General features: G+C 59.5%; 48 protein-coding genes and 1 pseudogene (2 of these 49 only partly in view). 34 read left to right on the forward strand and 15 right to left on the reverse strand.

The genetic code is table 11. From position 1 onward, the window contains the following. The 10 genes in view from C5748_RS12865 to C5748_RS12910 are tightly spaced (at most 13 nt apart) and all read left to right on the forward strand, a layout consistent with a single transcriptional unit that may run on beyond the window. Window positions 1-37, forward strand: partial view of a TrbC/VirB2 family type IV secretion system protein gene (locus C5748_RS12865; RefSeq protein ID WP_105742334.1) — the 3' end only. Its footprint begins 299 nt before the window's first position; 37 of the gene's 336 nt are visible here — the last part of the coding sequence; its start codon lies beyond the left edge, outside the window; its stop codon occupies window positions 35-37. Between the two features lie 2 nt (window positions 38-39). Continuing rightward, window positions 40-303 (forward strand): VirB3 family type IV secretion system protein, encoded by a 264-nt coding sequence (locus C5748_RS12870; protein ID WP_105742459.1) that lies wholly within the window; start codon window positions 40-42, stop codon window positions 301-303. A 7-nt stretch (window positions 304-310) separates the two neighbouring features. Beyond that, on the forward strand, window positions 311-2,848 hold the full coding sequence (gene trbE / locus C5748_RS12875; RefSeq protein ID WP_105742335.1) for a conjugal transfer protein TrbE: 2,538 nt from the start codon (window positions 311-313) through the stop codon (window positions 2,846-2,848). A gap of 2 nt (window positions 2,849-2,850) precedes the next feature. After that, window positions 2,851-3,591 carry a P-type conjugative transfer protein TrbJ gene (gene trbJ, locus C5748_RS12880; RefSeq protein ID WP_105742336.1) on the forward strand — a complete coding sequence of 247 codons (741 nt, stop codon included), beginning with the start codon at window positions 2,851-2,853 and terminating at the stop codon, window positions 3,589-3,591. A 13-nt stretch (window positions 3,592-3,604) separates the two neighbouring features. After that, window positions 3,605-3,874 carry a putative entry exclusion protein TrbK-alt gene (trbK-alt, locus tag C5748_RS12885; protein ID WP_105742337.1) on the forward strand — a complete coding sequence of 90 codons (270 nt, stop codon included), beginning with the start codon at window positions 3,605-3,607 and terminating at the stop codon, window positions 3,872-3,874. Continuing rightward, entirely contained in the window at window positions 3,871-5,238 is a 1,368-nt protein-coding gene (trbL, locus tag C5748_RS12890) for a P-type conjugative transfer protein TrbL (RefSeq protein ID WP_105742338.1), read from the forward strand. The genes trbK-alt and trbL overlap by 4 nt, the downstream gene beginning before the upstream one ends. Then, window positions 5,235-5,924: a conjugal transfer protein TrbF gene (gene trbF, locus C5748_RS12895; RefSeq protein WP_105742339.1), complete on the forward strand. Its 690-nt coding sequence runs from the start codon at window positions 5,235-5,237 to the stop codon at window positions 5,922-5,924. Before trbL ends, trbF begins: the two co-directional genes overlap by 4 nt. Next, on the forward strand, window positions 5,921-6,946 hold the full coding sequence (trbG, locus tag C5748_RS12900) for a P-type conjugative transfer protein TrbG (protein WP_105742340.1): 1,026 nt from the start codon (window positions 5,921-5,923) through the stop codon (window positions 6,944-6,946). The genes trbF and trbG overlap by 4 nt, the downstream gene beginning before the upstream one ends. Continuing rightward, window positions 6,943-8,169: a TraB/TrbI/VirB10 family type IV secretion system protein gene (locus tag C5748_RS12905; RefSeq protein ID WP_105742341.1), complete on the forward strand. Its 1,227-nt coding sequence runs from the start codon at window positions 6,943-6,945 to the stop codon at window positions 8,167-8,169. Before trbG ends, C5748_RS12905 begins: the two co-directional genes overlap by 4 nt. Further along, window positions 8,166-8,411: a DUF2274 domain-containing protein gene (locus tag C5748_RS12910; RefSeq protein WP_105742342.1), complete on the forward strand. Its 246-nt coding sequence runs from the start codon at window positions 8,166-8,168 to the stop codon at window positions 8,409-8,411. The genes C5748_RS12905 and C5748_RS12910 overlap by 4 nt, the downstream gene beginning before the upstream one ends. Window positions 8,412-8,693: 282 nt before the next feature. Here the strand turns inward: C5748_RS12910 and C5748_RS12915 are convergent, their stop codons facing one another. Next, window positions 8,694-10,568, reverse strand: a complete 1,875-nt coding sequence (locus C5748_RS12915) for an ATP-binding protein (protein WP_105742343.1) — start codon at window positions 10,566-10,568, stop codon at window positions 8,694-8,696. Continuing rightward, complete coding sequence (locus tag C5748_RS12920) at window positions 10,532-11,533, reverse strand: ATP-binding protein (RefSeq protein ID WP_105742344.1); 1,002 nt, start codon at window positions 11,531-11,533, stop codon at window positions 10,532-10,534. The genes C5748_RS12915 and C5748_RS12920 overlap by 37 nt, the downstream gene beginning before the upstream one ends. Before the next feature lie 110 nt (window positions 11,534-11,643). Between C5748_RS12920 and C5748_RS12925 the strand changes: the two genes are divergently transcribed. The 11 genes from C5748_RS12925 (at window position 11,644) to C5748_RS12980 (ending at window position 28,462) form a co-directional block, all read left to right on the forward strand. Beyond that, a complete protein-coding gene (locus C5748_RS12925) occupies window positions 11,644-12,987 on the forward strand; it encodes a spinster family MFS transporter (RefSeq protein WP_105742345.1) in 1,344 nt (447 codons plus the stop codon). A gap of 359 nt (window positions 12,988-13,346) precedes the next feature. Beyond that, on the forward strand, window positions 13,347-13,760 hold the full coding sequence (locus C5748_RS12930) for a GlcG/HbpS family heme-binding protein (protein ID WP_105742346.1): 414 nt from the start codon (window positions 13,347-13,349) through the stop codon (window positions 13,758-13,760). Window positions 13,761-13,793: 33 nt separating this feature from the next. After that, window positions 13,794-14,597 (forward strand): SDR family oxidoreductase, encoded by an 804-nt coding sequence (locus tag C5748_RS12935; RefSeq protein WP_105742347.1) that lies wholly within the window; start codon window positions 13,794-13,796, stop codon window positions 14,595-14,597. A gap of 488 nt (window positions 14,598-15,085) precedes the next feature. Continuing rightward, window positions 15,086-15,454: a response regulator transcription factor gene (locus C5748_RS12940; protein ID WP_245429074.1), complete on the forward strand. Its 369-nt coding sequence runs from the start codon at window positions 15,086-15,088 to the stop codon at window positions 15,452-15,454. Window positions 15,455-15,688: 234 nt separating this feature from the next. Further along, window positions 15,689-16,582 (forward strand): helix-turn-helix domain-containing protein, encoded by an 894-nt coding sequence (locus tag C5748_RS12945; protein WP_105742349.1) that lies wholly within the window; start codon window positions 15,689-15,691, stop codon window positions 16,580-16,582. 380 nt (window positions 16,583-16,962) lie between these two features. Then, the gene (locus C5748_RS12955; RefSeq protein ID WP_105742351.1) at window positions 16,963-22,503 is read left to right on the forward strand and encodes a trifunctional serine/threonine-protein kinase/ATP-binding protein/sensor histidine kinase; all 5,541 of its coding nucleotides are present in this window, start codon (window positions 16,963-16,965) and stop codon (window positions 22,501-22,503) included. Between the two features lie 133 nt (window positions 22,504-22,636). Beyond that, entirely contained in the window at window positions 22,637-23,632 is a 996-nt protein-coding gene (locus C5748_RS12960) for a sensor histidine kinase (protein ID WP_105742352.1), read from the forward strand. 128 nt (window positions 23,633-23,760) lie between these two features. After that, the gene (locus C5748_RS12965) at window positions 23,761-25,479 is read left to right on the forward strand and encodes a GMC family oxidoreductase (RefSeq protein WP_105742353.1); all 1,719 of its coding nucleotides are present in this window, start codon (window positions 23,761-23,763) and stop codon (window positions 25,477-25,479) included. A 318-nt stretch (window positions 25,480-25,797) separates the two neighbouring features. Continuing rightward, window positions 25,798-26,427: a response regulator transcription factor gene (locus C5748_RS12970; protein WP_105742354.1), complete on the forward strand. Its 630-nt coding sequence runs from the start codon at window positions 25,798-25,800 to the stop codon at window positions 26,425-26,427. Window positions 26,428-26,826: 399 nt separating this feature from the next. Next, complete coding sequence (locus C5748_RS12975; protein WP_245429077.1) at window positions 26,827-27,195, forward strand: response regulator transcription factor; 369 nt, start codon at window positions 26,827-26,829, stop codon at window positions 27,193-27,195. 487 nt (window positions 27,196-27,682) lie between these two features. Then, complete coding sequence (locus C5748_RS12980; protein WP_105742355.1) at window positions 27,683-28,462, forward strand: alpha/beta fold hydrolase; 780 nt, start codon at window positions 27,683-27,685, stop codon at window positions 28,460-28,462. Between the two features lie 98 nt (window positions 28,463-28,560). Here C5748_RS12980 and C5748_RS12985 read toward each other — a convergent pair whose 3' ends face one another. Continuing rightward, window positions 28,561-29,457 (reverse strand): LysR substrate-binding domain-containing protein, encoded by an 897-nt coding sequence (locus C5748_RS12985; RefSeq protein ID WP_105742356.1) that lies wholly within the window; start codon window positions 29,455-29,457, stop codon window positions 28,561-28,563. Window positions 29,458-29,565: 108 nt separating this feature from the next. Here C5748_RS12985 and metC point away from each other — a divergent pair, with 108 nt between their 5' ends. From metC to C5748_RS13025, 8 genes are all read left to right on the forward strand, one after another. Further along, window positions 29,566-30,753 (forward strand): cystathionine beta-lyase, encoded by a 1,188-nt coding sequence (metC, locus tag C5748_RS12990; RefSeq protein ID WP_105742357.1) that lies wholly within the window; start codon window positions 29,566-29,568, stop codon window positions 30,751-30,753. Between the two features lie 30 nt (window positions 30,754-30,783). Then, entirely contained in the window at window positions 30,784-31,812 is a 1,029-nt protein-coding gene (locus tag C5748_RS12995) for an amino acid ABC transporter substrate-binding protein (RefSeq protein ID WP_425350244.1), read from the forward strand. Between the two features lie 13 nt (window positions 31,813-31,825). Further along, window positions 31,826-32,974, forward strand: coding sequence for an amino acid ABC transporter permease (locus C5748_RS13000; protein ID WP_105742358.1), 1,149 nt, complete (start codon window positions 31,826-31,828; stop codon window positions 32,972-32,974). Further along, on the forward strand, window positions 32,974-34,065 hold the full coding sequence (locus C5748_RS13005; RefSeq protein ID WP_105742359.1) for an amino acid ABC transporter permease: 1,092 nt from the start codon (window positions 32,974-32,976) through the stop codon (window positions 34,063-34,065). The genes C5748_RS13000 and C5748_RS13005 overlap by 1 nt, the downstream gene beginning before the upstream one ends. After that, entirely contained in the window at window positions 34,062-34,823 is a 762-nt protein-coding gene (locus tag C5748_RS13010; RefSeq protein ID WP_105742360.1) for an amino acid ABC transporter ATP-binding protein, read from the forward strand. Before C5748_RS13005 ends, C5748_RS13010 begins: the two co-directional genes overlap by 4 nt. A gap of 599 nt (window positions 34,824-35,422) precedes the next feature. Then, window positions 35,423-36,427: an ABC-three component system protein gene (locus C5748_RS13015; RefSeq protein ID WP_146119515.1), complete on the forward strand. Its 1,005-nt coding sequence runs from the start codon at window positions 35,423-35,425 to the stop codon at window positions 36,425-36,427. After that, window positions 36,424-36,909 carry an ABC-three component system middle component 2 gene (locus C5748_RS13020; RefSeq protein WP_105742362.1) on the forward strand — a complete coding sequence of 162 codons (486 nt, stop codon included), beginning with the start codon at window positions 36,424-36,426 and terminating at the stop codon, window positions 36,907-36,909. Before C5748_RS13015 ends, C5748_RS13020 begins: the two co-directional genes overlap by 4 nt. Window position 36,910: 1 nt before the next feature. Next, the gene (locus C5748_RS13025; protein ID WP_146119516.1) at window positions 36,911-38,788 is read left to right on the forward strand and encodes a coiled-coil domain-containing protein; all 1,878 of its coding nucleotides are present in this window, start codon (window positions 36,911-36,913) and stop codon (window positions 38,786-38,788) included. A 190-nt stretch (window positions 38,789-38,978) separates the two neighbouring features. On the opposite strand, the gene C5748_RS13030 is transcribed toward C5748_RS13025, so the two are convergent. From C5748_RS13030 to C5748_RS13040, 3 genes are read right to left on the reverse strand one after another with little or no spacing between them, the layout of a single operon-like run. Further along, entirely contained in the window at window positions 38,979-40,544 is a 1,566-nt protein-coding gene (locus C5748_RS13030; RefSeq protein WP_105742364.1) for an ATP-dependent nuclease, read from the reverse strand. Window positions 40,545-40,572: 28 nt separating this feature from the next. Next, window positions 40,573-41,265, reverse strand: a complete 693-nt coding sequence (locus C5748_RS13035) for a hypothetical protein (RefSeq protein WP_146119517.1) — start codon at window positions 41,263-41,265, stop codon at window positions 40,573-40,575. Window positions 41,266-41,282: 17 nt separating this feature from the next. Then, window positions 41,283-42,293, reverse strand: a complete 1,011-nt coding sequence (locus tag C5748_RS13040) for a hypothetical protein (protein ID WP_105742366.1) — start codon at window positions 42,291-42,293, stop codon at window positions 41,283-41,285. Between the two features lie 112 nt (window positions 42,294-42,405). On the opposite strand from C5748_RS13040, the gene C5748_RS13045 reads away from it, so the two are divergent. The 4 genes from C5748_RS13045 to C5748_RS13060 all read left to right on the forward strand — a co-directional run bounded on the left by C5748_RS13045 (window position 42,406) and on the right by C5748_RS13060 (window position 47,239). Further along, window positions 42,406-43,932: a hypothetical protein gene (locus C5748_RS13045; protein ID WP_105742367.1), complete on the forward strand. Its 1,527-nt coding sequence runs from the start codon at window positions 42,406-42,408 to the stop codon at window positions 43,930-43,932. 313 nt (window positions 43,933-44,245) lie between these two features. Further along, window positions 44,246-45,049, forward strand: coding sequence for a class D beta-lactamase (gene blaOXA / locus C5748_RS13050; RefSeq protein ID WP_105742368.1), 804 nt, complete (start codon window positions 44,246-44,248; stop codon window positions 45,047-45,049). A gap of 61 nt (window positions 45,050-45,110) precedes the next feature. Further along, window positions 45,111-45,977: a LysR family transcriptional regulator gene (locus C5748_RS13055; RefSeq protein WP_105742369.1), complete on the forward strand. Its 867-nt coding sequence runs from the start codon at window positions 45,111-45,113 to the stop codon at window positions 45,975-45,977. A gap of 20 nt (window positions 45,978-45,997) precedes the next feature. Beyond that, window positions 45,998-47,239 carry a lytic murein transglycosylase gene (locus tag C5748_RS13060; protein WP_105742370.1) on the forward strand — a complete coding sequence of 414 codons (1,242 nt, stop codon included), beginning with the start codon at window positions 45,998-46,000 and terminating at the stop codon, window positions 47,237-47,239. 181 nt (window positions 47,240-47,420) lie between these two features. Here the strand turns inward: C5748_RS13060 and C5748_RS27885 are convergent, their stop codons facing one another. The 3 genes from C5748_RS27885 to C5748_RS13075 form a co-directional block, all read right to left on the reverse strand. Continuing rightward, a complete protein-coding gene (locus C5748_RS27885; protein ID WP_146119518.1) occupies window positions 47,421-47,723 on the reverse strand; it encodes a hypothetical protein in 303 nt (100 codons plus the stop codon). Window positions 47,724-47,928: 205 nt separating this feature from the next. Beyond that, the gene (tcmP, locus tag C5748_RS13070) at window positions 47,929-49,104 is read right to left on the reverse strand and encodes a three-Cys-motif partner protein TcmP (protein WP_105742372.1); all 1,176 of its coding nucleotides are present in this window, start codon (window positions 49,102-49,104) and stop codon (window positions 47,929-47,931) included. Window positions 49,105-49,122: 18 nt separating this feature from the next. Further along, entirely contained in the window at window positions 49,123-49,881 is a 759-nt protein-coding gene (locus C5748_RS13075; protein WP_105742462.1) for a DUF5131 family protein, read from the reverse strand. 189 nt (window positions 49,882-50,070) lie between these two features. Here C5748_RS13075 and C5748_RS13080 point away from each other — a divergent pair, with 189 nt between their 5' ends. Then, the gene (locus C5748_RS13080) at window positions 50,071-51,006 is read left to right on the forward strand and encodes a hypothetical protein (RefSeq protein WP_105742373.1); all 936 of its coding nucleotides are present in this window, start codon (window positions 50,071-50,073) and stop codon (window positions 51,004-51,006) included. A gap of 16 nt (window positions 51,007-51,022) precedes the next feature. Here the strand turns inward: C5748_RS13080 and C5748_RS28885 are convergent. From C5748_RS28885 to C5748_RS13115, 6 genes and pseudogenes are all read right to left on the reverse strand, one after another. Further along, window positions 51,023-51,691, reverse strand: a pseudogene (locus tag C5748_RS28885) (DUF1780 domain-containing protein). A gap of 48 nt (window positions 51,692-51,739) precedes the next feature. After that, window positions 51,740-52,879, reverse strand: a complete 1,140-nt coding sequence (locus tag C5748_RS13095; RefSeq protein WP_105742376.1) for a PIN domain-containing protein — start codon at window positions 52,877-52,879, stop codon at window positions 51,740-51,742. Continuing rightward, a complete protein-coding gene (locus C5748_RS13100; protein ID WP_245429079.1) occupies window positions 52,880-53,869 on the reverse strand; it encodes an abortive infection family protein in 990 nt (329 codons plus the stop codon). Window positions 53,870-55,096: 1,227 nt separating this feature from the next. Beyond that, window positions 55,097-56,017 (reverse strand): plasmid partitioning protein RepB C-terminal domain-containing protein, encoded by a 921-nt coding sequence (locus tag C5748_RS13105; protein WP_105742377.1) that lies wholly within the window; start codon window positions 56,015-56,017, stop codon window positions 55,097-55,099. Beyond that, a complete protein-coding gene (locus C5748_RS13110) occupies window positions 56,014-56,910 on the reverse strand; it encodes a plasmid partitioning protein RepB C-terminal domain-containing protein (RefSeq protein WP_105742378.1) in 897 nt (298 codons plus the stop codon). The genes C5748_RS13105 and C5748_RS13110 overlap by 4 nt, the downstream gene beginning before the upstream one ends. Then, window positions 56,910-57,671, reverse strand: the end of a protein-coding gene (locus C5748_RS13115; protein WP_280953482.1) for a recombinase family protein. The gene runs 810 nt beyond the window's last position; only the last 762 of its 1,572 coding nucleotides appear in the window; its start codon lies off the right edge, out of view; it ends in the stop codon at window positions 56,910-56,912. The genes C5748_RS13110 and C5748_RS13115 overlap by 1 nt, the downstream gene beginning before the upstream one ends.

Raw genomic sequence — 57,671 nt, forward strand, 5'->3', positions numbered from 1 at the left:
GTCCTTCTTCTCCTTCGGTGGCGGAGCGCTCGTCTGATGATGGAAGAGGACGTTCGCGGCTTCTTCGCGCCGGTCCATCGCGCGCTGACCGAGCCGATCCTGCTCGGCGGCGCTCCACGCTCTGTCGCCATTCTCAACGGTACGCTTGCCGGTGCGGTTGGGCTCGGCCTGCGCCTTTGGATCGCCGGCCTCGCCATCTGGGTGATCGGCCATTTCGCGGCCGTGTGGGCGGCGAAGCGCGACGCCCAGTTTGTCGACGTGGTGCGACGGCACCTGCGCTATCCGGCCCATCTAGGCGTGTGAGGTCGCCATGCTCAATCTCTCTGAGTACCGCAAGCGTTCCGCCAGCCTCGCCGACTTCCTGCCCTGGGCAGCGCTCGTGGCACCGGGGGTGGTGCTCAACAAGGATGGCTCCTTCCAGCGCACCGCGCGCTTTCGCGGTCCCGATCTCGACAGCGCCACGCCGGCCGAACTGGTCGCCACGACCGCGCGCCTCAACAATGCGCTGCGCCGCCTCGGCTCGGGCTGGGCCATCTTCGTCGAAGCCCAGCGCAACCCCGCCACCGACTATCCCGCCAGCCTGTATCCCGACAGCGCGTCCGCGCTCCTCGACATCGAGCGCCGCGAGCAGTTCGAGGAATCCGGCCTTCTCTACGAGAGCAGCTATTTCCTTACTTTCGTCTGGTTGCCGCCGGCCGAGGAAGCCTCCCGTATAGAAAGTTGGCTCTACGAGGGCCGGGAACGAAGCGGCGTCGACCCCTGGGAACTGCTCAAAGGCTTCGTCGATCGTACAGATCGCGTCCTCAACCTTGTCGAAGGGTTCGTGCCGGAGGCCGAATGGCTCGATGATAGCGAGACCCTGACCTATCTGCACTCGACCATCTCGACGACCCGTCATCGCGTCCGCATGCCCGAGATGCCGATGCACCTCGATGCGCTGCTCGCCGACCAGCCGCTGACCGGCGGGCTGGAGCCACGACTGGGCGATCTCCATCTGCGTACACTGACCGTGATCGGATTCCCGACCACGACGTTCCCCGGAATCCTCGATGATCTCAACCGTCTCGCCTTCCTCTATCGCTGGTCGACACGCGCGATCATGCTCGACAAGCTGGAGGCTACCCGCCTGGTCACGAAGATACGGCGGCAGTGGTTCGCCAAGCGGAAGTCCGTCGCCGCCATCATCAAGGAGGTGATGACCAATGAGGCGTCGGTGCTGACGGACACCGACGCTGCCAACAAGGCCGCCGACGCCGACGCCGCCTTGCAGGATCTCGGCTCCGATCAGGTCGGCGAAGCATACGTCACAGCCACGGTGACGGTCTGGGACGCGGATCGCGCCATCGCTGACGAGAAGCTGAGGCTGGTCGAGAAGGTGATCCAGGCCAGAGACTTCACCTCGATCGTCGAGGGCGTCAACGCCATTGAAGCCTGGCTCGGCTCCATCCCCGGCCAGACTTACGCGAACGTCCGGCAGCCGCCGATCTCGACGCTCAACCTCGCCCATATGATCCCTCTTTCAGCGGTCTGGGCGGGGTCGGCCAAGGATGAGCACTTCGATGCGCCACCGCTCTTCTATGCCAAGACCGAAGGCGCGACGCCGTTCCGTTTCGCGCTTCATATCGGCGATGTGGGCCACACGGTCGTCATCGGCCCTACCGGCGCAGGCAAATCCGTATTGCTCGCGCTCATGGCGCTCCAGTTTCGCCGCTACGCGCATGCCCAAGTTTTCGTCTTCGATTTCGGCGGCTCGATTCGGGCGGCCACGCTGGCGATGGGCGGCGACTGGCAGGACCTGGGCGGCTCGCTGTCGGACGATGCCGTTTCCACCTCCGTCTCGCTCCAGCCGCTCGCCGGCATCCATCACACGCCCGAGCGCGCCTGGGCGGCCGACTGGCTGGTCGACATTCTCGTGCGCGAGGGCGTGACCATCACCCCGGAAGTGAAGGAGCATCTCTGGTCGGCGCTCACCTCACTCGCCTCGGCGCCGGTCGACGAGCGCACCATCACCGGCCTGACCGTTCTGCTGCAAGTTAACGCGCTCAAGCAGGCACTCAAACCATATTGCATCGGCGGCGCGCATGGTCGGCTGCTCGACGCCGAGACCGAACGGCTCGGCGAGGCGTCCGTCCAGGCCTTCGAGACCGAGGGGCTGATAGGCACCAAGGCCGCTCCCGCCGTGCTCTCCTATCTCTTCCACCGCATCGAGGCCCGCTTCGATGGGCGGCCGACGCTTCTCATTATCGACGAGGGCTGGCGTGCGCTCGATGACGGCGACTTCGCCGACAAGATTAAGGAATGGCTGAAGACGCTGCGCAAGAAGAACGTCTCCGTCGTCTTCTCCTCGCAGTCGCTCGCCGACATCGAAGCATCGCCGATCGCCCCTGTCATCGTCGAGAGCTGCCCGACACGCATCTTCCTCGCCAACGAACGCGCCCTCGAGCCGCAGATCGCTGCCGTCTATCGCCAGTTCGGCCTGAACGATCGCCAGATCGAGATCGTCGCGCGGGCAACGCCCAAGCGTGACTATTACTGCCAGTCGCGGCGCGGCAACCGCCTGTTCGAACTCGGCCTGGGCCACATCGCACTCATCCTGTGCGGAGCTTCCGACAAGGCGGCCCATGCCCTGATCGACGAGCTGCTCCGTGAGGGCGTACGCCCTCACTTCCTTGAAGCATGGCTGCGGGCCAATGGCCTTGGCTGGGCCGCCGACCTCATCCCCGACATTACAAACGTCATCGACCAGTCCGCGTCCGCGGATGCGCCGGACAGGTCCGTCGCAGCCGATGAATCCGTCACGGCGGAAGATCTTGATCCCACCCATCCGTCATCCGAACAGGAGGTTTGACCATGCCCCAACATTCCCGCCTTCATCACGCTCTTGCAGCCGGCACACTTTCCATCGGCATCGCGTTGGTCGCCACACCGGTCTCGGCGCTGATCGTGTTCGATCCGTCCAATTACGCGGAAAATGTTCTGACCGCGACACGCACGCTGGAACAGATCAACAACCAGATTACCTCGCTCGCCAACGAGGCGCAGATGCTTATCAATCAGGCGAAGAATCTGACCAGCCTGCCGACATCGATGCTGTCCCGGATCGAGGGCAATTTCTCGGAGATGAAGAGCCTGCTCGGCGAAGCCGAGCGCCTCGCTTACAGCGTACAGGACATCGAGAACCAGTTCTCCGCGACCTATCGCGACTTCGCCGCCGACAAGACCGGCGAGCAACTCGTCACCGCCGCCCGCGAGCGCTGGCGGCAGTCCGTCTCCGCCTTCGAGCACTCGCTGAAAGCCGGAGCCGTCGCGGTCGGCAATATCGAGGGCACGCAGGCACAGACTCGCAACCTGGTCGATGCCAGCCAGTCCGCTGCCGGAATCCTTCAGGCGACACAGGCCGGCAACCAGTTGCTCGCCGTACAGGCGAGCCAGATCGCCGATCTCACCGCCATGCTCGCGGCCCAGGGGCGGGCCGACGCGCTGGAGCAGTCGCGGCGCGCGGCCGCGCAGGAACAGGCCCGCGAGCAGTTCGGTCGCTTCATGGCCGGCCGAGACTACACCCCGTCCACCGTGCGCATGTTCAACGAGTGAGGGCACACACGCGATGGACCTGAAGATCGCCGCCCGGATGATCGCCGCCCTCGCCATCGGCGCAGCCATGATTGCCGCCGTCGTTGCGCTGCGCGAGGTAGGCTCGGAGGACACCGCCCCCACCAGCCGCCTCCGTGATCCGGGCGGCGAGCCCGCAAATACCGAACTGGTTCGCTGCCGCGACCTGGGCATGGCGGCTGCCGACGATGCCACCTGCAAGGAGGTGTGGGCCGAGCATCGTCGGCGTTTCCTCGAAACGCGCAGGGAGCGCTCGCACCCGTGAACGATGTCGGCGTCATCGACCGCTTCCTGGGCACCTTCACCGCCTATATCGACTCCGGCTTCGGCCTGCTCGGCGGCGAGGTGGCGTTTCTCACCACCACGCTGATCGTCATCGACATCACGCTCGCCGGCCTGTTCTGGGCTTGGGGCGCGGACGAGGACGTGCTTCAGCGGCTGGTGAAGAAGACGCTCTATATCGGCTTCTTCGCCTTCATCATCGGCAACTTCAACGCGCTCGCCGGCATCGTCTTCGAGAGCTTCTCCGGCCTCGGCCTCCAGGCTGGCGGATCGTCGCTCTCCGGTTCCGAACTTCTCCAGCCAGGCCGCGTCGCCCAGGTCGGCATTGACGCCGGCAATCCGATCCTCGAGGCCGCCAGCGAGCTGATGGGCTATATCTCCTTCTTCGAGAACCTGATCCAGATCGTCGTGCTGATGACCGCTTGGGTGATCGTTTTGATCGCCTTCTTCGTTCTCGCCGTCCAGATCTTCGTCACGCTCATCGAGTTCAAGCTGACCACCTTGGCGGGATTCGTGCTGATCCCGTTCGCGCTCTTCGGCAAGACGGCCTTCCTCGCCGAAAAGGTGCTCGGCAATATCGTCGCCTCGGGTGTCAAGATCCTCGTGCTCGCCGTGATTGTCGGCATCGGCTCCGGCCTGTTCGGCGAGTTCACCTCGGGCTTTCCGGGCGAGCCGACCGTCACCGACGCCATGTCGCTGGCGCTCGGCGCGTTGGCGCTGATGGGTCTGTCCATCTTCGGTCTCGGCATCGCCACCGGCCTTATTTCCGGCGCCCCGCAGCTCGGCGCGGGCGCCGCCGTGGGCACCGGGCTCGCCGTCGCCGGTATGGGAGCGGCGGGCTACATGGGCGCGCGTGCGGGACTGAGTGGTGGTGCCGCTGCGATCGGAGCGGGCGGGCGCATGAGCGCGGCCGCCGCACGCGGCGGCGCGCATATGGCCGGCAGCACATCCACGGCCTACGGGCTCGCCGCCGCCACGTCCGGTCAGAGCGGCATGGGCGCCGTCGCCGCCGGACTGGGCGGTGTTGCAAGGGCCGGGGCCTCCGCCGCAGCCCAGCCCGCGCGGCAGGCGATGTCGCGTGCCGCCGGGGCCCTGCGCTCCAGCTATCGCTCCGGCCAGGCCGGCGCATGGACCGCGACAGGCGGTCAATCGCCCGGCGCCAGCATGGACGGGTCCAGTGGCGGCACCGCTGCCGCCCCCTCGTCGGAGCAACCGGCCTGGGCCGCCCGCATGAAGCGTGGCCAGACCATGAGCCACGGCGCGACCGCCGCTGCCCACGCAGTCCGGTCCGGCGACCACGGCGGCGGCTCCATGAATGTCTCACTCGATCAGGATGACCGCAGATGAACCCCTTCAAAAGACCATCAGTGCGCTACGCACGCACGCCTGAACCCGAGACCCCTTACCAGAAGGCGACCCAGGCCTGGGACGAGCGCATCGGCTCCGCCCGTATGCAGGCGAGGAACTGGCGGCTTATGGCGTTTGGCTCGCTGCTGCTGGCCGGCGGCTTCGCCGCCGCACTCGTCTGGCAGTCGACGCGCGGAACCATCGTGCCCTGGGTCGTGCAGGTCGACAAGTTCGGCGAGGCGCAGGCCGTGGCCTCGGCCTTTGCCGACTACGAACCTACCGATCCGCAGATCGCATGGCATCTCGCCCGCTTCATCGAGCAGGTCCGTTCGATCCCCGCCGACCCGATCATCGTGCGCCAGAACTGGTTGCGCGCCTACGAATACACGACCGATCGCGGCGCCATCGCGCTCAACGACTATGCCCGTTCGAACGACCCGTTCACCAAGGTCGGAAAGCAGCAGATCGCCGTCGAGATTTCCTCGGTGATCCGCGCCTCGCCAGACTCCTTCCGCATCGCCTGGACCGAGCGGGCCTACGAGAACGGCCAACTCTCCGGGACCGAGCGCTGGACCGCCATCCTGACCGTGGTGATCCAGCAACCCCGCACTGCCGAACGCCTCAGAGCGAACCCGCTTGGCGTCTACGTCAACGCAATCAACTGGTCAAAGGAGATGGGATCATGAGGGGGGAAAACAGGAAAGGCACTTCCGCTTTGCTGGCCACGCTGGTGTCCGCGGCAGCGCTCGCTGGCTGCGCGAAGAATTATATCCCGCCGGAGATCGATTATGATAACGCGGCACCTGCCATGCTGACGGTCGATCCGCCCGGCCCGGTGAAGGTCGTGGAATTGCCTAAACCCTTACCGCTGCCAGGCCAGTTGAAGCCCGTCGACGGAGTGGAGGAGAACCCCGAGCCTCCCGATCCCAAGGCCCGTGTCACGCAAGCCAACAAGGCAGCGCGCGTGCAGCCTGTCCGCGATGGCTTCATCAATGCCGTTCAGGTCTATCCCTTCTCGCCCGGCGCTCTCTATCAGGTCTATGCCGCGCCGGGTCAGATCACGGACATCGCGCTCCAGCCTGGCGAGCAGCTTGTCGGCTCCGGCCCGGTCGCGGCCGGCGACACGGTGCGCTGGATCATCGGCGACACCGAAAGTGGGGCAGGGGACCGCAGGCAGATTCATATCCTGGTGAAACCAATACGGCCCGACCTTCAGACCAACCTCATCATCAACACTGATCGGCGCACCTACCACATGGAGCTGCGCTCCACGCCCTCGACCTATATGGCTTCGGTCTCGTGGCAATATCCACAGGACCAGCTAATTGCGCTACGCCGGCAGAACGCAAGAGCGACCGCCGCGCGGCCCGTCGCGACCGGCGTCGACATCTCGAAGCTTAACTTCCGCTACCGCATCGAGGGAGACTTGGCACCCTGGAAACCGTTGCGCGCCTTCGACGACGGCTCGAAGGTCTACATCGAGTTCCCGGCCGGCATCGGCCAGGGAGAGATGCCCCCGCTCTTCGTCATCGGCCCGTCGGGCAATTCCGAGTTGGTCAACTACCGTTCCCGCCAGAACTACTATGTTGTGGATCGGCTGTTTGCAGCGGCCGAACTGCGCCTTGGCGACAAGTCTTCCGAAAAGCGCGTGCGGATCGTGCGCACCGATGGGCGTAGATCGGCGCGCAGCGCGGGGCTGTTCCGATGACAGATGCTCAGAATCCATCTCCCGGCGGCGACATTCGCGCCAAGCTGCGCCTGCGGCCCGAGCCGCCCCGCGTCACGCGGCTCTCTCGCAAAATGCTGGTCGGACTTGGCGGCGTCAGCGCCGTCGCGATTCTCGGTGCGCTGGTCTGGGCGCTCGATTCGAGCCGCCACGGCAGCGAGCAGCCTGCGGAACTCTACAGCACCGAGAATCGCTCGACGGCGGACGGTTTGCAGAACCTGCCGCGCGACTACACCGGCCTGCCGCGTCCGGACGTTCCGGAGCTGGGGCCGGCGCTGCCCGGCGATCTCGGCCGGCCGATCCGCCGTGCGCAGGAGCGAGGCCAGCCCGTCGCGCCGCCCGCCATCGAGACGCCAGGCGCCGACCCGGAGGAACAGCGCCGCCTTGCCGAGATCGAGGCCGCCCGTGTGGCAAGGCTGTTTACCGACAGCCGTGGAGAACGCACTGCCGGCGGCGAGGCCGTCGTGGCGAGATCGGGCGACGATCCGGCGGCGGGCCTGCCGCTTTCGGCGGAGCCGCCGCCGACCGATCCGGGATCTGTGCAGAATATGCAGGACCGAAAGCTCGCCTTCGTCAATGCCGAGACCGACCGACGCACCGTCAGCCCCGACCGCGTCCAGGAGAAGGCCTCGCCCTATGTTCTGCAGGCTGGTGCCGTCATCCCCGCCGCGTTGATCACCGGCATCAATTCCGATCTGCCCGGCCAGATCACAGCACAGGTGACGAGTCATGTCTACGACAGTCCGACGGGAACGTATCTCCTCATCCCGCAGGGCGCACGGCTGATCGGCCAATATGACAGTCAAGTCGCTTTCGGTCAGCGTCGCGTCCTTCTCGTCTGGAACCGGATTGTCATGCCAGACGGCACCTCCATCGTGCTGGAGCGGCTACCCGGCGCCGACACGCAAGGCTTCTCCGGCCTGGAGGACGAGGTGGACTACCACTGGGGCCAGATTTTCCGCGCTGCGGTTCTTTCGACACTGCTCGGCGTCGGGACGGAACTCTCCAGCGACGATGAGAGCGACATCGCCCGCGCCATCCGCGAAAGTACCCAGGATTCCGCCTCCGACATCGGGCAGCAGATCGTGCGTCGCCAGCTCAATATCCAGCCAACGCTCACGGTGCGTCCCGGCTTCCCGGTGCGCGTGGTCGTGGGCCGGGATTTGGTCATGCAGCCCTACGGAACCGCGAGGGAACCATCATGACAAAGCTGAGACTATCCACCATTCCCGATGACAGGCCGGTCAAGATCACTGTCGAACTGCCGGCGCCAGTGTTCAGGGACTTGCAGACTTATGCCGAAATCCTCACTCGTACTACCGGCGAGAAGATTCCGCTCGATCCCGCTAAGCTTGTTGTACCAATGGTCCAGCGATTCATGGCAACCGATAAGGGATTCGCCAAGGCAAAGCGCACCATTCCGGTGACGATCAAGGGAGCAGTTTGATCCATGTCGGCCGTTTACGTCGACTTTTGCAACGGCCCGAAGGCAGAAGATATTGCCGCAGGCCACGCTGGAGATCTCGGTTGCGAAGCGCTTCACATCGAACCCAGTGCGGTCCCTTCTTGCGACGGGACTCAGGTTAAGTGACGAGGTTCGCCATCAGCATTGGATGCTCACGTTCCGTGCTTCGAAAGCCGCATAGATTGCATTGTGGAGACTGGTAGCGAAATGAGCGGCTGTCTGATTGCGGCCCATTTTTGCGTATGGCGCGCCGGTCTAGGAGCTTCAGCTCAGCTCTACCAACAGACGTTTGGCCACCTGCAAATCTGCAGTGTCAAAACCTTCCATGAAAAGATCATAGACCTGTGAAAGTGTTTGGCGAGCTTCCTCGTTCCGACCTTGATAAGACCGAAGCCGTGCCAGGCTTGTTGCGGTTCGCAAACGCCAGGACAGTGATGCCTGTCGATCCGCCAAGGCAAGGGACTGTTCAAGGCATTTTTCCCCCTCCGCCCAATCTCCAGCCATTATGAGGACATCACCACGAACACGTATCAACTCTGGTAAGTTGAAGGCCGTGCCATGAGCTGCCACCTTCCCAATGGCGTCATCTATAATTGACAGTGCCTGATCGAAGTGCTTCCTAGAGGCGAGAGCTTGCGCCAATGTGCAGCGGAAGCCGGAAGTATAAAGTTCGTAGCGCTCTCTTTTTAGGCTCCGGAGAGCTTCTCTCAGGATTTTGATTCCGCCATCCAGTTTCTCTTCGGCTATCAACGTCTCGCCTTTTATGCCGAGACCGACCGCGCGATACGGCGCCAGCGAATGCCTTTCTGCCTCGTCGATCAGCCTTTCAGTGTGGGTCGCCGCGGCAGCCCAGTTTCCTGTCCACTGGAAAACTGATATGGCCCAGATCAATGCGATGCAGAAAGTGACGACGTCCTGACGCGGAGCAAGCTCTTTCGCAACACCGTCGGCCATAGCTTCTGCCGCATCTGGATGCCCCTGTAGCCAAAGTGCTCGCGCTATCGCAATCTGAGGACTGCGATGGAATGCGAAGTGGCTTGCTCCGACCTGCCCTGCGGGCGAAGCATAGTGAGTGCATGCTTCCAGATGAGCTTGAGCGGCCGCTTGATCGCCAAGCAGATGATAGGACACACCCAAGAGAACATTCGCCGCAGAGACAGCAATAGGGTCACGCAAATCTGCAGAGATTTGTTCCGCGCGCTCAGCGATCGGAAGAAGCTTGTCAAACTCTCCCGTCCTCCGAAAATACATGTGCAATCGGCTAAGAAGCCTGAACTGTGCGAACGGGTCTTCGAGCTTCTCGGCAATGGTTAGGCCTCTTTCAAGGGCTGTCTGAACCCGGTCGTCGTTGCCTTCGCAAAACATCATTGCGTGCCCCAAAGAAGCCTGCAACTCTAGTTCGCACTTCGTTCCACGCTCGCTGCTTTCGAGGGCTGCAATCGCACGCTCTGCCCAGGAACGGCATTCCGCCACTAGTGACAGCTCAATGAACAGTGCAGTCGCGGCAGCCGCAAGAGCCAAGCTGAGATCGCGATCTCCGTCAGCCGAGAAGCACAGTTCCAGCGCCGCACGGACGTCCCCCAGCAGAGCCTTTCGAGCTTGGCGATAACTGGCAAGCAACTCCCCGGATGAAGCATCGGCTGTTCGGCCGAGAAACGAGATGCAAAAGCGAGCATGTCTTCGAAGAGTGTCTGTTTCCTCACCGCTCGCCACCAGTTTGTTCCGGGCATAGGTGCGGGTAGTATCGAGCAGCCTATATCGGTTCGCACTATCGTCTAGCTGATGAAGGACGAGTGACTTGTCAGCAAGGAGTTCCAGGATTGCAATGACTTGGACATCATCAATCTCGGTGTCCGACGCCACGGCTTGGGCCGCTTCAAGGGAGAAACCGCCCACGAACACGGACACCCGCCTGAGCACCCGCTGCTCTGGTTCGCTGATAAGATTGTAGCTCCAATCCAACATAGCGTGCAGCGTCTGGTGGCGCGGCGATGCAGTGCGTGACCCTTTCCACTGCAACTGCAACCGATTATCGAGAAGAGCTGCTGTTTGATCCAGCCCGAGTACTCCCGTTCGCCTTGCCGCAAGCTCCAGTGCAAGTGCTATGCCCTCGAGACTGCGGCTGATTTCGGCAACCACTGATGCATTCTCTTCGGTAAGCTTAAAAGCCGGCCCGCTGGCATAGGCCCGCTCCACAAAGAAGCGAGTCGCAGAGAACGTGAGGAGATCTCGTCGACAGTGAACATTTTGCCCTTTGGCGGCACATCCAAAGGCGGAAGACGGTACACGTACTCGCCATCGACGCGTAGTTGTTCTCTGCTCGTGACGAGTACCCTCACTTCTGAAGCCTCGCGGACGAGGTGGTCGGACAGTTGTGCCACTGCATCAATCACGTGTTCACAGCTATCGAAAACGATCAGCATTCTCCTCCGGTTGAAAAATTGAACCAGACTTTCCGTAGGATCGTCTGATTGAACCATCAGCCCCGCTGTGCTTGCGAGCGCGCTGGGTACGAGATCCGGGCGGACGAGCGATCCGAGATCGACAAATAGGACTGCGCCATCAAAATCCACCTGCTGCGCATAGGCAACAGCAACGGCGACGGTTGTCTTGCCGATCCCGCCGGGGCCATGCAAGGTTACAATCGGTGCCTTCTGGATGAGTTCCGAAACGGTGGAGATCACTGCGTCGCGGCCGATAATGTGAGTCAGAGGACGAGGAAGAATGCAGGAGACGGCGTCTGTGCCGTTGGAACCAGCCATTCCATTACTTCGGCTGAGGGACCCCACGAAACTATATCCGCGCCCTGGAATATTGGCGATATACTTATTCTCTTCAACTGTATCGCCGAGTGCTTTGCGAAGGCTTACCATATGAACGCGAAGACTGCTTTCCTCGACAACAAGGTTTGGCCAAGCACGAGCAATTAGATCTCTGCTCGTTACCACCTCTCCCGGCTTCTCCACGAGTGCAACGAGGATGTCGAAAGCCCGACTGCCGATTTTGATCGGCGTCCCATCCCTCTCGATAAGCCTTTTCGAGGGGGTCAATTGAAAAGGGCCGAAAGAGAGGCTGAAATCGGAAAGGTTGGTTTCGGAACGCATTTTTTCGCTGGTCTTCGAAAAACTTAGAGTACAGTATTGCTACCATTTTCACAAATTCACTATTGCACACTTCAGCGACAGATATTCAAAGGTTGAGGGGTGGGGATCCTATGTCGGCGACCAGCGTGCAGATCAGCGGCGAAGGCCCTGTAAATGTTGGAGGATTTCGATATGTCCTCTGGGTATTGATGTTCACTTGCGCCCTCAATTTCCTCGACCGCCAAATCGTCAATATCCTCGCAGAACCGATAAAGGGTGAGTTTGATCTCACAGACCTGCAGCTCGGGTTATTGACCGGCTTCGCGTTTGCCGCCTTTCACGCCTTGCTGAGCATTCCAATCGCCCGTTTCGCAGATCGGACAAACCGATCGTTCGTGATTGCGGGATCGATGGGCATCTGGAGTTTGGCAACCGCTGCTTGCGGCTTGGCAGCATCTTTCTCTCAGCTTTTGATAGCCCGGATGTTTGTCGGCTTGGGAGAGGCTGGTGGTATAGCTCCTGCACACGCGCTTATTGCGGACTACGCGCCGAAGGAAAAGCGGGCTAGAGCTTTGGCATTCTATTCGATCGGAATCCCGCTCGGCGGCCTTTTGGGAATGGCTATGGGAGGCTTGGTAATGGATGCTTACGGTTGGCGGACGGCTTTCTTTATCGCTGGTGTACCCGGTCTGCTCCTCGCTCCGTTGCTCGCTGTCACCGTAAGGGATCCCAGAATCCTGAAAATGGCGGCCAATCCACCTGTACCACCTATACCGTTCAGGAAAGCGCTAAGCGAAATGCTGTCGAAGAAAGCATTCCTGCTCGTAACCGTAGCAGGTGCAATCCAGATGTTGGTCGGTTTCGGCCAGGCAGCGTTTATCGCTTCGTTCTTCTTCAGAGTTCACGGGGCCGCACTGTCCAACATTGCGTCAAGTATTGGCACTATTCTTGGTGTGGCTTTCGGCGCGGCCGCGTTTCTCGGGCTCGCTTTAGGATTGTGTCGAGGCGTGACGGGCATTGCCGGCATGTTAATTGGGGGACAGGTGACTGATCGGATCGCCGGGCAAGGATATAGAGCCTACACGACGATTCCGGCTCTCATCGCCTTGCTGCGAGTTCCAATTATAGTCGCTGCGCTCTTGGTGGACGATGTTCTCTTGGCCCTTGCGCTGATTGCTGCTCAATGGTTTTTCTCCGGGGTCGGAACCATCGGCGGCTTTGCCGCCATCCAAGGCCTTGTACATCCTAGATCGCGTGCAACGGCTGCAGCTGTCTATGCTCTTGGGATCAATCTGATCGGCCTGGGCGTGGGGCCGTTGGTGGTGGGGATGCTGAGTGACCTCATCGCGTCTGACGGACGGGGCCCGGCCGAAGGCCTGAGGTGGGCGCTGGTAATTTCAAGCGGTCTCTTGATTCCGGTCTCGCTCCTGTATTGGGCGGCCCGAGATCTAATCTCGCAGGAGAGCGTTAGTTAAGAACTGCCGTTCAGTGCTCTGCAGCAGTCCTGTTTTTAAGGTGCTGCCCCGGCCCAATGGTGTTTCTTGCGGAGAGTTTTACCCGTCATCCGTTGCCGTGGAAGCTGACATGCTTCCCTGTACAAGTCCCGCAAGCAATCGGTAACTTTTCATATAGATGCCGCGAATTCTCTGGAACTGCTCGAGACAGTGGTCTCAAACTTTGATCCTTCCGTTGCGGCGAGGCTTTCGTTTGACACTTCGCCACGGCCGATGGGACGGCAACAAAGCTTAACACGCTTTCACAGACCTAAACTCGATTAGCTCAATCAGGTAGCGCAACGTGCATCATCATTGCCGGAAAAAGGAGGCAACTGACGATGTACGTGTCTTCTTACCAAGCCCGAGCGCTTCTCGAAAGCGCGGAGGCCAAAGCGCGAGAGTTGGAGGTGCCGGTCAATATCGTTGTTCTCGATGCAGGAGGCCATTTGAAGGCCTTTCATCGCATGGACGGCGCTGTACTGGCATCCATCGATATCGCTATGCGCAAGGCCAAGACCGCTGCGCTGTTTGAATGCAATAGCGAGGATATCTGGGAATTCTGCAAGCCCGGCGCCGCGGCTCCCGGTCTCGAACTCACCAACGGGGGGCTTGCCCCTTATGGCGGTGGGATAGCTCTCAAATGTCCAAATGGAGTTACTGCTGGGGCGGTCGGTGTTTCCGGCGGCAGCATTCAGCAGGACATGGAAATCGCTCAGGCGGCCCTCGCTACTTTCGAGGCAATGCTTGGTTGATGCCCGGGTTTCATAAACAGAAGGAAACGTGAAATGACCAAAACCATCCTTATCACCGGTGCCGGTTCGGGCTTCGGCAAAGGTGCAGCCATCGGCATGGCCAGGAACGGCCATAGCATTATCGCAACCACCCATGTCTCATCCCAGGTCACGCCGTTGCGCGAAGAAGCCGCAGTGCTCGGGCTGAAGAACTTCCGTGTAGAACGCCTCGACCTCTTTGATCCCTACGATATTAAGCAGGCACAAAGCTGGGACTTCGACGTGCTCTGGAACAATGCCGGCATGGGCGAAGCAGGTCCGGTCTGGGAAATTCCAGTCGATCTCGTCCGCAAAAACTACGAAGTCAATGTCTTTCTGCCACTGATCCTAACGCAGGGGGTCGTTCAGAAATGGGTACGTGAAGGCAAGAAGGGCAAGGTGGTATTCACCTCATCCATGGGCGGTCTCTTCACGCCAGCCAATTGGGGCACCTATGTCTCGACCAAGCATGCGCTGGAAGCCTTTGCCGAGGCCATGCAGCAGGAACTGCATCCTTATGGCATCAAGATCCAGACCGTCAATCCAGGTGCCTACTACACCGGCTACAACGAGACAATGGCCGACAACCCCTTCCGTTGGCTTGATGACAGCAAGAACTTCACTAAGCGCGCCGACCTCCGAAAGGGCTTCGATGACTTCTTCGCCACGCCCGACGGCAAGATGGATCCGAAGGAAATGATCGACCGGATGATCGAGATCGTCCCGGCTGACACCGGCAAGTTTCGCAATGTGGTTCCGAGAAAAATCGAGGACATGCTGAAGCGACATCAGCTCGCAGCCTGGGAAAACCAGATCTGATAGCGAGCAAACGAGGTCCCCGGAGCGGCTCTTCCTCCCCGCCGCTCAACCTGCCCCGGGGGACATGTCACCATCAGTTCCCCGGGGCCTTTTCTAAGGACGCCTTCAGAATTCCCCCGTCAGCTCCAATCGCTGGCCGGAACATCGCGACAATCGCTGCAACCTGGCGACCGCGAGCTCACAGGTGCATCTGAGAACTCATCTGTGCGTTGCTTCCCCCGCCTCGGTTCACAAGGTCACGGACGAGGCGTTGGAAGAAAATGTCCGAGCGACCGTGGCCAATTCCAGGTACCTCGTGCTCAGCCGTCTCCCGGAGCGGCCCATACTGCAGTGACTGAAATAGTCGCGCTACAGGTCTGCTCGACCGCTTCGTGATATCCGGTGCTAACACCTAGGTATGATTTCGGACGCGACAGGCTTGTGCCACGAGTGCGGGCTAGTGCTCTGCCCGTGTGTCTAACGGCGCCTAGCAACAGAAAGGATGCCGCGTGGCAGCAGAAGTTTTGATTTCTATTATTGACGACGACCTGTCCCTGCAAGTCGCCCTCGTTAGGCTGATCCGCTCGCTTGGGTATAATGCGCGAGGCTTCGCATCTGCAGAAGAGTTCCTTGAATCAGGCGTTATCGCAGACTGCTCATGTGTCATTACGGACATTCAGATGCCGGGCATGAGCGGCATCGATTTAAAGCGCGTCATGGAGGAGCGCGGATCCAACGTACCCGTCATCATGATCACGGCGCGCACAGAGTCCAGCATCGAAGTGGACGCTCTTGCAAGTGGCGCCCTCTGCTTTCTGCGGAAGCCTATTGACACGAAAGTTTTCATCGATTGCGTGACGCGGGCGCTGAAGGCATAGGGGCGTTGCCCTATGCACCTGCTGTGATCAGTTAGCTCGGCTCAAGCGCTGTTTCGATTTCGGGGTCCTCATTCGAAGGCGATGAAAGTCGCTCGTGGAGACGGTGAGCCTTGCGGCTAGGTGGGGGCAGACGCATGACGCTACGCTGCCAACGCCATGCTACCAGAGGAACCACGACAATTTTGCGCCGAACTGCTACGCTCACCGCCATGACCGGAATTGAGGGGCGCAAAGATGGCCGACCATGGTCTGGTGAGCTCAATCACAGCTGTAACAAAAATTCTGGGTTCAGCGCCGCCCATCATTCCGGAAATCTTCAACGGAGGAACACGGTTAACTGGCCGCTACGTCAATGTTCCGTTTGATACATACATTCCGGCAATGAAAGAGCACGTCCTTGTAGCGCATTATTCAGGCGGAGGCCATACGTGGGCCAAGATTGACGGAAAGCGCCTGATGTACCCCACCTTCCCTGGCAGGATCACTTTTGTGCCGAGAGGGCATGATAGTGAACGGTCGACCAGCGCACCGTTTAAAGTGTCTAACACTTTTCTCTCACAAGATCGCCTCGTCGAATGCGCCAATCAGCTTAACTATAGCCGTGTCCCTGATTTGATCGATCGCCAGAACTTCTCAGATCCGAAGCTCTTCACGCTTCTCAATCTGCTGTGCGAGGAGGTCGAGTCGCGTGAAGCCGCATCTAGGCTATTCATCGAGCAGTTGTTGGATCTCATCTGCATCCAGTTGTTGCGCGGGCACTCTGTGTCCAGCCTACCCAATTTCAGTGCGCACGTTGGTCTTGCGCCCTGGCAGGCGCAACGGGTGCTTGACTATATGCGAGACAATCTGGACAGAGATATTGGACTCCAAGAGTTGGCTGATTTGACAAACCTGAGCCGGTCCCACTTCTGCGGTGCTTTTCGCAAGGCGACTGGCCGCACACCACATCAGTGGCTTATGAAACTCCGTATTCAAGCAGCGCGACAGTTGCTCGCCTGCTCTGCGCTGCCTATCGTCGAGATCGCCTTGAATGTAGGTTATCAGACGCACTCGGCGTTTTCGGTGGCATTTCGAAGATCTGTGGGTGTTACACCTCAAGAGTATCGGCGGCTGTATTCACGTTCATAGGCGCTGAATCGGGAATTCGATTACGTGCCGCACCGAACGCGTGAAATTAGGCCGGTCACCGCTCGCAAGCTGCGTATGTATGATTTTGAAGACACTGATCTCAGTATTTTCAGTTGTGGCATGGCTGGTGCCTTTGGCCAAAGATCGTTCGATGCTTTGCGCATAATTTTGCTGCTTGAGCAGCACCGCTTTTGGGCCGAGACGGTAAAGGTTCCATCGCTTCCGACGACCCCTCAATAGATCTGTACTTAGCCGCACGATTCGGATAGCAGCCGCAACTTTGGAAAAGCGACAAGGAGAGAATTCCTCCATACTCTGCTTCCGGTTTCCCTAGGGGGAGAGAATGTGATCACTTACAGGAATCGCATCTCGACAGATCAATGAACTTTTCATCTGGTTCCGCGGTCGAACAGAATGACGGCCTCCAGGTTTTATGGGGGGATAGCGAGCGCGTCTTCTGCCGAGGGTGGTGCCTGAACGACGATGGCAGCCGTAGTGCCGTTCTGGTCGTGCGACCCGCCATAGACCCCGCGCCGCCTGCCAGCCTTGATCGCCTCATTCACGAATATGCATTGAAAGATGCGCTAGATGGCGCGTCATCGGTTCGACCCTTGGCGCTCGATCGTGACAGCGGTCGGACTGCATTGATGCTTGAGAATTTCGATGGCGAGCCGCTCGATCGGCTGCTCGGCGCCCCTATGGAGGTGGAAAGCTTCTTGCGCCTTGCCATCGCCATCGCGGTAGCTGTGGGCAAGGTTCATCAATGTGGTCTCCTGCACAAGGATCTCAAGCCAGCCAATATCCTGGTGAACAGCACGTCCGGGGAGGTGAAGCTCACCGGGTTCGGTATCGCATCGCGCCTGACGCGTGAGCGCCAGTCGCCGGAGCCCCCCGAGATGATCGCTGGCACGCTCGCCTATATGGCGCCCGAACAGACTGGTCGCATGAATCGTTCAATCGATTCCCGCAGCGACTTATACGCACTTGGCATCACTTACTGCGAGATGCTCACGGGAGTTCTTCCGTTCACGGCGCTAGATCCCATGGAATGGGTGCACTGCCATATTGCGCGGAGGCCGGTCGCGCCGAGCGAGCGCTTGAAGCACATACCGGCACCGATCTCGGCCATCGTCATGAAGCTGCTCGCCAAGACCGCCGAGGACCGTTACCAGACAGCGGGTGGTGTCGAACGCGACCTGCGCCATTGTCTGGTCGAATGGGAAGCTCGCCGTAACATTGCCGACTTCCCGCTTGGCCAAAAGGACTCGCCGGATCGGCTGTTGATACCCGAGAAGTTGTACGGGCGCGAGCGCGAGGTCGAAACCTTGCTTGCCGCATTTGATCGTGTCGTCAGCGGTGGCGAGCTGGAACTCGTTCTGGTCGCAGGATACTCCGGAATCGGAAAGTCTGCGCTCGTAAACGAGTTGCACAAGGTCCTGGTGCCGACCCGTGGCCTTTTAGCTGCCGGCAAGTTCGATCAGTACAAGCGGGATATTCCCTATTCCACTCTGGCACAGGCCTTTCAAAGCTTAGTGCGGCTCCTGCTCAGCAAGAGCGACGCCGAGCTGGCCAACTGGCGCGACGCGTTGCTGGAGGCGCTGGACCAGAATGGCCAGCTAATGATCGACCTCGTCCCCGATCTGAAGTTCATCATCGGCGAGCAGCCCCCCGTTCCCACGCTTCCGCCACAGCAGGCGCAGAGCCGCTTTCAACTCGTCTTCCGGCGCTTCATCGGTGTATTCGCACGTCCGGAGCACCCCCTGGCGCTATTCCTAGATGATTTGCAATGGCTCGACACGGCGACGCTAGACCTCCTCGAGGATCTGTTGAATCAAACCGAGCTGCGGCACCTGCTCCTGATCGGCTCCTATCGGGACAACGAGGTCGATGCCGCGCATCCGCTGGGCCGCAAGCTCCAGGTTATCAGAAATGGTGACGCCAAGGTCAGCGAGATCACGCTTGCGCCGCTCGCAGGCGAGCATCTCGGGCAGCTGATCGCCGATGCTCTTCGCTGCGAGGCGGAACACGTCGCACAGCTTACTCAATTGGTGCGGGAAAGGACAGGCGGCAACCCATTCTTCGCCGTTCAGTTCATTTCCGCGCTTGCTGAAGAGGGATTGCTTCGCTTTGACCATGGGGCTGCTTGCTGGTCCTGGGATATCGATCGCATTCACGCCAAGGGGTACACCGACAACGTCGTTAACCTCATGGTCGAGAAGCTGACCCGTCTACCCGCTCCTACGCTGGCAGCGGTGCAACAGCTGGCCTGCGTCGGCAACACCGCTGAGATTGCGACGCTCTCCACTGCTTTCGGAATTTTGGAGGAGCAGGTACACGCTGATCTATGGGAGGCCGTTCGCCTGGAGCTTATCGAACGACGGAGGAACTCGTACAAGTTTATCCACGATCGGGTGCACGAGGCCGCCTATTCGCTGATTCCGGAAGCATCACGTGCACCAGCCCATCTACGAATCGGGCGCCTATTGGCAGAGCAGGTGCCTCCCGAGCAGCGACAGGAGACGATCTTCGAGATCGTCAATCAGCTCAACCGGGGCGCGGACCTGATCACCGGACAAGATGAGCGTGAACAACTCGCCGAGTTCAACCTGATCGCAGGCAGGCGCGCGAAGGCGTCGACGGCCTATACTTCGGCCTGCGGCTATCTGCGTTCCGGCATGAGCTTGCTAGGCGATTATGGTTGGACGAGCCGGTATGAGCTCACGTTCGGCTTGTGGCTCGAGCGCGCCGAGTGCGAGTACCTGAGCAAGAATTTCGAGGAGGCCGAGCGGCTCATCGCGGAACTGCTGGCAAGAAGCGCCTCAAAGGTCGACCAAGCCGCAGCCTACCGTATCAAGGTTACTCTCCACGTGCTGAAATCCGAGCATGTCGAAGCCATTGCCGCAGCTGTGGAGTGCCTCGATCTGTTCGGCATCAAGATTGCGCCCCATCCGCCTCGCGAGGAGTTGGACCGGGCCTATGCGGAAGTCATTCGCAAGCTCGACGGGAGGCCGATCGAATCGCTGGTCGAGCTCCCCCGTCTGACCGATCCCGATGTTGAGGCGGCGATGAGCATCCTCGCCACCATGTATGCCCCCGCCATTTTCACCGACGAGACCCTGTCATCCCTGCACCTTTGCCACATGGTGCTGCTGACGCTGGATTATGGGGTGACGGGCGCATCGGCTCCCGGACTGGCCACCTTCGGGATCGTGCTCGGGCACGACTTCGGGCGCTACGAGGAGGGCTACCGGTTCGCGATGCTTGCCCGCGCTCTGGTCAAGCGGCACCGCTTGGTTGCGAATGAGGCGATGACGCTGTGGGCCTTGGAGATCGTCAGCCTGTGGACACGGCCGGTGTCGGACGCCGTCGAGGCGATCCGGGCGGCATTCCGGACCGGCGTGGAGGCCGGCGATCTGCCGATGGCGTGCTATGCGTGCAATCACCTGATTACTGACCTACTCTTGCGCGGCGACCGGCTTGATGACGTTTGGGCCGAATCGGAGAGTGGCCTCGCGTTTGCCCGTCGTGCTCGCTTTCGAGACGTTGTGGACGTCCTTACCGGCCAGCAGCGATTCATGCTGGCGATGCGCGGGCAAACAAACGCCTTTGGACGCTTCGACGGTGACGACTTCGTCGAGGCTGCGTATGAGCAGTCGCTAACCCCCGACCGCGCAACCACGATGATCTGTTGGTATTGGATCATCAAGGCACAGGCCCGCTTCCTGTTCGGGAGCTTCGATGAGGCCCAGGCCAGCCTGCTGCGAGCGGCACCGCTGCTGTGGTCCTCACCGGGGCACATCCAGCTTCTCGACTACCATTTCCTTGCCGCGCTGACCGGCGCCGCGTTGGAGTCGACCCTGTCAGCCGTTGGCGCCGGCGAGCGCCGGGCCCGGCTTGCCGCGCATTGCGACCGGCTGGCGAGATGGGTGGAGAGCTGCCCGGCGAACTTCGCCGACAAGCACACGCTGGTCCGCGCCGAGCTTGCCCGGCTGGACAACGAGAATGACGCCGCCGCACGCCTTTACGAGGAGGCGATCCGCCTGGCGAAGGCGAACGGCTTCATCCAGATTGAAGGCATGGCCAACGAGCTCGCCGCGCGGTTCTACGTGGCGCGCGGCCTCGAGCAAATCGCCGGCCTTTACTTCCGCAACGCGCGGCGCTGCTATGCGCGCTGGGGAGCCCACGGCAAGGTGCGGCAGCTCGACGAGATGCATCCGCACCTCCTGAAGCAGGAAGCGGCGCCGGCGCCTACCAGCACTATGGGGGCCCCGGTCGAGCACCTGGACCTCGCCACCGTCATCAAGATTTCACAGGCCGTGTCAGGCGAGATGGTGCTGGAGAAGCTGCTTGATACGCTGATGCGCACGGCGCTCGAGCAGGCGGGTGCCGTGCGCAGCCTGCTGGTCCTTTCGCGCGGGGCCGAACTGCGGATCGTGGCCGAAGCTGCCGTCTCCGGCGACACTGTCGTCGTGCGGTTGCCGGATGAACCCGTAAGCCCGACCGCGCTCCCGTCATCGGTTCTCCAATTGGTCCTCCGCACGCAGGAAGGGCTCATTCTCCACGATGCCGCGATCGACCCTTCATTTGCCGGCGATACCTATATCCGGCAACATCAAGCGCGGTCCGTCCTCTGCCTTCCGCTTATCAATCAGGGGAAGCTGATCGGCGGGCTCTATCTGGAGAACAATCTGGCTCCTCACGTCTTCGTGCCGGCCCGGATTGCGGTGCTGAAACTGCTTGCCTCGCAGGCCGCGATATCTTTGGAGAACACCCGTCTCTACCGGGACCTTGCAGAACGCGAAGCACGAATCCGTCGCTTGGTCGATTCCGACGTTATCGGGATCGTCATCTGGCACATGGACGGACGCCTGATCGACGCCAATGATGCGTTTCTTCGCATGGTCCAGTACGGACGCGAGGATTTGAACGCGGGGCTTCGCTGGTTCGACATGACGCCGCCCGAATGGCAGGAGCGCGTCCCGCGCGAGCTGGAAGAGCTCAGGACCACCGGCACGATGCTGCCCTCCGAAAAGGAGTTCTTCCGGAAGGACGGCAGCAGGGTTCCTGTCTTGATCGGCGCAGCGTCTTTCGACGGCCAACCGGACCAAGGCGTCGCCTATATTCTCGACTTGACCGAACGCAAGCATGCCGAAGCCGAAGCACGCGAGAGCGAGCGGCGGTATCGCGAGACGCAGGCGGAACTGGCGCACGCCAATCGAGTCTCGACAATGGGGCATCTCACCGCTTCGATCGCGCATGAGGTGAGGCAACCTATCGCCGCAACGGTGGCGAATGCCGAGGCGGCGCTGCGCTGGTTGCGTCGCGATCCGCCGGACGTAGAGGAGGTCCGGCAGGCTCTTGCAAGCATAGTAGATGACGGAAACCGAGCGGCTGATATCGTCAGCCGAATCTACGACGCCGTAAAGAAGGCGCCGCCACGGAAAGATCTGTTGGAGATCAACGGAGCAATCCGCGAAGTGATTGAACTGACCCGTGGTCAAATTATAAATTGCGGTATTCTAGTGCGGACGACGCTCGTGAGCGGCCTACCGCTGGTCCAGGCGGATCGGGTACAACTGCAACAGGTAATCCTGAATTTGGTCGTTAACGCGATCGAGGCAATGAGCAATATCGGCGACGAGCCGCGAGAGCTGCTGATTAGCACTGGGATGGCCCAGACTGGCGGCGTGCTGGTCGCGGTGCGCGATTCAGGGCCGGGGCTGGCCCCATATGCTCTCGAACACATCTTCGATGCGTTCTATACGACCAAACCGAGCGGTATCGGGCTGGGTTTGTCGATCTGCCGTTCTATTGTCGAAGCACATGGTGGACGGTTGTGGGCGACAGGGAACGAGCCTCGAGGCGCGATGTTCCAGTTCACCATGCCTGCCCAAGATACCGCCGGTGACAACTGCGGATAGACTGATCGCGAGCGGCAACCTTCAGGTGCCGAATTCGACATTGTATGCCTTTATCTCCCGGCGAAATTTGCCGTGCTGAGCTTTGGGCCGCGCGGGGATTGCCAGAGGGCCGTTTCGTTTGAGTCACGCCGCCATGGCCGGCTCCTCCAGCATGGAGTGGCCGGCTGGCAGCATTGCGAACACATTGGTGCAGCGCGCGATCGAATACCTGCGCCGTGTGGCGAGCCGGCTGCAGAGGGAGCCGATTAAGCGTCGCATTACACTTCAATATGATCCGCTGTTCCCAAAGTACGATGGCTACTCGTGTGCGAAGATTGCAGCATGGAAGTGCGAGCAAATTGCAGAGATAGGCGAATTCCTCGCGCAAAGAGGCAACAAAATGAATGTCTTCAAGCATTTTACCGCAACTGCTGGCGACGAGTACATCACGAGTCTGAAGCAAGCCAGCGATTTCCAGGCAGCACTGCTTGGTATGGCAGGTCACGATCTGCGCCAGCCGCTCCATGTCATCCAAAGCGCCTACGAGTGGCTGGAAAGTCGTGTTGGCTCAACGTCCGAGAAGGCGCGGCTGGAACGCGGCGAGCGCGCGATTGCCAGATTGACCGAGCAACTGGATCGCCTCGTGGGGGCGTTGCGCCTCTATGAGTATACCAAGGGCATCGAAGCGTCGCCGATCGCTTTGTCGCCGTTGTTGGCACGGGTTGGCGATGAGAGCGATGACGCGGCCTTTGAAAAAGATATTGACCTGCGGATTTGCCAGACAACTGTACAGGTAATGAGCCATCCCGTGTTGCTGGAGGGCATCCTGCGCAATCTGGTGCGCAATTCCCTCAAGTACACGGAGCCTGGGGGACGCATTCTGATCGGCTGTCGTCGGTCGGGTCCCGAGGTGCGGGTGGACGTCTACGATACCGGCATCGGCATAGCGCCAGAGCACTTGGTTCGGATATTCGAAGCCTTTCAGCGCCTCGACTCAGCGCAGAATCACGGCCTGGGTATTGGGCTTTTCGTCGTAAGGCGAGCGGTGGAACTGCTCGGGCACCGCATTGAGGTCAGTTCCGCTGTGTCGTGCGGCACGCGCTTTTCCGTGTTCGTGCGCAGCGCCCCACCCAAGCGGCAGACGTGCTAACCGCGAGATCGCGAGAGCCGCCGCAATCGGTGAGCGGCGCTAGCGCAACAGCTTAAGAATCTCCATCGTCGCAATGAGACGCCGGACAAGGGCTCCAGACAACCATCGAACATTCGAGGAGAAACTCCATGTTTGAAACAGAGAACGCTTCGCCGGCGGTAAAACTGGCCTTATTGGAAGAGCGTCTGCTGTCGGCCGCGCTGAGTCCCGACGATTTCCTGACAGAGGCCGCGGAGGCCGGCGTGCCGCGAGCGGAGGCGTTGGATGCCGCTGCCAGGTTTTTGGCCATCGCCGCTAACCAGTCGCGCCTGCGACAGACCCTTAAATCCTCCTACGACTACATCGTCATCGGCTCGGGCGCATCCGGTTCGGTCGTTGCCAGCCGTCTCGCCCAGCGGACGGATGCGCAGGTTCTGTTGCTGGAATCCGGCGGCAGCGACCTGCAGCCAGGCGTTCTAATCCCGGAGACCTGGTTCTACAATCAGACAGGCCCATTCGACTGGAATCTCGCTGGGGAACCGGCCGTAAGCGTCAACAATCGGCAGGTCGTGCAGGCCGCCGGTCGCGTGCTCGGCGGCAGCACCAGCATTAACGGCATGGTGTGGGCGCGCGGGCATCGGAATGACTTCGAGGATTGGGCGCAGCTCAGCGGTGATGCGGAGTGGGGCTATGACCATGTGCTGGATATCTATCGTCGGATAGAGGATTGGCGTGGCACACCCGATCCGGCGCGTCGGGGGAGGGGAGGCGAGGTCTTTGTCCAGCCCGCGCCCGACCCGCATCCCATCGCTCCGGCATTCTTAAAGGCTGCCGAGGCGCTCGGCATTCCTACTTTCGCCGACCAGAATGGGGTGATGCAGGAAGGCGGCGGCGGGGGCGCCATCACCAATGTCCGTATTCGCGACGGAATGCGGCTGAACACCACGGCCTCCTATCTCTATCCCGTGATGGACCGTCCGAACCTGACGGTGCTCACCGACGCGCATGTCGTGCGCCTGGTCATGCGTGGAAAAGGGGCGGCGGGCGTTGAATTCGATTGGCAGGGCGAGCGGCGGCGGATCGATGCGTCGTCGGAGACAATCGTCTGCGCAGGTGCGTTGCAGACGCCGAAGATCCTCATGCTCTCCGGCATCGGCGATCGTAAGGACCTACAAAGATTCGGCATCGACAGCACCGCGGATCTGCCCGGTGTGGGTCGCAATCTTATGGATCATCCCATCATCGGCGCGGGCTTGTGGGAAGCGCACGAGCCGATCCCGCCGCGCAACAATGCGGCCGAGGCCAATCTGTTCGCCAAGAGCGTGCCTGATCTGCCGACTCCGGACCTACATCTTTGGTTGATCGAAGTCCCCTATCTCTCGGAGGTGACCGGGCGCCACGCAGTTCCCAACAGCTGGTCGATCAGCCCGGGTCTGGCGCGGCCGGAAAGCCGCGGTTCCCTCCGCCTGAAATCCGCTGATCCGCGCGATGCGCCGGAAATCAACGCCAACATGCTGTCCCACCCGCGCGACCTGGCCGCGCTGCGCGCGGCGATGAAGCTGGCGCGCGACATCGGCAACAGCGAGGAGATGAAGCCTTTCGTGAAGCGGGAGATCCTGCCGGGTCCGCTCGATGACGAGGCGCTGGACAATTTGATCCGCGATGGCGCGATGTCGATGCACCATCCTGTCGGCACCGCGCGAATGGGCCAGGACGATATGTCCGTCGTCGACGCTCAACTCCGGGTGCACGGCGTCGGGAAACTGCGCGTCGCCGACGGCTCGATCATGCCGCTGATCTCGACCGGCAACACGCAGGCGCCGTGCGTCATCATCGGCGAGCGCATGGCGGAAATCCTCACGCGCTGAGCATTCGTTCCCTCTCTGGAAGGAGGGCCGAAGGGACGGGAGAATGCCGGCCGCCCCCACCATCTCGCCTGAGGCGGTTCTCCTACGTCCCTCAACTCGGCTGAGGCTATTGCCTCACCGGCACGCAGCGCAAGGAAGGACGTTCCCGCTCGACGACAGACGCCGAATAGAGAAGCCCGCCATGACCGCCTCTCTGACGGAATTTGCAAACCCTCAGCACTCCACCTCAATGGGTTCCCGGATCATACCTTCGGGTTATCTATTTCGTGGCTTCGCCATGCTACGATCCTGTGTCTCTCCGCAGATACAGGGGCTACAATGGCGCGCGAAGTGAGCAATGAGGCGATTGTATACATCATTGATGATGATGAATCGCTGCGCCTCGCACTCGACCGCGTGTTCCGTTCTGTCGGACTGGAAACACGAACCTACGGAACCGCGCGTGAATTCATCGAGGCTGTCCGGCCGGACCTGCCCGGGTGCGTTGTCCTCGACGTTCGGTTGCCTGGGATCAACGGCCTCGACCTTCAAAGGCAGCTTGGCGATCTAGGCATCCGCCTACCGGTGGTATTGATAACGGGCCACGGCGATATTCCCATGTCGGTCCAGGCAATGAAGGCCGGTGCCGTGGACTTCCTGCCGAAGCCGTTTCGCGACCAGGACATGCTCGACGCGGTGGCCGCGGCGATCGACCGAGATCGGGTGCGGCGTGCCGACGAGAGCGACAGCGTCGAGATACGGGAACGATTCGCCACTTTATCTCCCCGTGAACAGCAGGTGATGATGCTGGTGACCGCAGGTAAGATGAACAAGCAGGTCGCGGGAGACCTTGGCTTGAGCGAAGTGACCGTCAAAATCCATCGGGGTGCTGCGATGCGAAAAATGAGCGCCCGCACCCTCGCCGATCTCGTGCGCATGGCCGATGCCTTGAAGTCCAACGTTTCCTGAACGCCGTGCACCAGGACAGATCAACACCTTCAATATACCAAGAATGTTGCGCTCGTGCATGTCGGGCAGCCGGACGATATTGCAGGATCGTTCTCTTCTTCGCAAGCAACGACGCCCACTTCGTTACTGGCGGCGAGGTGGCCGGTGATGGCGAGCAATCTGCGGGACGCGCCGACTACGAGGACTTGCCGAAATAGCATGAGCAAAACGTTCGACGATATCGGTTTGCACCGCGGAACACTCTCGTCGATCTCGTCCGCAAGGCTGATGCCTTGAAATCGAGCACTTCCTAATATGCGGCTTTAACACTTAGGTACGATTTCGGATGAGCCAGGCTTGTGCCACGACGGGAATGCTCTGCCCGTATACCTGAGGGTCGGGAAACAGAAAGGATGCCGTGTGGTTGCGGAAGCTTTGATATCCATTATCGACGACGACCTGTCCCTGCAAAGTGCGCTTGTCAGGTTGGTCCGCTCGCTTGGATATAGCGCGCGTGGTTTCGCATCCGCAGAAGAATTCCTCGAAACGGGCTTCATGCCGAAATCTTCCTGCGTCATCACGGATATCCACATGCCGGGCATGAGCGGTATCGATTTAATGCGTGTCTTGGAGAAGCGTGGGAGCTGCATACCCGTCATCCTGATCACGGCACGTACCGAGACTGTCCTTGAAGAGAACGCTGTTGCAAGCGGCGCCCACTGCTTTCTCAGAAAGCCGATTGACACTGAGGTTCTCAGTGTATGTATCGAACGAGCACTTAAGCCGTGAGATACAAAACAAGCTGCTTGGTTGAACCGCGGTTCGCTTGGACTTCAAACGGGAGCCGCCCTCGCACGGTCTCAGGTTTACGTGCATCCTAATGCAAATCAGAACGAGTTGCCTTACGAACTGAGGCAACGGATCGACAGAACGATCACGGGCAGCGTGATTCCCGGCTCCGCGCCGTTACGCAAGCAGGGACGAGTTTCATGCACCCTCACTCGGATACGAACGAGCTTCCGGACAAGCTGCGGGTACTCGCTCTTTTTCCAGTAGAACCTCTTATAATTCCATCATTTCTCTAGTGTCTGAAATTACAACTATGAAGGCGCGGCTTGGATGGGCTCCAGGCCGCGCCGGCAGTTCGTTCGGACAGATCAAAGTATACACCGTTCAGACTAAGGCGTTACCGGAACTCCCGAACGTAGAATGGAGTGGCTTGGAACAGGTCGTGTAGGTTGGCGGAGATGACCACGATCAATCAGGGAGATAGACCATGCGTGATTCCATCATCGCTTTCGCTGCTCTGGCGGCAGCCTCCTCCGCGACCGGACCGATTGCCGCCGCCGAGGAGAATAAGCCGACAATCGTTCTGGTCCACGGTGCTTTCGCCGATTCATCGAGCTGGGACGGTGTCACCAACCTATTACTTAAGAGTGGCTACCCCGTTGTCGCCGTCGCCAATCCGCTGCGCAGCGTGTCCTCCGATGCCGGATATGTGGCGAGCGTGGTCGAGAGCATCGACGGCCCGGTTGTTCTTGTTGGCCACTCCTATGGCGGCGCAGTGATTTCGGCGGCGGCTAATGGTGCCGAGAACGTGAAGTCGCTGGTCTATGTTGCCGCCTTCGCTCCCGAAGCTGGCGAATCGGCGGCCGATCTGAGCGGCAAGTTCCCCGGAGGCACACTCGGCGAAGCGCTTGCTGCTCCCGTCAAACTCGCGGACGGAAATGTCGATCTCTACATCGATCAGGCCAAATTCCACGGCCAGTTCGCCCAGGATATTCCCGCCGAACAAGCCGTGCTGATGGCCGCAGGCCAGCGCCCAATAACCGAAGCGGCGCTGACCGAAAGTGCGGGGGAGCCGGCCTGGAAAGCTCTGCCGTCTTGGTTCGTCTATGGCGAGGCAGACAAGAACATTCCTGCCCAAGCCTTGGGCTGGATGGCCGAGCGAGCACAGTCGAAGGGAACGGTTGCCGTCGATGGCGCCTCCCATGTCGTGATGGTTTCCCATCCCGACAAGGTGGCTGAAATCATCGAGCAAGCGGCGGCAAACTGAGACAAAGGCACCGACGGGGCGTAATGCCGACGGTGCCTTGCCATCGTTTCATCTGCCGGGCAAAAGCGGCCTGTCTGGAATACGACCCCGAAGCGCCATCATCGCTGGAGCGACGCTTTATTTCGTTGTTCGAAGAGCGCTGCCACGAACGCTTTTACCAATCGTGCCTTCTGGGCGTCCGGCCTGAAGAGAAGATAGTAGCGAAAACTGACACGCGGCTCGAATGGTCGGACCGCAAGCCCGCGCTCCACGAATCCATGAACCGTGAACGGGCTCACGAAACCAATGCCGACTCCGGCCAGAGCCAAAGCGCAAACGGTAGAGGAACTCGGTGTCTCGACGATGTAATCAGGTTCCACATCTTCGGCGCGAAGCGCCTCATCGATACGATTGCGGGCGCGGTCCTCGGGGGCGAGGCCAACAATTTGGTGGTCGCGGAGGTCGGCCGGCCGAATGACTTCAAGCGAAGCCAACGGATGGCCGGCGGGAATGGCACAGACGACCGAAAAGTTGCCGAAGAGCTGCGAGTCGAGGCCGGATAGATCCACCTCATCCGCTGCCAGCCCGACATCGAACTGACCGTCCATCACGAGGTTTCGGACATTGGAGGAGGAAAGCACCTGAAGGGTGACCTTGATTCTCGGGTTACGGGTCAAGAAGGAGTGGATTGCGTTGGGTACAAGCTCCGCACCGAGCGCGGCCAAGCTCGCCACACGTATGCTTCCCGAGCCATAGTCGCGGATCGTGGCGGCGGCGGCACGCAGGCGATCGAGTCCTTGGAAACTGGTATCCACCTCGCGAAAGAAGAGCTGGCCTTCCGGCGTTGGTACGAGACGGCCGCGCACCCTGTCGAACAGCGCAAAGCCTACAGCCGCCTCCAGCTCGGCGATGTTGCGGCTCACTGCCGGCTGCGTGACCTGCATGAGTTCGGCCGCACGCACGGTGGAACCCGTCGTCATAACCGTACGAAACGCCTCAAGCTGACGAAAGTGCACCTTAGAGGCCTCCTGCCAATAAGTTTATTGCATAGAGTTATGCCGCCAGATCAATTGTTTTTCTAGGGCAGCCGATATCTCCTGTCCTCATTCACGACAGGAGTTCCAATGCGCGATCAGACCCGCACCGTTATCCCCCCCGAAGCCTCGACCGAAGGTTTCGCAAGTCTGAGCGTCCCGACCTATCGCGCCTCAACGATTTTGTTCAGCGATGCCGAATCCTATGCGGCGCGCGGCCAACGGGGACTCGATGGCTACTCCTACGGGCTCCATGGGACCCCCACGAGCCGCACGCTCGAAGCTCAGTTGACGGAGCTGGAAGGCGGCGCGCGGACGGTGCTCGTGCCGTCGGGCCAGTCTGCCATCGCGGTCGTCATGCTGACCGTGCTCATGCCGGGCGACACGGTTCTCATTCCCGATACCGTCTATCCGCCCGTAACCGGCTTCTGTGCGAACTATTTGAAGCCGCGCGGCATCAACCATCGCATCTACGATCCGATGGCGGGCGGCAGCATAGCGGACCTGATCGACGAGACGACAAGGCTCGTTTGGGTGGAATCACCAGGTTCGACGACCATGGAGGTTCAAGACGTTCCGGCGATCGTTGCGGCCGCCCATGCCAAGGGTGCTTATGTCGGCTGCGACAACACTTGGGCGACACCGCTTCTGTTCAAGCCGCTCGCGCATGGCGTCGATTTCTCGATGCATGCATTGAGCAAATATGCCGGTGGGCATTCCGATCTCCTTCTTGGCTCGGTGACGGTCTCCGATCTGGAGCTGCGCAAATGCCTGCGCGACACCATGCGCATGCTAGGGCTCGGCATTTCGCCGGACGACGCGAGCCTCGTTCTGCGCGGCCTCCAGACCATGGGCGTCCGCCTGGCCCATGTGGGGAAGGTCTCGCTAGACATAGCCAAACGGCTCGCCGCACGACCCTCCATAGGGGAAGTTCTCCATCCGGCACTCCCCAACTGTCTCGGCCACGAATTTTGGGCGCGCGATTTTGCCGGCTGTTCGGGGCTCTTCAGCGTCGTCCTGCCGGCGAGCGCGGAAACACGTCTGGGCGACGCTTTGTCCAAGCTCAAGATATTTGCGGTCGGCTCGTCCTTCGGTGGCACGCGCAGCCTGATCGCACCGATGTCAGTCAAGGCGCATCGTGCCCTTCCTGAAAAACCGCAAGAGGGAACCATCCTGCGCATTAGCATCGGGCTCGAAGATCCCGAGGATCTTTGGGCGGACCTCGTGACGTTGTTCGATGCTTTGCGCGAACCGCAGGAAATGGCTCGCGCATTGTGAGCCATTTCACCAAAAAAGAGGGGAAACACCATGCAAAAAAATCTCAAGATGTCCTTCCGAATACTTCTTCTCGCGTCGTCTGTGCTCGCCGCCACACCGGCGCTCGCACAGTCCACCCTGGAAGCCGTCAAGGAACGCGGTCATATTATCTGTGGAGCCAGCCAGGGCACGGTCGGTTTCGGCTCGCCGGATGAGGATGGCTACTGGCGCGGCCTTGATGTCGAGACCTGCCGCGCGGTTGCCGTCGCGGTCTTCGGCGACAAAGATGCCGTCGAATTTGTGCCGTTGTCAGGGCAGCAGAGGATTCCCGCGCTTCAGACGGGCGAGATCGACATTCTACCGCGCACGCTGACCTGGACCCTGCGTCGTGACGCCAACGGCATCAATTTCACGACTCCGACTTACTACGAATTCACCGGCTTCATGATGCCCAAAGCGCTCGGCATCGAAAGGGCCGAGGATATGGCGGGCGCATCCGTTTGCGTGCAGACCGGATCGACGACGGAGGTCGTGGTCAACGACGTCTCCACGAAACTGAATCTCGATCTTCAAACGGTGATCTTCGATAATGTTGCCGCGACGCGGCAGGCGTTCTTCAGCGGCCGTTGCGATGCCCTAATCACCGACGCTGCCGCATTGGCGTCCGTTCGCGCGACCCAGGCAGACAACCCCGACGACTACGTCATCTTTCCGGCCACCCAATACATGGATGCCCTCACGCCGGCTGTTCGCCACGGAGACGACCAGTGGCTCGACGTCGTCACCTGGTCCATCCAGGCGCTGACCGCGGCGGAGCTTTTCGGCATCACGCAGGAGAACGTGGATGACATGCTCAACTCGGAGGATCCCCGCGTAAAGCGCTTCCTCGGCGTCGAGGCGGGCAATGGTGCGGCTCTCGGCCTTAACGAGGACTTCGCTTACACGATCGTCAAGCAGCTCGGGAACTACGGCGAAATGTTCGACCGGAACCTGGGCATGGAAAGCCCACTCAAGATCGAGCGCGGACCCAATCGCCTCTATAAGGATGGTGGCCTGATGTTCCCGCTGGTGTTCCAGTAGACGGAGACGGGCAATGCTGACCAGACTCTGGGACAATGAGCGCTTTCGCAATTGGTTCGGCCAGCTGCTCCTGGCCGCGGCGTGCCTATCGCTGATCGCCTGGATCTACACCAATACAGTCGGCAACCTGGCAAGCCGCGGCATCAAGGTGGGGCCGGAATTCCTCTTCCGGCCCGCCAATTTTCCGATCTCGGAAAGCATTCTGCCCTACAACCCGTCCGATCCGTTCTGGTGGGCCTATGTGGTGGGTCTGGGCAACACCGTCTTCATCTCGGTTCTGGCGATTGCCTTCGCCACGGTACTTGGACTCGTGGTCGGTCTTGCCCGGCGGTCCGGCCATCCACTTGTCTCCGCGATCGCCGGCACCTTCGTCGCGATGATGCGCAACATGCCGCTAATCGTGCAGTTGCTTTTCTGGTACGCTTTGGCAACGACCACATTTCCCGCGCCCCGTGAGGCGTGGAACCCGCTGCCGGGCGTGTTCCTGACATTACGAGGTGTCTATATTCCCGGCTTTCAACTCGGTCCCTCTGGCGCGCTGTTCGTCTCGCTTGCGCTGCTTGGGCTCGTGGCGGCTGTATTTGCTGCGCCGATGCTGAACAGGCGGCTGAATCTCGGTGTCACTCTTTCGCTGCTTTCCACCCTCTCAATCTACGTCCTCTGCATTAGCCTCTTGTGGACGGGGCTCGACCTGCAGCCGCTTGCGACATGGCCCGAACTACGAGGCCTCAATTTCGTCGGCGGTTTCCGCCTCTCGGCCGAGTTCACGGCGCTGATGCTCGGCCTTGTGATCTATACGTCGGCCTTCATCGGCGAGATCATTCGCGGCGGCATCGATGCCGTATCCAAAGGTCAGTGGGAGGCTGCGCGTGCGCTGGGGCTGAGGGAGCGCCAGACGCTCTTCAAGATCATCATGCCGCAGGCGCTGCGCGTGATCATCCCACCGCTGACAACGCAATATCTGTCGACGGTCAAGAACACGACGCTCGCGCTTGCCGTCGGCTTTCCCGAACTGGGGCTGATCGTCGGCACGGTCATCAACCAGACGGGCCAGGCCATCGAGAGCATCCTGATCTTGCTCGCCGTCTTCCTGAGCGTCAGCCTTTCCGTGTCTTTCTTCATGAACTGGTATAACGCGCGCGTGGCGCTGGTGGTGCGGTGATGGCGGTCTATGCGCACAGCAGTCCAACGGCAGCCGAGATGATGCCGCCGCCGGTGCGCCGGACACCGCTTCGCGAAGTCTTTTTCGGAGATCTCTTCAGCGCTTGTCTCAGCGTTGCGGCGATAGGCTTGCTGTGGTCGCTCCTGCCGGCGCTCAACTGGGCTACGCTCGACGCGGTATGGGTGACGGATGATCCCGGCGAATGCCGCGCAGGCGGTGCATGCTGGGCGTTTATCGCCGACAAGCTCCGCTTCATTCTCTTTGGCATCTATCCGCCCGAGGAACAGTGGCGGCCGCTTCTGGTGATCGGCCTCATTCTGGGCATGACGCTGATCTCCCTTCCGCCGAAGGCGTGGAGCACAAAACTGCTCGCCGGCTGGATCGCTGCGATCGCGGCAATGCTGGCGCTGATGTGGGGTGGCTTCGCCGGCATGAGTTTCGTTCCCACCGGAAAATGGGGCGGGCTGCCGGTCACGCTTCTCCTGGCACTCCTATCTTTGAGCCTCGCTTTTCCGCTTGCCGTCGTACTTGCGCTCGGCCGGCGCTCGAACCGCGTGGTGCCGCGTCTGTTGTCTGTGCTGAGCATCGAGATCGTACGCGGACTCCCACTGGTGGGCCTGCTCTTCGTCGCCTCCATCATGCTGCCGCTGCTGCTGCCTCAGAGCTGGACAATAGACAAGCTTGGAAGAACGCTCGCCGCGCTCACGATCTTTGCCGCCGCCTATCTGGCGGAAGTGATCCGCGGCGGTTTGCAGGGCGTGCCGCAGGGGCAAGGAGAGGCCGCCGAGGCGCTTGGCATCCCGCGCTGGAAGATCGTCTGGCACATCATCCTGCCGCAGGCGATCCAGAAGGTCATACCGCCGCTCACCAACACCGCGATTGTGATGGTCAAGAACACCAGCCTCGTGCTCATCGTCGGCGTTTTCGACATGCTGAGCGCGGGACGTTCGGCCGCAACCGATCCTGAATGGCCCGCCCCCTTCGCCGAAAGCTACATCTTCGTCGGCGCGATCTACTTCCTGATCTGCTTCGGAATATCGCTCTATTCGCGCTGGCTGGAGGAAGGCATCCATAGCCGGGAGTACAAATGATGCATGCACCGCAAACCGCCACGACTGGATCCGCCATCCGCATCGAAGGCGTCGACAAATGGTTCGCCAGTTTTCACGCCCTGAAGGCAGTGGATCTCGATGTGGCCGCCGGCGAGCGCATCGTTGTCTGCGGCCCGTCCGGTTCGGGAAAATCAACCCTCATCCGCTGCATCAATCGCCTGGAATCGCATCAGCAAGGCCGGATCGTTGTCAACGGGGTGGAGCTGAATGAAAGCCTCAAGAACATAGACGCGGTGCGACGCGATGTCGGCATGGTCTTCCAGCATTTCAACCTCTTCCCGCACCTCACGGTTTTGGAAAACTGTGCCCTTCCGCAGATCCTGTCGCGCGTCACGCCGCGGCGTGATGCCGAGGAAAAGGCGATGACGCTGCTTGAGCGCGTGCGTATTCCGGAGCAGGCGCAAAAATATCCGGGACAACTCTCAGGCGGCCAACAACAGCGCGTAGCGATTGCCCGCGCCTTGTGCATGAACCCCAGGGTGATGCTTTTCGACGAGCCAACCTCGGCGCTCGACCCGGAGATGGTGAAGGAGGTGCTCGAGGTGATGGTGAGCCTGGCCGAGGAGGGCATGACGATGATCGTGGTGACTCACGAGATGGGGTTCGCCAAAGAGGCTGCCGACCGCGTCGTCTTCATGGATCAAGGGCGCGTTGTGGAGATCGCCGAACCACGGGTTTTCTTCGACAGCCCCAAGCATGAGCGCACGCGCCACTTTCTAAACCAGATCATTCATTGACTGGTCTTCACACCCAACCTGAGCTACCGCCCTGCTGTGGGTTCGCTTTCAACAAAACGTACGCCCTTGGCCTGCCATCCACCTAATGTTGCCAACGGTTCCGGCAAACGCATCTTCAACGTGCGGCTTCAGCTGAACAGCGCACTGGATGCGCCAGCATTGCGCGGTCTCGGTGCTTGCGTGGATGTTTATATGATCAGGGCAAAGGGCAGACGCGAGCGATTTGAATATTGATTAGCTGTTCTAGTTTTGGCGTCAGCTGAACGGCGGCTGATTGGCGCTTTCGTTCTGATAGCAAACCGGCAGCTTCCGGCCAGCAGGTGCCAATTGATTTCCGTTTCGCGCCCCATGTCGGTCGTTCAGGCAATGTTGGCGATCTCTTGAAAGCTGCCGGTCCGTTCAGGGTCAATAAGCTGTCCATGACAGGGTGGGAAGCGGCTCTCCCTCTATCTGGAAAGAGCACAGAAATTTGACATCGCGGAAATGACGCCATCGGCAAAATCATCCAACGATGTCATCAGATCGAGGCCGGTATAAGGTGTTGTCGACGCGAAGCGCCGATGCGATACTTAGACAAGGGGAACGATTTAGGGGCGGACGTGACGAAGCCAGCAACGCGCATCGTCGAACTCGAGGACAACGAACTCGAAGAATTCGTCGAGATATACGCCGAACGGAAATCGAAAGACTACGTCGAAGTCGAGCGTGTTGGTGCGGCCAATGATAAGGGCCGGGACGTGATAGGATTCCTCTCGCGCGCCCGCCACGAGGGCGAGTGGGACCTTTACCAGTGCAAACGGAAGACGCGCGGCTCGAAGCTCCGGATCGGCGAGGCTATGGCGGAACTGGGCAAGGTCTTCCACCATCATGCGGCCGGCGCCTATGCGACGCTGCCGCGACGGTACGTCTTCGTTTCGCCGCGAGGCATCGACGGCTCGTTGACCACGCTGTTGCAGAATCCGTCCCGAATAGGGACGGCGCTGCTGGAGACTTGGGACAAGCATTGTCGAACAAGGATAACCGCCCGGAAACCCGTCGAGCTCACGTCGGAAATCCGGGCCTCGATCGAGGGCTATGATTTCTCGGCAGTCGAGTGCCTGACGGCTCCGAAGCTGGCCAAGGATCCCGCCGCGCTTCCGGCTCTTGTCCAGGTACTGGGCCTGCCGCCCGGCGAAGCGCCCGAAGGCGAAACGCCCGACGAAGTCAGCGACACTGAGCTGACATATCTGACTCAGCTTCGGGAAGTCTATGCGTGTTCGGCCGGATCGGACTTCGCGACACTGGACGACGTCTTTGCCGACCCCAAGTTTGGAGAGCACGTTAGGATCCAGAGGCAGCGCTATTATCAGGCATGCGCGTTCCGCGACTTCCACCGTGACAATACGGCGGCCAGATCGGTCGACGTATTCAAGAACGACATCTTCCATTTACTGATCGACGTCTATAACGAGGCGCATCCGTCGCCCTTGGCGAGGATCGATGCGGTGATGAAGCACGCGGGGGCGGCACCCGCAGGAATCCTAGGCACCATGGCCCGACCTCCCGTGAAGCAGGGCACGTGTCATCACCTCGTCTCGGACGGAAGAATCAGGTGGAGCCCATGAGCGCGAGCATTTCGGACCTATATCATACGCCGCTCGAAGCCGGGATCCGTGCCGTGGTCGTGCTCGAGCATCTGCGGCCGATTACCGCCGACCTGAGCGAGGTCGTCCTTTATGATCACGTCGTCGTCCACGCCTCCGACGTTGGCGGACCGATGTCGCTTCACGCCGCGGTTAGCGGCCGTAGAGGCGAACTGCTCGTTCGGCGCGGAATTGTGGAAGCAGGACTCGATCTTATGCGCAGATGCCACCTGTTGGAGAAGGTCGCTGACGATGAGGGATTCGCGTGGCGAGCCTCTGAGGAGGCGGCGGCGTATGTCGAGCTGCTCGAATCCTCCTACTCTGAAGATTTGAAGACCTGCGCGGGCTGGCTGGCAGGACAGGTGCGGGAACTATCAAAGGCCGGGTTCAAGTCCATGGTCGTCGGTCATATCGGGGAATGGACCGAGAGTTTCGGGCATGGCACCTCCCAGGCAGGCGCCTGACATGTCACCGCCTCGGTTCATTATGCGTCACCTCGCCTTCACCGGCCCGGATAGAGAGGCCGTAGACCTCGACTTTGCGCCGGGATTAACGGTGGTCTGGGGTGGCTCGCAGGCTGGCAAATCCTTCGCCGTCAAAGCGCTTGACTACATGTTTGGAGGCGGGTCCGCCCTCCCGGGCTTGACCGAGGCCGTCGGATACGACAGGTGCTGGCTGGAAATGGATCTGCCGAAAAGCGGTCGGATTACTCTCGCCCGTTCGTTGTCGAAAGGCGGGTACGAGCTTTTCGAGGGTGAGTTTGAGCAGGCACTTGGCCGGAAGAGTGATCGCACACTGGCCGAAAACCACACCACCAAGAAGGAGAGCCTTTCGACTTTCCTGCTTGGAGAACTCGGCGTCGGCGACACGGAAATCGCCAGGACTCTGACTGGAGACAAGGCGACGTTCACGATCCGGCATTTCGCCAGCTACCTCTTTACGGAAGAGACCCCGATGATCGCGGAGGAAAGCCCGATCGTCGTCGATCGCCAAAGCAGCGACACCTTTAACAAGAACGTCCTGAAGTTCATCCTCACGGGCGTCGACGACAAGTCGATGGTGAAGGTGCCCGATACCAAGCAGCAGAAACAGACGAACGCTGGCCGCATCGAGATCATCGAAGAGATGCTGAACACGGCAGTCGCGGAACTCGCCGCCATGTATCCCGACGTCGAGGATTTGACGACCTTGAAGCTCAACGAACAGGCCGAGCGGCTAGATGCGACGCTGGAAGCCTTTAAATCGAACCTGGCTGCGGGGCATTCCACTCTCGACGCGCTCTCCATGGATCGTCGACGGCTGGTGTCCGAGCGCGATGAACTGACGGAAAGAGCGGACGAGGCAGTCCTGACCATCGAGCGGTTCGAGCTGCTTGCCACGAGCTTCGCAAGCGATATCCGAAGGCTCATAATGTTAGAGGAGGGAGCAGCGGCCCTTATGGCCGGAGCGAAGCGTCCCTGCGTCTTGTGTGGCGCTGATCCCGAACATCAGCATGTCGAACACGGGTTCGAGGCCGTCGAAACTTCCCAAAAGGCCGTGTCGGCGGAATTGCGTAAAGTCCGCGCCGAAAGCGCCGGGCTGACGAAAGCGATCACTTCACTACAAGCCGAAGCGGTCGGGATGCAGAGGCGGATCGCCTCCCTTTCCCGTGACATCGAAGTAAAGGACGGGGAGATCGAGACAGCACGGGAAGCTGCCGTAAAGACGCGTGAACACTACGAGGCTATCGATGCTGCCCGAAAGAAGCTCTATGACGCGATGTCCGTTGAGAGACGCATTAGTGGACTTCGGATCCGCCAAGCAGAGCTGGCAAAGTTTAAGCCGAAAGGGATCGCCAAAGGAAGCGTCGTCGCCGGTGTGGGTACCGTTATTGGAGATGAGCTCGCGGCAGCAGTGGAGGACATCTTCAGGAAGTGGAAATATCCGGGGGAACCCCGCATCACTTTCCATGAGCAGACGCATGATATCCTACTGAACGGGAAGCAGCGTAATGCCAACGGTAAGGGTGTGAGGGCGCTGCTGAATGCGGCGTTCAAGATCGGAGTTATGGATGTCTGCCGGAAGCGTGAGTTGCCGCATCCCGGTATTGTCGTCCTCGACAGCCCGCTTCTCAGCTACCGCGACCCGCTGAAGTCGAAACACAAAGAACTCAGCGCGGACGAAGCGACCGTAGCCGCGGCAGGTCTAAATGTTCACTTCTACAACTATCTGATCGAACGCTCCGACGATGCGCAGTTCATAATTATCGAGAACCAAGATCCGCCATTCCCGCTTCCGGACGGCGTGCGCGAGCACATCTTCGCAGGCGAGCACGGCAACGCGGGCAGGCGCGGACTGTTCTGATCCGGTTAGTGGGTGCTTGTGCCAAGGATTGTAGCGCACCAGCAGACGGCAGCTCCCCACTAGATTTTGATCGCTGGATCGATCCACGCAGCGATCCTGGCCAGAATGTTCTTGAACTCAGGATGCGTTGCCTCCCACGCGGGCTCGGACAGTTTCGCCAGCACCACGTCCGGTGTGGCCTTACCGGTAGTCACGCCGAAGCAGCGCTCGAGATCCCGGGCCACATTATCTGTAGATCGGCAACACCCTTGTGCTTGTCGATCTTCTGTCGGGCCTTCAGTGTCATCGGCTTGATGCTGCCATCAGGCAGCAGGTCCTCGTCTGTCACCGCGCACCAACGGATACCAAGCTTGCTGGAGATGGAAGTGAAAGCGGGAATGGCGCCGACGTCGCCGCACGGGGTAATACTCACCGATCGCCCATCGTAATCCATGCTCGTCTTGTCGAAACCCAACCGGGTGGCGAATCCATCGTCCTTCCCTTCGCAGAAGATAGCGGCGGTGCTGAACAGGAAGTCGTGGGCGCCGCGCTCGTCGAGCTTTGACTGCAGCTTCGCCTCAGGATCGATCTGATCGGTATGCACCGTCCCGCTAGTCACCTTTCCGGCGTGGCGCACCAGCCGGTGGATTACCTGCTTCTCGTCGAAGCTCACGAGTTCCGGGGAATGCGTCGAGAGCACGATGACCCAACCCTTCGCGGCGAGCTCGCCCAGCACCTTACGGATGCGCCGGCGAAGATGAGGGTGAAGATGCGTCTCTGGCTCCTCTAGTAGCAGCACAACCCGATCCTTGATCAATTCCTTGAACTCGGTCAGGGCCTCTAGCGCTGCCAGACGGATCACGGCCTGCCATCCATCGCCCATGCTACGGAGGGGTGTTGGCGCGCTCTGCGGATCGGTCGCCAATGAGATCGCCAGCTGTTGGGCGAGCCAATCCTCGATCACCTGCGTGCTTGGCTTGAGATCGATCTGCGCCGGCGCACCTACGTAGCGCCCGAAGATAGCCTCGAGCTTGGGCTTCATCTCCTTCTGCCAGAAGGGGAAGTCGTCGACCGCTCGCCGGAAGAAGCCATACGCCGCATGAAGCGCATCCGGCATCTTGCGCTGACCGCCGGGCACTTCCAGTACCCAGTTGTCCACGAGGAAGCGCTGCGCCAGCAGCTTCGACAGCTTCTGGATTGGCCCAGTCTTCCAGACGTAGAGGGAGACCTCGATGTTCTGCGGCTTGAACAGCCAGACCTCGGGAGTGAAATCGTAGATGTCGTCGAGACGGGCGTTCACGACTCGGTAGTTCACGTCGTGCTCGGCGAACCGCTCCTTGTCCCCAGCCTTCAGCGGGGACCGGTGCGACATAGTGATGGTCTTCATCGCGGCGTCTAGAAGCGTCCGGCTGTGGCTGATCTTGCCTGCCCGTGTGATCTTGCCCTTCACCTGCAAGCCGTGGACCACGTGCACGTCGCCGATACCGTGCACCGCCGGATAGCCTTCTTCCCGTTCGGCCTGGAACAGCACCTGGACGAGAAATTCCGAGGCGCGGTTGCCCTTGAGGTCGGTGTAAAAGTCGGTTTCCTCGGGAGACCACTGGTTGAACGAAGGATTGTTCAAGGCCAACGCGATCGCCGCAAGCACCGTCGACTTACCGGCGTTGTTGGAGCCGATCAGAACAGTTGGGAAGCCCTCACGCAGATTGATCTCGAGCTGGTCAATGCCGCGGAAGGATTTGATGACGACCTTCGACAATTTATAATCGATTGGCATTCGCCCCCCCAAGACTCGTGCCACTTGCTCAGGCTGAAGTTAGCGTGTCACGCAGAGCAATGATGCTATGCGAATTTAGCAGTAGCGACGCAGTCCCAAGTGTTTCAAGAAATACTGCTGATATCTCGTCACCATTCACGCGCAGCGTGTGTCCGACGCGAGTCAGCCGCAAATCCAACTCGTTGAACCCGGCAAGGTCGTCGTGGTGGTGTGCGCCGCCGCACCTATTGGCCACATAACGGATCGTCGCCTCGCGCGAGATGGTAAGGCCAGCGACGCCTAAGCAAGGCTGTAGCAAGAACTTCGACAGTTTGATGTCTGCAAGGACGTGCGTACAAGGAGAGCTGGCGACCTGTCTTTCGAATTGCGGCCGGTGAGGACTATTGGATCCTGGTTCCCGGTAGACGAAGTGCGGACGGACAGTTGCGAACCCCAGTTGATAGCCGCCACAGGCAAAAAGGACCGCCTCCTCGATTGGAATGCCGTCCAGCAAAGGTGCCCGTACCTGAATAGTCTGGCCCAGCTGATGGGCAGCTTGGGCGAGCGCACCATCAAACAGAAATCGTAGGGAGAGGCTGGCGCGAAGCGCCTCTGGCACGCCCGGCTTGGATGCATTGAGGAGTTCCTCGAGTGTATTGAGGTGGATATCGACAACCTCAGCGCGTCGTATAAGCACGTCCATATTCTGCGTTGATGTCCCCCTACCGGAAATGGATCTCATCGGGTTCGTCCACCTATCTAGGCGCTAGGTTCAGACGCCCGTTTCCACATCGGCGCACCGCTGCCATAGTGCAAATCCCTGTCAGCGCGTTCGGTGTAAAAGGCGTCCAAGCCAGGGTATGGCAGGTCCTTCTTACGTTCCTTGGCGCCGTATTGGACAACGGCTCGCTGCCACTTGAAGTCGAGATTTGGGCCGCTCTCGACGGACAGTCGCCCTTCACTGAGTCGATAGCTTGGAGTGACGAACTCCCGAACATAATCGCACACTAAATTCGCAGCTCGCGTAAGTTCAAGCATAAGGTCCTCGACTAAATCGACGTGAAAATCATACCTGCCCAAAAGATCATTGTATTTTTCCTCATTCCATTCCGGAATTTTATAAAACTTCCTTGTCATAAGCTCATCGTCACCAAACGGTTCAGCGTATTCACGAAATGTTTCCTGAAAATCTTGGAGGATAAGGCGAAAATTGTTCAAAGCGCTCTCCAGCCTTGGATAGCGGCCCGGCCAAATCCGATTCAAAAGCCATTTTCTCAGCTTGAAAAGATCGTCGTCAACTTCCTTCCATATGCTTGGCTGTCCGTGAGAGAGAAGAGAGCTGCTCCAACTTGACCATTGGTCCAGGTGCGCAAGCCTCTGCCACTCATCGATCATACCGGAATAATATTCGTCATCTTTTTGCTTTTTCTCATCATAGCTCAACTGAGATTTTACCCAATCCTCGTGCTCCTTCTTCATTCGAACTAGATATTCGACGGAGTATTTTTCCGGCTGACTATCAACAATCTTGTGGTGAATGCGGCAAAGGAGAATCAGGTTTCCGTAACTGTTGCGTCGCTCGATCGGCATTGTGGGGTCGGCACGCGGCCCGTCGTCGCTTTCCGCCGCGATGTGGCAGTTCTCTCCAATGAGGGTGGCGTCATCGGTTTCCGTCTGGTCCTCGTATAGCTCGATTCGGCAACCCGGCTCGGAACACCGGCATGCAGCGCGTCCCCAGAGCATTTTGTGTGTCTTTATGGAAATCGACATGACTGCTGAAATCCTCCCGCTCGCATAGTTCCCAGATTGCCTATTGTTCCTGTATTGTTCTACATTCGCCAGTTCGGCGCAACAGTTGAATCCACCTGCTGGGGGACTTCCTTTGGTCGGCAACACCGTAACGATTACCATCCCGGACATAGAGAACATGCCCGACGACGAGTTCGCCTGTTTCGCCCGGATGCACGATGGCCGCTGGAGCGACCAGACTAAGGCGATGATGCACCGCTTCGGAACCGGCAAGCTCAACCTCAATCGGGCTTGGGCAGGCGCGACGCAGGCCTGGAATTGCCCATGCTGCAAGAGGACAAAAACGGAAATTGCCCGGCTCACGTCTTCAGGCGTCCTCCTATGCGCGATCGAGTCTCACCACGATCATCTAGGCGACACGGCCGGTGACCGGTTCAAGACGATCATCGGCACCAGCGAAGACCGTGAATTCACCATCCAGCGCGAGCATGCCAAATGCGGGATGCTCCAGTTCGTGGAGCGCTTCCAACGGACGCTGATCTGCATTGACTGCAATGTCGCCGAGACCGCCGCCAAAGACCTTCTGGGCAACGTCAACGACGACACCTTCATTTTGCGCAAACGCGAGTTCAGTTTCTCCCCGCTGGAAATCGCCGGCTTCATCAAGCCGGCTGCGAACAAGGTGCATCAACTGGACGCAGATGCCGTCCGCTCGACGTGGGAAAGGGTAAAGCCGGACATTATCGATCGCATGGATTTCTGCGAACGGATGGCCCGGCGCTTCGTCAACGGGAAGAACCGCCGGGAGGTGGCGGTGGGCACCCGTGAGCGGCTGGAAATGGATGATCACCTCGTCATCATGGAACAGGTCAGGGAGGCACTGCCAGAGCTTTCCAGAGGCAACAGCATCGCAACGCGGGTGATGATCCGATCGGTTGCCAGAGACGCAGTGCGGCACTCTGATAGGCCGAAGACGAAGCCGGCGACCCGAGCGATTACCGATGCGGAATATGCGAAGGTCGACGCCGCCAATGCCGACCAGAAACACTGGCCCAAGGTCGATGAGAACTGGCGCTGTGCATGCTGCCAGCGGACAAAGCGGGAGATATGCCGACTATCGAACAAGAGGCTATGGCATGCCAAAATCCATATTCTCCGGGACTGGATCTTCGATGCGACGGAGCCGAATGCTCGATACTGGAGAGCTCCGCTGGAGAACACGAATCTCATGATCGTGGACCACGTCCCGTCGCTGGTTTGTCAGGACTGCCGTCACGTCGTGTCGGAAATCCAGAGGATGGATGACAGCGTGGACTGCAACGCCCTGACGATCGCCGACATGGCCGAGTCGATCACCGCGATTGCGCCGCACCAGCTACACGACATCGACTATCAGTTCGCCATGCAGCGGGCGCACGACAACGGTGACATCGTAGCGGCCGTCGAAGCCTACCACGCCCATGAACAAGATGTCCGTTTCCAGATGGAAAGGATCAAATCGTTCATGAAGCGCCACCGCTGCCCAATCGAGGATGCGCGGAACACCTTCGCCTACGAGTATGCCAAGGCGGTGGACGTGGAACTAGAGGAAGGCCACGCATTCATGGATTGGATGATTGCCGAGGGAAGGCGATTCGAGAAGCGCCGAGGTTCTGAGTAAGAAGACTTTGGCGTCCGGTTGCGCTCCAATCAACTTGAAGAAGGGCTGCCAGCGCCCGAATCGGCGAAGCGAAGTTCAGTTTGCAAAGGTCGAAATCGTGCTGTTTATGCTCCAGTCGGCCCGATCGGATACGCTGAACGACGGCAACGTCCGCTTTCCAGTGAGTATGTTCCGAGTGCGGACTGACAGCTGCCGGGACATTCTGCGTTGCGGCACATCATTCCGAATTCGCACCCAAATAGTCCTAACACGACTTGGACGCGGTCGCTGTGCGTGCAGTAACAAAGCGACGAGCCAGCAAGAAGGAAACGAAATGCGCAGACTTGTCCTTTCCGTCGTCGCAACACTTCTCACCTTGCCCGCATCTGCGGACACACGAACTATTTGCACCCTTGTCGCTGACGCCAACAGTGGACAGACTCTGGTTGAAGAGGGCGATTGCGCGCAGCGAATGTCACCCGCATCCACCTTTAAGATCACTATCGGCCTCATGGGGTTCGATGCCGGTATTCTCAAATCGCCCTCGGCACCGGAACTCCCATTCCGTGAAGGCTATATCGATTGGCGGCCGGAGTGGAAGCAGGCGACTACGCCGTCGCGCTGGATGAAGCATTCGGTCGTCTGGTACTCGCAGCAGATCACTCAACGGCTCGGCGAAAAGCGATACAAAGCCTATGTCGAGAAGTTCGATTACGGAAACCGGGACGTTTCGGGCGACCCGGGTAAAGCGAACGGTCTGACCAATGCGTGGCTCAGTTCCTCGCTGCAGATTTCGCCGGTTGAGCAGGTGGAGTTTCTACGCAAACTCGTCGGCCGCGAATTGCCGGTCAGCGAGGCGGCGGTCACCAATACGGCGGCAATCTTGGACTATGGCGTGCAGGACGGGGGTTGGCAGCTCTACGGCAAGACCGGTGCGGGGCTACCGCGCGGTGCCGACGGGCAGGTGGTGAAAGGCCAGCCCTTCGGCTGGTTCGTTGGCTGGGCACAGCGGGACGGCCGCACCATCGTTTTCGCCAGGCTCATCCAGGACAGCAACCGGCAGTCCACACCTCCAGGTTTTCGGGCGCGCGACGGTCTGATAGCTGATCTATTGGGCACGGAGAGCCCACTGAACTGACTTCAAGCGCGGATGTGCCTGCTCCTTCATTGGGGCAGGTCCTCTCGGCAATGGTGGGTGCATGAATATCGATCTTCTCCGCGACTTCATCTGCCTTGCGGAGACGCTGAGCCTCACCCTTGCGGCCGAAATCCGGCATACGACTCAATCGAACATCAGCAAGCGGCTCCGCCGCCTTGAGGAATCCCTTGGCAAAGCGCTTGTCGATCGCCGCAGCCGCCCCATGCAGCTAACCCAAGCAGGCCAGGACTTTCTGCCAAAGGCGCGCATGATCCTTGAGGAACTCGACGCCTTTCGCGGCTCAGAGGCGCCATGGAGTCCGAGCGAAGGCGGCATGACGATCGCCATGCCGCATAGCGCGACAGTCTCTATTTTTCCCCGTTTCAAGGAACGACTCTCGCATCAGATGTCGGATGTGTTCTTTGCGCCGCGCATTGCCAATCAGGACACGGTCGCGCAGATGCTGGCGCGATCCGAGATCGACCTCGCCCTCGTCACCCGGCATCCCCGTGTACCACCGGCGGAAGAGCTTGCCGTGTTTCGGCCGGTCGATATTGCGCGGGATCGGCTCGTGATTGTCGCGCCGCCAGGCATCCCGGATGCCGAAGAACGGCCGCTCCACGTTTCACACCCGCTGACTTACATCGGGCGCATCTGGAAGACCTGTCGGGGCAATGTGCCCACAACGCGGGAAATCCCCCATGGAATGGCCGCCGACATTCGCGCCCATTGCCTCGCTGGCGGAGGCCGGGGCGTTCTGCCGGAAACGCTGGTCGAAGCGGACATCGCGGCGGGACGGCTCTTGGTCTACCCCAGCAAAAGCGATCTAAGCTTTGTAGTTTCGCTTTTTGCATCTCCCCGTGCTTCCCGTCGAGCCAAGCGAATATGGCAGCTTGCGGCAGATTGGGACGATCAAAAATCTAAGTAATTTCGCCGACGGGAAGCCTTATGCAGAAGATTATCATGTGCCTAGGAAGCCTCGCGATCACGGTGGCATGTGCGGGAACGGCCGAAAGCAATCTTGCCGACGTGATGCGACCACAGTCGTCTGCTTTCACAGAGACCTTCGATGCCGAAACCGAAATGCGCGCCTGGATCACGGATTTCCGCCCCCGTGCGTTGGCGCGAGGGATTAGCCAGACAACGTTCGACCGAGCTTTCGCTGGCGTGCGCTACAACCCGGAGGTTATAAGACGTGACGGCAATCAGGCTGAGTTCACAAAAACAATCTGGGACTATTTGGACGCTGCGGTGTCGGATACCCGCATCGAGAACGGCCGCGCTACGTTAGCCCACTACAGCACTATACTTAACCAGATAGAAGCTGAATATGGTGTCGACAAGGAAATTCTTGTCGCCTTCTGGGGCATTGAATCGAACTACGGCACCCACAGGGGCGACTTTCCTGTTGTCGAGAGCCTGGCAACGCTTGCCTATGAAGGTCGCCGTGCCTCCTTTTTCGAAGAACAGCTCATCGCTGCACTCAAGATACTGCAGGCAGATGACGTTGAAACTTCGGAAATGGTAGGCAGCTGGGCTGGCGCGATGGGGCACACCCAGTTTATGCCAGACACGTTTCTGAGCTATGCGATTGACTTCAGTGGTGACGGACGGCGCGACATTTGGTCAGATGATCCTACAGATGCGCTGGCTTCGACATCAAGTCTTCTCGCGCGGGGCGGCTGGCAAAGAGGCCAGGTTTGGGGACTGGAGGTCAGCCTGCCGCGAGGCTTCGACTACGCACAAATCGGCCGGCGAAACCAATTGCCAGCCTCCGCGTGGGCGGCGCAGGGGGTACGTTCTGTGGACGGGAAAGTTTTCCCTCCAGGGCAGGCATCAATCCTACTGCCCGGCGGAGCCGAAGGCGCAGCCTTCCTAGTTTACCGCAACTTTCATGCGATCCGGCGCTATAACCCCGCAGATAGCTACGCCATTGCCGTGGCGCATCTTGCGGACCGGTTGAGAGGGCTGGGCCCGATCCAGCGCATTCCCGCCAATGTCAGCCGCGCACTGAGCCACGAAGAGCGACTGGAATTACAGGAGCGGTTGACGCGGGCAGGGTTTGACACGAGGGGTACCGATGGGAGAATTGGCCCAAATACTGTCAAGGCTATCAGGGCTTACCAGCGCTCAGTCGGATTGATTCCGGACGGCTTCGCGGATGAAAGGTTGCTTCGGCGGCTGCGCTGACCGCACAGGAACTGCCTTTGCTACCAATCTGGAGCACATCGGCGGCAGCAATGCGCCTCCATCCCGGTCTTTGAACTCACCATGGCGGTGCTCCAGAAGCGGACATCTGTAACCAGTGGCTACCGCACTGTGAGACAAGCCTGGTTACACGCCGGTTCCTTCGAACTCCCTTAGCGCTATGTCAGTCGACTGAATAGTTAAAGGTGCCGCACAGTCCGGGGCTGTTGATGTCCTTTGGCTCCTTCGATCCCTCGAAGACGGCTACTCCAAGCAGCGACGCCCCGAACGACAAGGATTCATGGAAGACCAGATATTTGGCTGCCTTGCCGCAAAGCGTGTTGCCGTTGAGAAGCGTGCCGGGATCCTTTGCGACCTTGAACACCTCGGCAGTCACTTTCTTGCCGTCGACGTCATCCCACTGACGCCAGGACGCGCCAACGGACGTCAACTGGGCCTTTTTGCCGTTGCCGAAAGTGATTGTCATCTTGCTTCCAGGGGTCGCGAACTGATTGTTGCCGGACAGCCGGATTGCACCAGTGATCGATTCCGCAGTGCGGCTGTAGGGTTCGAATTTCCGTTTGTCCTGCCAAACGTGGTGTTCGATAGCCGATTGCGCGAGGACCGGTCCCGATAGAAGGGATGCCGCTATAGCAAGGGCTAGCGGATATCTGTGCTGCAAAGCCATCATTCTAAGAAGCATGCTCAGTCATGGCAGTTTCCACCAGGCCGATCATGTCTGTTTCGTCCGGAGTCTTCCTCCGGGAGCCGCCAGCCTTCCATGTTTCGGCGATGATGCCGTCTTTCCCTAGTTCGGCGCAGACTTTCCTTGCGTCTGTCCGGCGAAGCATGAAGGTCTCCAACATGGGTGGCCAAACCTGCGAGAAGGGGAAAGCGCAGCCGTTTTCCTTCAGCTCGTCTTGAAGCCATACCTTAGCTTGCTTCCTGTATTCGGCGACCTGAGTGTCAATCGGCGGAACAGCGTGCAGGTCGGCAACCGAGAATATGCTGCCCTGTCCAGTTTTCGCTTCCAGCAGTGCCTGCTTCGCCTCAAGCCTCCGCATGCCGTGCTCTTTCATTGCGGAGTACTCGACCTCCCGATAGGCCTCCACCCCCTTCACGTTCCTTGAGCCGTATACAATGCAGAAATGCGTGCGGTCCGCCAATTTCTCGATTGGGGTCGAAAGAACGTATCGGAAATCCCCTGCCTTCTTGAACTCCTCTGCGAAGATTGCTTGCACCGCCTCGTCCCGGGGGAGCGAAGAAGCCTCGATCCGAGCCTTCCAATCTTTGCCGAGAATGCCGTCGAAAGTGGCGGCGATCCTTGGATTGTCCCACGCCGTGAATCTGTTCACGAAGTCGAACATGTAATTCAGCAACACCTCGCCGGGCGTGTGCTTCATGATCCTTGAGATTTTCTCGAATTCGTAGCCCGTCCATCCGGTAGGATCGATGAAGGTCAGGGCAAACGAACTGCCGACCACTTTCATGATCTCGTCGACGGCATCTTCGAAGCGGCCATGAAAGGTGTACACATAGAACTCGTTGGCCGGATCGTGGTGCTTCGTCACGGCCGCTTCGAGCTTGGCGTAGGAAGAAGCCTTTTCTTCGACGAAGAAACACCGGATCCGTTTGCGCTTGCCTTGCGCCCGCATCTGCTGCTGCACGTCCCTCAGAACGCCGATCGCGATCATGAAAGATGTGTCGGAATAATCGGAAGTCTGCGATTCCCACGGGCCGGAGAAGCCGTCCACGTATGTCAGCGTGGGATGACCGCCCTGCAGAAGCTTGAAGGCCAATGTCTGAAGATACTTCCTCAGGATGATGTGCTTGGCTTGGGTCTGTTCCCGATCCCGATAAACGTTCATCTCACCCTGGCTGGAAGGTTATTCTGCAGCGACAGAAACTATTCCTTGGCTTGGTTCTTCAGACGGTAGCTGATTCCATTCGAATCCGTCGAGTGTTCGACCCCCGGACTTCGGGCGTATTCCGCCCCATTGCTTGAAAAAGAAAGCAACTCCGGCTTCCACGCACTGATCACGGACCTCCCTGACCCAGTCAGGAAGCATCGGCCGTGCCCGTGGGCCGCTCTCTCCGCCAACGATCACCCAGTCGATTCCGTCTAGGTTCATTTGACCCATCGGCCCAATCAGGGGTTCAACAGACAGGAATTTTATGGAAGCGTTCATTCCCTGCATGTGACGGATGCGGGATTTTCTCGATCCGTCCTCGACCGATGTTCCAAGCCATATGTGCGCAGGCGCGGCTTCGTCCTTGTAGCGCCTGTTCACATAGTCGCGCATGCGGGAACTGCGTTTGGTCAGAATCTGGAAGGTATGCCAGTCCGCACGCTCCATGGTGTCGAACACCCTGTCAACGAATGGGAATGGCACCTCCTTGTGGAAGAGATCGGACATTGAGTTCACGAAGATCATCTTCGGTGACTTCCATGCCAGAGGCTGCTCAAGTCGTTCCGGACGCAACAAGAGATCGAAGCCATGCTCGAATGGGTGCCCGGGAACGCCACGGAAGCGCTCTGAGAACCGCTCCGCATAGCAGTTGTCGCAGCCTGCGCTGATCTTCGTGCAACCAGTCACCGGGTTCCACGTGGCATCTGTCCACTCGATTGCAGTTGTGCCAGCCATCGTACGCCCTTGGAACATAAAGAGAACATATGCTAGCCAAACAAGGTTAGCAACCGATTAAGATTCGCGTCGCGAGTGGCTCCGACGATGGCCTTTCACCCTTGTCGCCCCTCTTCCCCATCACCCCTTTTCTCAATTCCCTTCTTTCTCCCGCCGTCATATATCGGGACCGGGCATTGGGGAATATTCATGAAAAAGCTACTTCAGCTCGTCATTCTCGCCATCGTTGTCGGGTGGCTGGTCAATCGGTTCGGCGGTGATGACGATACTTCTCCGGTTCAGTCGACGGCCACAAACTCTGAAACCAACGTCAGTACGGCCGTCAGCGTGCCCAAGGCCTGTGGCAACGGTGGTCGGGTTGTAGACGACATCGTTGCGGTCACGGGTGAGTACGAACCACGGGCGACCCCTGAGCAAGACGGTGCCAAGATCAAGAACGTCAAGGCTTCGGAAGCACTTGGAAAGACGCACTACCACCAGATCGATTCCTCGACGACTGTGCGCCGCCTTTGCGATCACGGCAACTGGACGGAAGTCCGGATCGTCACCCCGGAATGGCTGACCCATGTTCAAGGCTGGGTGCCGACGAAGGTGTTGCGTGTTATCGAGCGCACGGCCGCCGGCGGCCGCGTGTATGTCGAAGACGATTTCTTTTGGGATGACGACACCTCGAAGTTCAAGCCGGAGATCGTTGCCGTCGTGAACCAGATCGCCCGCGAGCACGACGGGTGCTCGACGATTGACACGGGGACAGTCGCCAAGTCGCCTTCCCGAAGCAAACCCGGCGATCCGGTTTTCTTCGTGACCTGCGGGTCCTCGCAGCCCTTCAACGTCTGGTTCCGGCCGGGGGACGCGAAGAAGACATTCAAACCCGTCGCGGCTATTTCTCAGGGCGATGCCGTGCTTGCATGCGAGAAGGCAGCCAAGGCGGCGGCGACGCATCCTTCGACCGTCGATTTCTCCCGTTTCCTGGACGTTGCCTATTCCGCCCGCCCGGTCGGCCGAGTTTCATTGGATTCGACGTTCACGGCGAAGAACGCTTTCAATTTTGAACTCAAGTACCGGATTCGATGCCTATTCGACGGGAGTACGCTCATCGAAAGCCAGATTGTGGAGTCGGACTAGAAATAGATGACCGCAACTAATCCTCTTTCGGGGATGCCCCCTTGCCGAGCCTTGGAAATACGCTGTTCATGTCGTTCCAATAGATCATTTCTCCCCTGCGATCGGACAGGAAGGACGGAGCATTGCCTGCGGCCCTGAGAACCACTGCGAAACGTTCGGTGATCACGGTGACCGACCGCCATCCGCTACACACGCCCGCCGCTGCCTCGGGAAACGGTTCGGTGGGATAGAGATGCCTGCCTCGGAGGTTCACGTAGATAAGTAGGTCAACGTCACTGCATTGGTCGGCGTATTTTTGAGCCTTCTCCTGGCATCGATCCGAGATCATTGCCGCATATTCTCGAGGAGGAATCGGATTGCTCGAGATGACGCCCGGCTCGAAGAGGTCGTCGAGGCGTTTTGCCCGTCGTATGCGGTCCGATCGCTACTTGATTTCAAGGTTCCTGGGGCGGTCTTTGTCGAGAATCTCGGTCACCTGAAATCGGGCATCGCGGAACCAGGCATCGATCGGCTCCGGACCGCGCTTGGTGATCTCTTCTTCCCGATAATCCAGTCCGAGCACGCGCAGAAGTCCCGCCACGGCGGTTCGCTCCTGAAGCTCCTGACCTTCGTTAGAGAACAGTTCGACGGCTTCCTCAGCGTCTCGGCTGAGGCGTTTCAGGTATTCCTTTTCCGAATTTGACATTGGCCATGTTCCTCCTGGCACATGGCGAGACTCAAGTCTGCCGCCGTGTCACTCTTCATAGTCCCAGTTCGGATCGATCGAGCCGAAATCGATCACTACACGGATGGGAGTGATTTCGATCCGCTCAACAATGGGTTCCTCCTCAATTTCGCGCTGCATGGAAATCGTCATTGGAATCGTGACCGTTTCCTCGGTTTCATGACTGTCTGAACCAAGGCTCACGTAGTCCCGATCAACGCTGTCGTGCACGGAGTAGGAGAATGTCCCCTCGAAACTGACGATCGCCGTTACGGAGAGGGTGAAAACAATGATCTCCGAGGAGGCATACAGAATCCTGGGGTCGACTTCGGCATTCATAGCCCAGTGCTGCAGGGACGGATCGATGTTGTCGATCTCGTATTCCAGGGATGCATACGCCTCGACCTCCGGGTCGAACTGCTCGAGAAACAGCTCGATGGCTCTCTCCATCTCATCATGCATATCAGCGGCATCGGCCTTCCGCAGCATTTCGAGAGCGCGACCGACTGTTTTCCGAACCTCGTTGCTCACATTGAAATGGTCGAGGGCGGTACCAAGCTCGGAGACAACCACGAGGCAATCCGATTGCTCCGCGAACTTTCTCCAGTCTCCATCAGCGCTGACTAACAGAACCGACGTCTTGTTCGCGGTTGCCCATGCCTCAAGGGACAGCAGAGCGAGAGCATCCGGGAACTCGCTCTTCTTGGCCTCCTTCTTCGAGAATGGCGGCTCCGTGGCGAAGTACCGCCTGATCACCTCGTCGTGCGAGACGAGACCTTCAACCTTGACGATCTCAGGTTCGGTCTCGTCGGCAAAATCGTCGAAGAAGACTTCCGCGAACGCCTCTGGCGACTTCGGGAGACCAAGCAGTTCGTCCACTGCCCCTATGTCGGGGTCGCATCGCCATCCTTTTCGGACCTTGTTCAGCGCGATCCTGAGCTCGGTATGGGATTCCGTGGCCATCGCCGTGATATGCGACTTCACCTCGTTTACGACGATCTCGGATAGCAGGAACCTGGTCCCGGTGCCTTTGAACTGTGATAGGCCCCGCAGTGCTCGAACGTTCAGATTGCATTGGTAACGGTCGAAGGCGGTGGTATCGAGTGAGATCGCACCGATCTTGCCGGAAAGCACGAGTTCGCCAAGCTGGTCTTCTCCGACTGAAGGCATTCAGGTCCCCGCTTCCTTGGTCAAATTCGGCTTTCTGACCTCCCACGTGGAAACCAGGAATGTCGCCATCGTCCCGGACAGATTGACGGCGAGTTGCGCGTGTCGAGCAGCTGGCTTCACCCGCTTCGGCCCGGGGCTGTGTGCGTCGCTGATCTTGTTCCGCAGCGACCCAAGGGATTCGACGACGGATTGGCAGCTCCCGAGAATTTGCTTGAAGACGGGTTCGGTGTGACCGTCGGGGGCCAGGTTCAGTATCTTCGCCAGTTTCCGGTAAAGGACTGGGAGGTCGTCCTTTTCCTCGAACGTCTCCCCTGCCTCGACGATGATCCACTTGCACACGTCCTCGAGCAGCGTTCTAGCGAGTGTGATCGCTCCTGCGGGATCGGTATCCCGACGGTCTAGCGCCTGGGTCCATCTGGCATGCACCGTGTCCGGGTCGAAGTCGGCGAGCGCCTGCGAGATCGCGTCATCCGCTGGACTGCCGAGGGCAGCGGGCTGCACCTCGTAAACGGGACTGCCTGAGAGCCGACGGACGATGATCAGCCGATAACTATCATGACGAAGGTGGTCATTGATCGCCGCGGCGAGTTCTGTCTGAGCCTCGGGCGATTGCGTGAGAGGGCTGGTGACTTCCTCTAGGAACCGGAAGAATTGCCTTTGCGAGCATGTCAGATATCCGACCGCCTCAAGAACTTCTCGGTTGCTCCAGTCGAAGTTCCGCACAATCGCGTTGAAGAGATCGTCGTCCAAGGTGTGTTCTGACGGCGTATTCTCGAAGATGGAAGACATTCGGCTTGTCGGCCATACGCGGCGAATGAAGTCCAAGTCCTGGAATTCCGTGCTGAAGGGCCGCTTGTCGAAAAGCGCCATGATGCGGCGACGGGTGAGCTCGGAAACGCTGGCTTGGTTGGTTTCCTGAAGCTTGGCCAGGGCCTCGGACACGTCATAGGAGTCGACTTCTTCAAGAAGGCGCTGAGCGATCGGGATCAACTCCGCCGCCGATTTCTCGATCAGTCGCCGCTCCGCATATTTGAATTTGCTCTTGAATGACTCCTCGCGATCCCCGTCTCGCAGTCCGAGACGGCTGCAGAGGGACGGCACCTCGTTGGCGCTGAAATCGTATATCGCACCTGCCAATGCATTTCTAAGCTGCTTGACAGCCGCCGTCGGATATTGCTGCGCTGCTTGCTGTTTCACACCCCGACCCCCTTTCTCCGCTCAATTTACACGCAGACTTGGCGGCCGTGCCAGTGAAAGTCACTCTTGTCCTTGACTCTTCTGTTCTATTTTTGTTCTACGCGACTTCAGAAATGGAGGCAGTCATGTCCGAGCCTGCGAGGCCGTCGGCCTCGCGCCACGCGTGATCGCGATCCACGACCGGCTGGTCGCTCCGCACGGGTTCCAGCCGGACGGCACACGGCCTGCTGTATGGATCGCGCCGACCTGAGCAAAGACGCGGCTCTGCTTTGCGAATGGCTTGGCGAGATGTCGGCTGATCTCTGAACATCGGTGCCGGCATCTCTAGGTGCTATTATCAAGGTAGGCATCCAGACCAACACCGTGACGGGCAGGAGGCGTGGAGGGGAAACAACTGCTCGGGACTCAACCGGCTGGTTCACCTGAACGTCCGCTGTCCGGCAGAAAAATCTATTCGGGAATGGCCGCAATGGGCTCTGTGACGACGATGCCCAAGCCGCCCGGGATGTCCGCAACTCAAGGGCGGCCGCTGGGAGCCGACTGTCTGGTTGCGGCCCCGATACGGCCATGCCTAAGCCTGTTCGCTGATAGAGGCGAAGGGGACTGTGGCGTGTGATCGGCGGTATACCGGTAGAGCTATCCCGCTTGTGAGAACCACGCCTCATAGCCAAAGTATCTATCTAGTTGGTAATTAAATCTGTAATCGATCAGTTTGTGCGGCAATTGGCGGTGTTTGGCGAAACGGGAGGGATTCGAACTGGTTACTCGCGCAAACTTTCGATGGAGCACGTTAAACGATTGGCTACGCTGAACGGGCGTGCCAGGATCGCAGCTATGCGCTCGACTGGCACGCCCGTTTTTGTCATGCACCGATAATCGACCGGCGCACGGCCAGCGAAAACTCAGCCAGCCTGACGGGCTCCGAACGGGTTCGCCGTCATTCCCATCGCCGCGCTCGATCCGCCCCACAGTGCGGCGTCTCCCGCGGTCCCCGCGCTTATCGGGTCCGGGTCCCCAACGCTATTCCGCAGCGGGCCTCATGCCGATGCTGTCAATCTCAGCAATCGACCGAAACTCGCTCAGGTACTCATGGCGGTTCTGCTCCAGCCAGCGCGCCACACGCGGATTGGAGAGCAGCTTTGTGACGTAGCCCTTCGCCACCGTCAGGTGCAGGTTGTCTATACCAAAACTCTCTTCGACCGATTTCACCTGGCTTTGCAGACTCGCGAGTTCCCGTTCCATCCGGGCAATCTGTTCCGAAGTAACTGGGTTGCCACGCGTTGGCTTCTTTTTGCGTGGGTCGACCAACTGGCTTTCAGGTGTTGCCGCCAACAGCGCCTTTGCGAACATAGTCGAGAAGTTGTTCTGCCCGATCATCAGGTCGGCAGCCTCGACCTGCCGGATCGGTGCCATCTGCCGCAGGATTTCGAAGGACTGCATCGGGCAGTTGGTTTCCTTCAGCATCTCAACGGCTTCCGAGCAGATTCCATCGAGCATGCGGAACCGGCGTCGGATGGTGCTCACATCCAGTTCAAGGGCTTGGGCAATTTGTTCAGCAGGAACACCACGGTCCATTGCACGGACAATCATGCGGTGCTCCTGGACTGCTGATAGCCGATTGATGCGCTTGTTATAGGTGTACGCTTCGTCGTCAGTCGATACGAGGCATTCGACCTCATCGCTGCCGATGTCTTTCAAAGCCTCGATACGCAGCAGACCATCGAGAAGGAAGAAAGTACCTTGTTGCTTGGGGTCCGGCGTTACGACAGGTGGCTCGACCAGCCCGATCGCTCGAACCGAGCTGAGAATCTGAGTATACTTCTTGCTCTCCTTTGCACCGGGACGCAGCGACTTCAGCGGAATGATCTGAGCGAGTTTCAGCAGGACGATATCGCGCTCAAATCCGAGCTGAACGCCGGACCCATTGTTTTCGCCAGTCATGATAGCGCCCTTCCTTCGATCCGCATCTTGAGAGCGCGCGGCATCGTCTCCAGCCGCTCGGCTCGCAGTAACGTCGTGAAGCCTTCGTCGGAAAGAAGGTCTTTGAGCGCTTCCACGATGAAGAGAAGCTTAGCTTGGGCATAGTCAGACTTCTTGACGAGGATGCGCTGTTTCTCTGCCTCGTTCTGATATAGCCGCATCAGATCAGCCGCCGTGATCTTGCGGCGCGGCGGGGTTCTGCCGAGGCCACTATCCTTGATGCTTTTGTGGCGCTGCATACGCTGATCGAGCATACGACGCACCTTTCCAACCTTCTTACCCTTGATTTTGCCGGCAGCGTAGGCGTCCATCAGGACGTTTTGAACCTCACTGTGGTCCGCACGGGCGATATCGATCGCGAAACTGACTGGGATGAGGCCTGTCTCGACGGCGGAAACCAGCCGTTCCTCACCATTGTTGAGAAGGACGACGATCATGTTGACGTAACTCGCCGTCACTCCGATCTTTCGCGCGATATCGGCATCGGAGTAGCCTCGTTTGTGCAGGCTGCCAATTTCATGCATGAGGTCAATCGGTCTGTGCTGCCGTCTCGCTATATTCTCCACGAGGCTCATGACGAAACACTCAGCTTCGGAGGCATCGACTACGATGGCCGGTATCTCAGTCTCACCCAGCATCCGGAAGGCTTCGAGCCTGCCCTCTCCGCAGACAAGATCATAACGCATCGGCCCTGAACTGGGCCGTGGGCTGACGGTGATCGGCCTCTTCAGACCCACCGCCTCGATGTTGCTGACGATCTCCCGATGCACCCGTTTGTTTCGGGCTCGCGGGTTGAGGACGTTGATCCGTGCGATGGGGATCATCTCGATATGCTGATTGACGGTGCGAGACATCAGGCAGCCTCCGTAACGATCTCGGGCCTCAGAAAGTTGTAGAAGGGTTCGAGGGATTCGAACCGATAACCGTCGAGGGCGAGGCCGTTCTCCTCGGCGAGCTTCAGCTTTTCGGAAGCAATGTCGATGCGCGGCAGAAGGTAATAGTCGAGTGGGGTCTTGTTGGCTGCGTCCATTCTGACAGCGATGGTGATGTCGGGTTGAAGGCCAGCGTCGAAGCGCAGGCGCCAGCGGTAGGAGCCGCCGGAAGTATGATGGCATCGCGCGATCACCACAGATATGGTGAGTTCACCGTTAACCGAAATAAGTTCGGTCTCGGGGATGGTATGGAACTGGCACCCGACCGCCTCCAGACAGCCGAGGATTTTGGTAAGGACGTCGGGGTGAAGGGTACGCAGGTGACGGTTGATCTCGACATACCGATAGTCCCGCTTTGGCGTATAGCCGACCAGCTTGTATGCCTGAAGCAAACTCCCGAACCGCGAGCTATAGGCGCTGCTTGAAGGCAGTCCCTCTGCCTCGTCGATGATCAAGCCAGAGAGCAGGCCTTTATCCTGGCGGAGCTTTTGCAGCGCCTCCAGCATCTCCTCATCGGACAGCCGGAAGGATCGCTCTCGAATGATCGTTTGCGCGGCATCGAAAAGGTGGTGGTCGACAATCGCAGGAAAGACGCCATCTGCACGGATCCACATGTCCGGGCTGTTGCGGACGCGCTTCTTCTTCAGCTTGAAAGAGACACGATTCCACACATTGTTGCCGAT

The organism is Phyllobacterium phragmitis (assembly GCF_002980495.1).
GTDB classification, from domain to species: domain Bacteria; phylum Pseudomonadota; class Alphaproteobacteria; order Rhizobiales; family Rhizobiaceae; genus Paramesorhizobium; species Paramesorhizobium phragmitis.

What these genes read in the sequence shown, in the direction of transcription:
- C5748_RS12955 (WP_105742351.1), top strand. Translation starts at nt 16,963, where the DNA reads ATGAACTTTTCATCTGGTTCCGCGGTCGAACAGAATGACGGCCTCCAG.
- C5748_RS12995 (WP_425350244.1), top strand. Translation starts at nt 30,784, where the DNA reads ATGCAAAAAAATCTCAAGATGTCCTTCCGAATACTTCTTCTCGCGTCG.
- trbG (WP_105742340.1), top strand. Translation starts at nt 5,921, where the DNA reads ATGAGGGGGGAAAACAGGAAAGGCACTTCCGCTTTGCTGGCCACGCTG.
- C5748_RS13055 (WP_105742369.1), top strand. Translation starts at nt 45,111, where the DNA reads ATGAATATCGATCTTCTCCGCGACTTCATCTGCCTTGCGGAGACGCTG.
- C5748_RS13020 (WP_105742362.1), top strand. Translation starts at nt 36,424, where the DNA reads ATGAGCGCGAGCATTTCGGACCTATATCATACGCCGCTCGAAGCCGGG.
- C5748_RS13010 (WP_105742360.1), top strand. Translation starts at nt 34,062, where the DNA reads ATGATGCATGCACCGCAAACCGCCACGACTGGATCCGCCATCCGCATC.
- tcmP (WP_105742372.1), bottom strand. Translation starts at nt 49,104, where the DNA reads ATGAACGTTTATCGGGATCGGGAACAGACCCAAGCCAAGCACATCATC.
- trbF (WP_105742339.1), top strand. Translation starts at nt 5,235, where the DNA reads ATGAACCCCTTCAAAAGACCATCAGTGCGCTACGCACGCACGCCTGAA.
- C5748_RS13060 (WP_105742370.1), top strand. Translation starts at nt 45,998, where the DNA reads ATGCAGAAGATTATCATGTGCCTAGGAAGCCTCGCGATCACGGTGGCA.
- C5748_RS13095 (WP_105742376.1), bottom strand. Translation starts at nt 52,879, where the DNA reads ATGCCTTCAGTCGGAGAAGACCAGCTTGGCGAACTCGTGCTTTCCGGC.
- C5748_RS12960 (WP_105742352.1), top strand. Translation starts at nt 22,637, where the DNA reads ATGGCCGGCTCCTCCAGCATGGAGTGGCCGGCTGGCAGCATTGCGAAC.
- C5748_RS13075 (WP_105742462.1), bottom strand. Translation starts at nt 49,881, where the DNA reads ATGGCTGGCACAACTGCAATCGAGTGGACAGATGCCACGTGGAACCCG.
- metC (WP_105742357.1), top strand. Translation starts at nt 29,566, where the DNA reads ATGCGCGATCAGACCCGCACCGTTATCCCCCCCGAAGCCTCGACCGAA.
- C5748_RS12920 (WP_105742344.1), bottom strand. Translation starts at nt 11,533, where the DNA reads ATGCGTTCCGAAACCAACCTTTCCGATTTCAGCCTCTCTTTCGGCCCT.
- C5748_RS12910 (WP_105742342.1), top strand. Translation starts at nt 8,166, where the DNA reads ATGACAAAGCTGAGACTATCCACCATTCCCGATGACAGGCCGGTCAAG.
- C5748_RS13035 (WP_146119517.1), bottom strand. Translation starts at nt 41,265, where the DNA reads ATGAGATCCATTTCCGGTAGGGGGACATCAACGCAGAATATGGACGTG.
- C5748_RS12965 (WP_105742353.1), top strand. Translation starts at nt 23,761, where the DNA reads ATGTTTGAAACAGAGAACGCTTCGCCGGCGGTAAAACTGGCCTTATTG.
- C5748_RS12935 (WP_105742347.1), top strand. Translation starts at nt 13,794, where the DNA reads ATGACCAAAACCATCCTTATCACCGGTGCCGGTTCGGGCTTCGGCAAA.
- blaOXA (WP_105742368.1), top strand. Translation starts at nt 44,246, where the DNA reads ATGCGCAGACTTGTCCTTTCCGTCGTCGCAACACTTCTCACCTTGCCC.
- C5748_RS13110 (WP_105742378.1), bottom strand. Translation starts at nt 56,910, where the DNA reads ATGTCTCGCACCGTCAATCAGCATATCGAGATGATCCCCATCGCACGG.
- C5748_RS12905 (WP_105742341.1), top strand. Translation starts at nt 6,943, where the DNA reads ATGACAGATGCTCAGAATCCATCTCCCGGCGGCGACATTCGCGCCAAG.
- C5748_RS12930 (WP_105742346.1), top strand. Translation starts at nt 13,347, where the DNA reads ATGTACGTGTCTTCTTACCAAGCCCGAGCGCTTCTCGAAAGCGCGGAG.
- trbK-alt (WP_105742337.1), top strand. Translation starts at nt 3,605, where the DNA reads ATGGACCTGAAGATCGCCGCCCGGATGATCGCCGCCCTCGCCATCGGC.
- C5748_RS12925 (WP_105742345.1), top strand. Translation starts at nt 11,644, where the DNA reads ATGTCGGCGACCAGCGTGCAGATCAGCGGCGAAGGCCCTGTAAATGTT.
- trbJ (WP_105742336.1), top strand. Translation starts at nt 2,851, where the DNA reads ATGCCCCAACATTCCCGCCTTCATCACGCTCTTGCAGCCGGCACACTT.
- C5748_RS13080 (WP_105742373.1), top strand. Translation starts at nt 50,071, where the DNA reads ATGAAAAAGCTACTTCAGCTCGTCATTCTCGCCATCGTTGTCGGGTGG.
- C5748_RS12980 (WP_105742355.1), top strand. Translation starts at nt 27,683, where the DNA reads ATGCGTGATTCCATCATCGCTTTCGCTGCTCTGGCGGCAGCCTCCTCC.
- C5748_RS13105 (WP_105742377.1), bottom strand. Translation starts at nt 56,017, where the DNA reads ATGACTGGCGAAAACAATGGGTCCGGCGTTCAGCTCGGATTTGAGCGC.
- C5748_RS12870 (WP_105742459.1), top strand. Translation starts at nt 40, where the DNA reads ATGGAAGAGGACGTTCGCGGCTTCTTCGCGCCGGTCCATCGCGCGCTG.
- C5748_RS12945 (WP_105742349.1), top strand. Translation starts at nt 15,689, where the DNA reads ATGGCCGACCATGGTCTGGTGAGCTCAATCACAGCTGTAACAAAAATT.
- C5748_RS27885 (WP_146119518.1), bottom strand. Translation starts at nt 47,723, where the DNA reads ATGACAATCACTTTCGGCAACGGCAAAAAGGCCCAGTTGACGTCCGTT.
- C5748_RS13005 (WP_105742359.1), top strand. Translation starts at nt 32,974, where the DNA reads ATGGCGGTCTATGCGCACAGCAGTCCAACGGCAGCCGAGATGATGCCG.
- C5748_RS13040 (WP_105742366.1), bottom strand. Translation starts at nt 42,293, where the DNA reads ATGTCGATTTCCATAAAGACACACAAAATGCTCTGGGGACGCGCTGCA.
- C5748_RS13025 (WP_146119516.1), top strand. Translation starts at nt 36,911, where the DNA reads ATGTCACCGCCTCGGTTCATTATGCGTCACCTCGCCTTCACCGGCCCG.
- C5748_RS13000 (WP_105742358.1), top strand. Translation starts at nt 31,826, where the DNA reads ATGCTGACCAGACTCTGGGACAATGAGCGCTTTCGCAATTGGTTCGGC.
- C5748_RS13030 (WP_105742364.1), bottom strand. Translation starts at nt 40,544, where the DNA reads ATGCCAATCGATTATAAATTGTCGAAGGTCGTCATCAAATCCTTCCGC.
- trbE (WP_105742335.1), top strand. Translation starts at nt 311, where the DNA reads ATGCTCAATCTCTCTGAGTACCGCAAGCGTTCCGCCAGCCTCGCCGAC.
- C5748_RS12970 (WP_105742354.1), top strand. Translation starts at nt 25,798, where the DNA reads ATGGCGCGCGAAGTGAGCAATGAGGCGATTGTATACATCATTGATGAT.